Annotated in this window: 51 protein-coding genes and 2 riboswitches (1 of these 53 running past the window's edge); of the genes, 21 read left to right on the top strand and 30 right to left on the bottom strand. The window is 63.4% G+C overall.

Features of this window, described 5'->3' with window-relative positions:
* From fabG to DB032_RS04145, 6 genes are all read right to left on the bottom strand, one after another.
* Positions 1-612, bottom strand: the 5' portion of a protein-coding gene (gene fabG, locus DB032_RS04170) for a 3-oxoacyl-ACP reductase FabG (protein ID WP_107798369.1). The gene continues 126 nt to the left of window position 1, outside the view; only the first 612 of its 738 coding nucleotides appear in the window; it begins with the start codon at positions 610-612; its stop codon lies beyond the left edge, outside the window.
* 52 nt (positions 613-664) lie between these two features.
* Complete coding sequence (fabD, locus tag DB032_RS04165; protein ID WP_107798368.1) at positions 665-1,594, bottom strand: ACP S-malonyltransferase; 930 nt, start codon at positions 1,592-1,594, stop codon at positions 665-667.
* A gap of 130 nt (positions 1,595-1,724) precedes the next feature.
* Positions 1,725-2,684, bottom strand: a complete 960-nt coding sequence (locus DB032_RS04160; RefSeq protein ID WP_107798367.1) for a beta-ketoacyl-ACP synthase III — start codon at positions 2,682-2,684, stop codon at positions 1,725-1,727.
* 5 nt (positions 2,685-2,689) lie between these two features.
* The gene (gene plsX / locus DB032_RS04155; protein ID WP_107798366.1) at positions 2,690-3,727 is read right to left on the bottom strand and encodes a phosphate acyltransferase PlsX; all 1,038 of its coding nucleotides are present in this window, start codon (positions 3,725-3,727) and stop codon (positions 2,690-2,692) included.
* A gap of 57 nt (positions 3,728-3,784) precedes the next feature.
* Complete coding sequence (gene rpmF, locus DB032_RS04150) at positions 3,785-3,964, bottom strand: 50S ribosomal protein L32 (protein ID WP_011136965.1); 180 nt, start codon at positions 3,962-3,964, stop codon at positions 3,785-3,787.
* Between the two features lie 46 nt (positions 3,965-4,010).
* Positions 4,011-4,514: a DUF177 domain-containing protein gene (locus DB032_RS04145; RefSeq protein WP_107798365.1), complete on the bottom strand. Its 504-nt coding sequence runs from the start codon at positions 4,512-4,514 to the stop codon at positions 4,011-4,013.
* Positions 4,515-4,621: 107 nt separating this feature from the next.
* Here DB032_RS04145 and DB032_RS04140 point away from each other — a divergent pair, with 107 nt between their 5' ends.
* Genes DB032_RS04140 through pncB form a run of 3 tightly spaced genes read left to right on the top strand, consistent with a single transcriptional unit; the run spans position 4,622 to position 7,120 of the window.
* Complete coding sequence (locus DB032_RS04140) at positions 4,622-5,203, top strand: nucleoside triphosphate pyrophosphatase (RefSeq protein WP_107798364.1); 582 nt, start codon at positions 4,622-4,624, stop codon at positions 5,201-5,203.
* Positions 5,200-5,904 carry an SAM-dependent methyltransferase gene (locus DB032_RS04135; RefSeq protein WP_081546160.1) on the top strand — a complete coding sequence of 235 codons (705 nt, stop codon included), beginning with the start codon at positions 5,200-5,202 and terminating at the stop codon, positions 5,902-5,904. The genes DB032_RS04140 and DB032_RS04135 overlap by 4 nt, the downstream gene beginning before the upstream one ends.
* Before the next feature lie 16 nt (positions 5,905-5,920).
* Positions 5,921-7,120, top strand: coding sequence for a nicotinate phosphoribosyltransferase (gene pncB / locus DB032_RS04130; protein ID WP_107801669.1), 1,200 nt, complete (start codon positions 5,921-5,923; stop codon positions 7,118-7,120).
* On the opposite strand, the gene DB032_RS04125 is transcribed toward pncB, so the two are convergent.
* Complete coding sequence (locus tag DB032_RS04125) at positions 7,109-7,981, bottom strand: Rossmann-like and DUF2520 domain-containing protein (RefSeq protein ID WP_107798363.1); 873 nt, start codon at positions 7,979-7,981, stop codon at positions 7,109-7,111. The two genes, pncB and DB032_RS04125, sit on opposite strands and share 12 nt — an antisense overlap.
* Before the next feature lie 129 nt (positions 7,982-8,110).
* Between DB032_RS04125 and DB032_RS04120 the strand changes: the two genes are divergently transcribed.
* The 3 genes from DB032_RS04120 to DB032_RS04110 are packed head-to-tail and all read left to right on the top strand — an operon-like array spanning position 8,111 to position 10,113.
* Entirely contained in the window at positions 8,111-8,683 is a 573-nt protein-coding gene (locus DB032_RS04120; RefSeq protein WP_107798362.1) for a LemA family protein, read from the top strand.
* Position 8,684: 1 nt separating this feature from the next.
* The gene (locus DB032_RS04115) at positions 8,685-9,614 is read left to right on the top strand and encodes a hypothetical protein (RefSeq protein ID WP_107798361.1); all 930 of its coding nucleotides are present in this window, start codon (positions 8,685-8,687) and stop codon (positions 9,612-9,614) included.
* Positions 9,615-9,660: 46 nt separating this feature from the next.
* Positions 9,661-10,113, top strand: coding sequence for a BLUF domain-containing protein (locus DB032_RS04110; RefSeq protein WP_107798360.1), 453 nt, complete (start codon positions 9,661-9,663; stop codon positions 10,111-10,113).
* 47 nt (positions 10,114-10,160) lie between these two features.
* Here DB032_RS04110 and DB032_RS04105 read toward each other — a convergent pair whose 3' ends face one another.
* Complete coding sequence (locus DB032_RS04105) at positions 10,161-11,438, bottom strand: O-acetylhomoserine aminocarboxypropyltransferase/cysteine synthase family protein (RefSeq protein ID WP_107798359.1); 1,278 nt, start codon at positions 11,436-11,438, stop codon at positions 10,161-10,163.
* Between the two features lie 677 nt (positions 11,439-12,115).
* Here DB032_RS04105 and DB032_RS04100 point away from each other — a divergent pair.
* Complete coding sequence (locus DB032_RS04100; protein ID WP_107798358.1) at positions 12,116-13,216, top strand: porin; 1,101 nt, start codon at positions 12,116-12,118, stop codon at positions 13,214-13,216.
* A 308-nt stretch (positions 13,217-13,524) separates the two neighbouring features.
* Here the strand turns inward: DB032_RS04100 and DB032_RS04095 are convergent, their stop codons facing one another.
* The 3 genes from DB032_RS04095 to DB032_RS04085 form a co-directional block, all read right to left on the bottom strand.
* The gene (locus DB032_RS04095; RefSeq protein ID WP_107798357.1) at positions 13,525-14,595 is read right to left on the bottom strand and encodes an ABC transporter ATP-binding protein; all 1,071 of its coding nucleotides are present in this window, start codon (positions 14,593-14,595) and stop codon (positions 13,525-13,527) included.
* Positions 14,588-16,333: an iron ABC transporter permease gene (locus DB032_RS04090; protein ID WP_107798356.1), complete on the bottom strand. Its 1,746-nt coding sequence runs from the start codon at positions 16,331-16,333 to the stop codon at positions 14,588-14,590. The genes DB032_RS04095 and DB032_RS04090 overlap by 8 nt, the downstream gene beginning before the upstream one ends.
* Positions 16,334-16,434: 101 nt before the next feature.
* Positions 16,435-17,526: an ABC transporter substrate-binding protein gene (locus DB032_RS04085; RefSeq protein WP_107798355.1), complete on the bottom strand. Its 1,092-nt coding sequence runs from the start codon at positions 17,524-17,526 to the stop codon at positions 16,435-16,437.
* 123 nt (positions 17,527-17,649) lie between these two features.
* Between DB032_RS04085 and DB032_RS04080 the strand changes: the two genes are divergently transcribed.
* Both DB032_RS04080 and DB032_RS04075 read left to right on the top strand, forming a co-directional pair.
* Positions 17,650-18,315, top strand: coding sequence for a response regulator (locus DB032_RS04080; RefSeq protein ID WP_107798354.1), 666 nt, complete (start codon positions 17,650-17,652; stop codon positions 18,313-18,315).
* Positions 18,316-19,737, top strand: a complete 1,422-nt coding sequence (locus DB032_RS04075) for a sensor histidine kinase (RefSeq protein ID WP_107798353.1) — start codon at positions 18,316-18,318, stop codon at positions 19,735-19,737.
* Positions 19,738-19,874: 137 nt separating this feature from the next.
* Here DB032_RS04075 and DB032_RS04070 read toward each other — a convergent pair whose 3' ends face one another.
* Together DB032_RS04070 and DB032_RS04065 are read right to left on the bottom strand one after the other, a co-directional pair.
* The gene (locus tag DB032_RS04070) at positions 19,875-20,525 is read right to left on the bottom strand and encodes a TetR/AcrR family transcriptional regulator (RefSeq protein WP_107798352.1); all 651 of its coding nucleotides are present in this window, start codon (positions 20,523-20,525) and stop codon (positions 19,875-19,877) included.
* Positions 20,526-21,172: 647 nt separating this feature from the next.
* Positions 21,173-22,756, bottom strand: a complete 1,584-nt coding sequence (locus tag DB032_RS04065) for an ABC transporter substrate-binding protein (RefSeq protein WP_107798351.1) — start codon at positions 22,754-22,756, stop codon at positions 21,173-21,175.
* A 187-nt stretch (positions 22,757-22,943) separates the two neighbouring features.
* Between DB032_RS04065 and DB032_RS04060 the strand changes: the two genes are divergently transcribed.
* Positions 22,944-23,720, top strand: a complete 777-nt coding sequence (locus tag DB032_RS04060; protein WP_107798350.1) for an ABC transporter substrate-binding protein — start codon at positions 22,944-22,946, stop codon at positions 23,718-23,720.
* Here DB032_RS04060 and DB032_RS04055 read toward each other — a convergent pair.
* The 4 genes from DB032_RS04055 to gcvT all read right to left on the bottom strand — a co-directional run bounded on the left by DB032_RS04055 (position 23,701) and on the right by gcvT (position 31,842).
* A complete protein-coding gene (locus tag DB032_RS04055) occupies positions 23,701-27,147 on the bottom strand; it encodes an EAL domain-containing protein (RefSeq protein ID WP_107798349.1) in 3,447 nt (1,148 codons plus the stop codon). The genes DB032_RS04060 and DB032_RS04055 overlap by 20 nt on opposite strands.
* 170 nt (positions 27,148-27,317) lie before the next feature.
* A complete protein-coding gene (gene gcvP / locus DB032_RS04050) occupies positions 27,318-30,170 on the bottom strand; it encodes an aminomethyl-transferring glycine dehydrogenase (RefSeq protein ID WP_107798348.1) in 2,853 nt (950 codons plus the stop codon).
* Positions 30,171-30,293: 123 nt separating this feature from the next.
* A complete protein-coding gene (gcvH, locus tag DB032_RS04045) occupies positions 30,294-30,680 on the bottom strand; it encodes a glycine cleavage system protein GcvH (RefSeq protein WP_107798347.1) in 387 nt (128 codons plus the stop codon).
* 73 nt (positions 30,681-30,753) lie between these two features.
* Positions 30,754-31,842, bottom strand: coding sequence for a glycine cleavage system aminomethyltransferase GcvT (gene gcvT, locus DB032_RS04040; protein WP_107798346.1), 1,089 nt, complete (start codon positions 31,840-31,842; stop codon positions 30,754-30,756).
* A 41-nt stretch (positions 31,843-31,883) separates the two neighbouring features.
* Positions 31,884-31,980: riboswitch (glycine riboswitch) on the bottom strand.
* A gap of 14 nt (positions 31,981-31,994) precedes the next feature.
* Positions 31,995-32,086: riboswitch (glycine riboswitch) on the bottom strand.
* Between the two features lie 245 nt (positions 32,087-32,331).
* Here gcvT and DB032_RS04035 point away from each other — a divergent pair.
* A complete protein-coding gene (locus tag DB032_RS04035) occupies positions 32,332-34,014 on the top strand; it encodes a dihydroxyacetone kinase family protein (protein WP_107798345.1) in 1,683 nt (560 codons plus the stop codon).
* Between the two features lie 43 nt (positions 34,015-34,057).
* On the opposite strand, the gene DB032_RS04030 is transcribed toward DB032_RS04035, so the two are convergent.
* The 3 genes from DB032_RS04030 to gluQRS form a co-directional block, all read right to left on the bottom strand.
* Complete coding sequence (locus DB032_RS04030; protein WP_158274230.1) at positions 34,058-34,810, bottom strand: M15 family metallopeptidase; 753 nt, start codon at positions 34,808-34,810, stop codon at positions 34,058-34,060.
* A gap of 141 nt (positions 34,811-34,951) precedes the next feature.
* Complete coding sequence (locus tag DB032_RS04025) at positions 34,952-36,292, bottom strand: amino acid permease (protein WP_227107177.1); 1,341 nt, start codon at positions 36,290-36,292, stop codon at positions 34,952-34,954.
* A gap of 423 nt (positions 36,293-36,715) precedes the next feature.
* Positions 36,716-37,603: a tRNA glutamyl-Q(34) synthetase GluQRS gene (gene gluQRS / locus DB032_RS04020; RefSeq protein WP_107798343.1), complete on the bottom strand. Its 888-nt coding sequence runs from the start codon at positions 37,601-37,603 to the stop codon at positions 36,716-36,718.
* A 137-nt stretch (positions 37,604-37,740) separates the two neighbouring features.
* Here gluQRS and fdxA point away from each other — a divergent pair, with 137 nt between their 5' ends.
* Positions 37,741-38,064: a ferredoxin FdxA gene (gene fdxA / locus DB032_RS04015; RefSeq protein WP_107798342.1), complete on the top strand. Its 324-nt coding sequence runs from the start codon at positions 37,741-37,743 to the stop codon at positions 38,062-38,064.
* Between the two features lie 103 nt (positions 38,065-38,167).
* Here the strand turns inward: fdxA and cheD are convergent, their stop codons facing one another.
* From cheD to DB032_RS03965, 10 genes are all read right to left on the bottom strand, one after another.
* A complete protein-coding gene (cheD, locus tag DB032_RS04010) occupies positions 38,168-38,776 on the bottom strand; it encodes a chemoreceptor glutamine deamidase CheD (RefSeq protein ID WP_107798341.1) in 609 nt (202 codons plus the stop codon).
* Positions 38,773-39,846: a chemotaxis response regulator protein-glutamate methylesterase gene (locus DB032_RS04005; RefSeq protein ID WP_107798340.1), complete on the bottom strand. Its 1,074-nt coding sequence runs from the start codon at positions 39,844-39,846 to the stop codon at positions 38,773-38,775. The genes cheD and DB032_RS04005 overlap by 4 nt, the downstream gene beginning before the upstream one ends.
* Positions 39,847-39,921: 75 nt before the next feature.
* Positions 39,922-40,755, bottom strand: coding sequence for a protein-glutamate O-methyltransferase CheR (locus tag DB032_RS04000; protein WP_233246646.1), 834 nt, complete (start codon positions 40,753-40,755; stop codon positions 39,922-39,924).
* A 20-nt stretch (positions 40,756-40,775) separates the two neighbouring features.
* The gene (locus DB032_RS24860) at positions 40,776-43,124 is read right to left on the bottom strand and encodes a methyl-accepting chemotaxis protein (RefSeq protein WP_199225807.1); all 2,349 of its coding nucleotides are present in this window, start codon (positions 43,122-43,124) and stop codon (positions 40,776-40,778) included.
* Positions 43,125-43,134: 10 nt separating this feature from the next.
* Positions 43,135-43,641, bottom strand: a complete 507-nt coding sequence (locus DB032_RS03990) for a chemotaxis protein CheW (RefSeq protein WP_107798338.1) — start codon at positions 43,639-43,641, stop codon at positions 43,135-43,137.
* A gap of 18 nt (positions 43,642-43,659) precedes the next feature.
* Complete coding sequence (locus DB032_RS03985; RefSeq protein ID WP_233246645.1) at positions 43,660-45,669, bottom strand: chemotaxis protein CheW; 2,010 nt, start codon at positions 45,667-45,669, stop codon at positions 43,660-43,662.
* Between the two features lie 47 nt (positions 45,670-45,716).
* Complete coding sequence (locus DB032_RS03980) at positions 45,717-46,082, bottom strand: response regulator (protein WP_043635932.1); 366 nt, start codon at positions 46,080-46,082, stop codon at positions 45,717-45,719.
* A 228-nt stretch (positions 46,083-46,310) separates the two neighbouring features.
* The gene (locus tag DB032_RS03975) at positions 46,311-47,309 is read right to left on the bottom strand and encodes a SpoIIE family protein phosphatase (protein ID WP_107798336.1); all 999 of its coding nucleotides are present in this window, start codon (positions 47,307-47,309) and stop codon (positions 46,311-46,313) included.
* 80 nt (positions 47,310-47,389) lie between these two features.
* Positions 47,390-47,695, bottom strand: coding sequence for an STAS domain-containing protein (locus tag DB032_RS03970; protein WP_039754785.1), 306 nt, complete (start codon positions 47,693-47,695; stop codon positions 47,390-47,392).
* A 40-nt stretch (positions 47,696-47,735) separates the two neighbouring features.
* Positions 47,736-48,893 carry a PAS domain-containing sensor histidine kinase gene (locus DB032_RS03965; RefSeq protein ID WP_107798335.1) on the bottom strand — a complete coding sequence of 386 codons (1,158 nt, stop codon included), beginning with the start codon at positions 48,891-48,893 and terminating at the stop codon, positions 47,736-47,738.
* Positions 48,894-49,072: 179 nt separating this feature from the next.
* Here DB032_RS03965 and DB032_RS03960 point away from each other — a divergent pair, with 179 nt between their 5' ends.
* The 9 genes from DB032_RS03960 to DB032_RS03920 are packed head-to-tail and all read left to right on the top strand — an operon-like array spanning position 49,073 to position 57,454.
* Positions 49,073-50,026, top strand: coding sequence for a chemotaxis protein (locus DB032_RS03960; RefSeq protein WP_081546080.1), 954 nt, complete (start codon positions 49,073-49,075; stop codon positions 50,024-50,026).
* Between the two features lie 39 nt (positions 50,027-50,065).
* Positions 50,066-51,004 (top strand): chemotaxis protein, encoded by a 939-nt coding sequence (locus tag DB032_RS03955; protein WP_107798334.1) that lies wholly within the window; start codon positions 50,066-50,068, stop codon positions 51,002-51,004.
* Between the two features lie 51 nt (positions 51,005-51,055).
* Positions 51,056-51,451, top strand: a complete 396-nt coding sequence (cheY, locus tag DB032_RS03950; RefSeq protein WP_048410525.1) for a chemotaxis response regulator CheY — start codon at positions 51,056-51,058, stop codon at positions 51,449-51,451.
* Between the two features lie 45 nt (positions 51,452-51,496).
* Entirely contained in the window at positions 51,497-52,255 is a 759-nt protein-coding gene (gene cheZ, locus DB032_RS03945) for a protein phosphatase CheZ (RefSeq protein ID WP_107798333.1), read from the top strand.
* A gap of 51 nt (positions 52,256-52,306) precedes the next feature.
* Positions 52,307-54,211: a chemotaxis protein CheA gene (locus DB032_RS03940; RefSeq protein ID WP_107798332.1), complete on the top strand. Its 1,905-nt coding sequence runs from the start codon at positions 52,307-52,309 to the stop codon at positions 54,209-54,211.
* Between the two features lie 19 nt (positions 54,212-54,230).
* Positions 54,231-55,454 (top strand): EAL and HDOD domain-containing protein, encoded by a 1,224-nt coding sequence (locus DB032_RS03935; protein WP_048415010.1) that lies wholly within the window; start codon positions 54,231-54,233, stop codon positions 55,452-55,454.
* A gap of 46 nt (positions 55,455-55,500) precedes the next feature.
* Positions 55,501-56,175, top strand: a complete 675-nt coding sequence (tsaB, locus tag DB032_RS03930; protein ID WP_107798331.1) for a tRNA (adenosine(37)-N6)-threonylcarbamoyltransferase complex dimerization subunit type 1 TsaB — start codon at positions 55,501-55,503, stop codon at positions 56,173-56,175.
* Positions 56,172-56,615, top strand: a complete 444-nt coding sequence (gene rimI / locus DB032_RS03925; protein ID WP_107798330.1) for a ribosomal protein S18-alanine N-acetyltransferase — start codon at positions 56,172-56,174, stop codon at positions 56,613-56,615. Before tsaB ends, rimI begins: the two co-directional genes overlap by 4 nt.
* Positions 56,612-57,454 (top strand): uracil-DNA glycosylase family protein, encoded by an 843-nt coding sequence (locus DB032_RS03920; RefSeq protein ID WP_107798329.1) that lies wholly within the window; start codon positions 56,612-56,614, stop codon positions 57,452-57,454. The genes rimI and DB032_RS03920 overlap by 4 nt, the downstream gene beginning before the upstream one ends.
* Positions 57,455-57,479 lie beyond the last annotated feature (25 nt).

The raw sequence follows: 57,479 nt of genomic DNA, 5'->3' as shown, positions 1-57,479 counted from the left end.
CTGCTCGACCAGCGCCGCGCGTTGCGCTTCCGGCAGCGCGCGGGTCATATCGGTGTCGATGAAGCCGGGGGCCACGCAGTTGACGGTGATGTTGCGGCTGCCCACCTCGCGCGCCATCGACTTGGTGAAGCCGATGATGCCGGCCTTGGCCGCCGAATAATTGGTCTGGCCCGGGTTGCCGGACACGCCCACCACCGAAGCGATATTGACGATGCGGCCGAAGCGCGCTTTCATCATGCCGCGCAACACGGCCTTGGACGCCTTGAACACCGATTTCAGATTGGTGTCCATGATGTCGTCCCAGTCCTCGTCCTTCATCCGCATCAGCAAGCCGTCGCGGGTGATGCCGGCATTATTGACCAGGATGGCGATCGCGCCGAATTCTTTTTCGATGGATTCGACCAGCGCGTCGATCGCGCCGGCCTCGGTCACATTCAACACCCGGCCGGCGCCGCCCTGTGCGGACAGGCGCTCGTGAATGCTCGCTGCGCCGGCCTCGCTGGTCGCGGTGCCGATCACTACGGCGCCTTCGGCCGCCAGCGCCGCGGCGATCGCCGCGCCGATGCCGCGCGATGCGCCGGTGACCAATGCCACTTTGCCTTGCAGGCTCATTGCAGTCTCCTTATCGTTATTCCGGCCCCGCCTTGACGCGGCCGCATTACATTCAGTTCAGTTCGCCGCGAGCGGCTTCCAGCGCCGCCACATCGGTCAGCGCCAGGCATTTGATGTTGCCGTCGATGCGCTTGGCCAAGCCGGCCAGCACTCTGCCCGGCCCGCATTCCGCCATCTGCGTCACGCCGTCGGCGGCCAGCTTCTGGATGGTTTCGGTCCAGCGCACCGGCATGTACAGCTGACGGGTCAGCGCGTCGCGGATCTGCGCCGGCTCGTTGTAGCTGGCGACGTCGGCGTTGTGCAGCACCGGAATGGCCGGCGCGCCGATATCCGCTTGCGCCAGCGCCGCGGCCAGTTGCTCCGCCGCGGGCCGCATCAACGCGCAATGCGAGGGCACCGATACCGGCAAAGGCAGCGCGCGCTTGGCGCCGCGGGCCTTGCACTGTTCCATGGCCCGCTCCACCGCGCCCTTATGGCCGGCGATCACCACCTGGCCCGGCGAATTGAAATTGACCGCTTCCACCACTTCGCCCTGAGCCGCTTCCGCGCAGGCGGCGCGGATGTCCTCATCGGACAGGTTCAGGATGGCGGCCATCGCGCCGACGCCCACCGGCACCGCGGACTGCATCGCCTCGGCGCGCAGGCGCACCAGTTTCACTGCTTCGGCGAAGGGCAAGGCCGCCGCCGCCACCAGGGCGGTGTATTCGCCCAGGCTGTGGCCTGCCACCAGCGTCGGCTGACGGCCGTTCAACTCCTGCCAGGCCAGATAAGTGGCGTAGCCGGCGGCCAGCATGATGGGCTGGGTATTGACGGTGGCGTTGATCTCGTCGGCCGAGTCCGCCTGCAGCATCGCCCACAGGTCGACGCTCAAGGCGTCCGATGCTTCGTCAAAAGTGTGTTTCACCACGGGGAGGTCGGCAAAGCCGTCCATCATTTTCAAGCTTTGCGAGCCTTGGCCCGGGAACAGAAAAGCAAACGCCATAGTCGACTCCAGAGAATTCGACGCAAGAATGACGCAAACCGGCGACGTCTGCCAAGCCTAACGATCAAATATCGCAGAGGCTAGTGACCTCACGGTCAGCCGTCGGCGGCTTGCGCGCCAATGTTTCGGGTCAGATCTTCAACAATACAGCGCCCCAGGCGAAACCGCCGCCTATGCCTTCCAGCAATACGGTCTGGCCTGGACGAATGCGGCCGTCGCGCACCGCGCAGTCCAAGGCCAGTGGAATCGATGCGGCGGAGGTATTGCCCTGTTGCGGCAATGTGACGATCACGCGTTCCATCGGCAAGCCCAGATGCTTGGCGGTGGATTCTATGATGCGCAGATTGGCCTGATGCGGCACCAGCCAGTCCACTTCGCTCTTGTCGACGCCGGCTTCCGCCAGCGTCTTGGCCGCAATGTCGGACAGGGCTTTGACCGCGAATTTGAACACCGCCGGGCCGTCCATGTGCAGATAGGGCATGCCCTGAATCTTGCCGCCGGAAATCTGGGCCGGAGTGTTGAGAATGTCCTTGTAGCGGCCGTCCGCCGCCAGCTTGGCGTGCAGGATGCCCGGCTCCTCGGAGTCGCCGAGAATCACCGCGCCGGCGCCGTCGCCGAACAGCACGCAGGTGCGGCGGTCGTCCCAGTCCAGCACCCGCGACATGATTTCCGCGCCCACCACCAGGGCGCGGCGGGCCATGCCGCTCTTGATGTAGTTGTTGGCGGTCACCAGCGCGAACATGAAGCCGGCGCACACCGCCTGCACGTCGAACGCCGCGCAGCCGGGAATGCCCAGCTTTTCCTGCAACAGACAGGCGGTGCTGGGGAAGACCATATCGGGAGTGGTGGTGGCCACGATGATCAGATCGATCTCGTGCTTGTCGATGCCCGCGCTCTGAATCGCGGCTTCCGCCGCCTTGAGAGCGAGATCGCTGGTTTTGTGTTCCTCTGCGGCAATATGGCGCGCGTGGATGCCGGTGCGAGAGACTATCCACTCGTCGCTGGTATCCACGCGTTCAGCCAACTGCGCATTGGTGAGCACCTGCTCGGGCAGAAAGCTGCCGGTGCCTAGAATGCGGGAATAGCCCATGGTTGTCAGTTCGCTTCCGCCTCGGACTGCTTGAGATTGTTTAATTGGTGCGCAATCCGGTCGGCGATGTGACCAATCACGTCGGAACCGGCTTCCTCGCAAGCCTGCTCCAGCGCGTAACGGAATCCTGTGACATCGGTCCCGCCGTGGCTTTTCACCACGATGCCGCGCAGCCCCAGCAAGCTGGCGCCGTTGTAGCGGCGGGGATCGATGCGCCTCTTGAACAGTTTGAGCACCGGCAGCGCGGCCAGCGCGCACAAACGCGTCCACCAGCTGCGGCCAAACTCTTCGCGCAGGAACACGGCAAACATGTGAGCCAGCCCCTCAGCTGTCTTCAAAGCCACATTGCCGGTAAAACCGTCGCAGACTACCACATCCACCGTGCCTTTACAGATGTCGTCGCCCTCCACGTTGCCGTGGAAATTGAGCTCGGACTGGCGCAGCAGTTCGGCGGTCTTCTTGATATTGTCGTTGCCCTTGATGTCTTCCGAACCGATGTTCAGCAGGCCGACGCTAGGGCTGGCGTTGCCGCTGAGGCACACCACCAGTTCGGATCCCATGATGCCGAACTGCAACAGTTGTTCTGGGGTGCAATCGACGTTGGCGCCCAAATCCAACACGCAAGACGAGCCCTTGACGGTGGGCAGCATTTTGGCGATGGCGGGACGGTCGATGCCGGGAATGGTCTTGAGTACGAAACGCGCGGTCGCCATCAGCGCGCCGGTGTTGCCGGCGGACACGGCGGCCTGAGCCTCGCCTTCTTTGACCAGATTAATGGCCACCCGCATCGACGAATCTTTCTTGTTCTTCAAGGCGAGCTGAGGCGCCTCATCCATACCCACCACTTGGGTGGCGTGCTGGATGCGGATGCGTTCACGCGCGACGCCTTGATGCGCGGCCAGTTCAGCCTCTAGGGCTGCTTGGTCGCCAACAAGAATCAAACGGGTGTCGGGATGGTTCTGCAGGAATTGGATCGATGCAGGGACGGTAACCTTGAGGCCAACGTCACCGCCCATTGCATCAACCGCGACGGTGATAGTCATCAACGAGTGCGGTAATAGTGCTGCCTAATCAGTGGGGAAAGTAGGAAAACGGGGAGATTACTCGCCCTTGGTCTTCACAACTTTGCGGCCGCGGTAGAAACCGTTCGGGCTGATGTGGTGGCGCAGGTGCGCTTCGCCGGTGCTGGCTTCAACTGCCAGAGCCGGAGCGGTCAGAAAATCGTGTGCACGATGCATGCCGCGCTTGGACGGGGACTTTTTGTTCTGTTGAACAGCCATGGTCGACTCCTAAGAAATTCAAGTAGATTCGGTTCGAATCCGGGTTTTACTCGGACTTGGGTCTCTTAAGCGCCGCCAGCACCGCAAACGGATTGGGCTTGTCAGCCTTGGCGAGCGAGAGAGTTTCCCTGCCGCAGTCGTCGTGTTTCGGCGACAGCGGCAAGCCCATAATGATTTCGTCTTCGATCAACGCCGTCAGGTTCAGTTCCGGCTCGGCGATGATAGCGTCCAGCTCCTCGTCCTGCTCGCAAGCCTCTTCCAGCTTGTCCGGATCGGTAAACAAGGTGACCACCGAATCGGTGTCCAGGCTGTACGGCATGCTTTCCATGCAGCGCTGGCAGGTCACTTTGAGTTCCCCGGACAAATGAAGACGCAGCGACAAACGGTTCAAGCTGTCGCGAAAACCGTCCAGGGCGTATTCCACGTTCCCGGAGGTGTCGGACAGGTCGCTGTGCACGCGCTCATCCAGCTCGCCAACCGGCAGTTTGCCGGCCTGCGAACGCCCTTCCCGGGCGAACTTGAGCGGATCGATCAAAATCGGTTTAGACATAAACCTCGCATGGTACAATCCATTCCCCTGATTTGTCAAAAGAAACAAGGAGCCCTCCGCGCGCGCCGCCAGGCCGCCCCGGCTCCGCAACAAGCGACGTCCACATCATGCAGATCGTACTGGCCTCCACCTCCCGCTACCGCCAAGAAATCATCGCCCGCCTGGGCCTGCCCTTCCACGCCGAACCGCCGGTGTGCGACGAAACCCCGCTGCCGGGCGAAACCGCGCTGGAAACCGCGGTCCGGCTGGCCCGCACCAAGGCGCAATCGCTGGCGGACAAGCATCCGCAAGCGCTGATCATAGGCTCCGACCAAGTGGCTTTGCTTGACGGCCAGCAGATAGGCAAGCCAGGATCGTTCGAGAACGGCGTCAAGATGCTGCAATGGATGAGCGGCCGGACCGTGGTGTTCCACTCGGCGCTGGCCTTGTACAACAGCGCCGAGCATCGGCTGCAAGAAGCGGTGGGCATCACCCGCGTCACCCTGCGCGCGCTGAGCGAAGCGCAAATCCGCAACTATCTGGAACGCGAGCCGGACGCGCTGCACTGCGCCGGCAGCGCCAAGAGCGAGGGCCTCGGCGGCGCGCTGCTGGAGCGCGTGGAGTCCGACGATCCCAATGCGCTGATTGGCGTGCCTCTGTTCAAACTGATTACGATGCTGGCCGATGAAGGCGTGGAGATTTTGCGATGAGCGGCACCCTGTTCCTGATCCCCGCCCCCTTGGGCGACGAATCCATCGCCTGGCTGCCCGAAGCCGAGCGCGCCAAAGTGCTGCACCTGACCCGTTTCGTGGTGGAAGCCGAAAAAACCGCGCGCAAACACCTGAAGGCGCTGGGCGTCAGCGCGCCCATCCGCGAACTCGCCATGAGCACGCTGAACGAACACACCCCGGCTGCCGACGTCGCCGCCTTGCTGCAACCGCTGCTGGACGGCCACGATCTGGGCCTGATCTCCGAAGCCGGCTGCCCGGCGGTGGCGGACCCCGGCGCGCAACTGGTGGCGCTGGCGCATGAGCGCGGCTTGCGGGTGGAGCCCTTGATCGGCCCGTCCTCCATCCTGCTGGCTCTGATGGCCAGCGGCGCCAACGGCCAGTGCTTCGCCTTCCACGGCTACCTGCCGGTGGACGCCGCCGACAAGGCAAAAATCGTCAAGGAGCTGGAGCTGCGTTCGCGCCAGCGCAACGAGACCCAGGTCTTCATCGAAACGCCGTACCGCAACAACGCGCTGCTGCAGCAATTGCGCGACACGCTATCCCCGGCCACCCGGCTGGCGGTGGCCTGCGATCTGACCTTGCCGAGCCAGACCATCGTCAGCCGCCGGGTCAAGGACTGGCCCAAGGACGCGCCGGACCTGCACAAACGCCCGGCCATTTTCATCATTCACGCCGCCTGAGCCCGCCATGGCCAAGATTCCGCCGCTGATTCATTCCCTGCTGGACACCGACCTTTACAAGTTCACCATGCTGCAAGTGGTGCTGCACCAGTTCCCGGCCTCGCACGGCGAGTACGAGTTCAAGTGCCGCAACCGCCCGGACATGCCCTTGACCCAGCTGAAGAAAGAGCTGGAAGCGCAATTGGACTGGCTGTGCCAGCTGCACTTCACCCAGGAAGAGCTGGCCTATCTGCGCACCCTGCGCTTCATCAAGAGCGACTTTGTCGATTATCTGGAACTGTTCCACCTGCAGCGGCGCTTCATCACCGTATCCTGCGAGGACGGGGAGCTGGCGATCCGCATCAAGGGACCGCTGGTGCAGGCGATGTTTTTTGAAATCTTCGTGCTCGCCATCGTCAACGAATTGTATTTCCGCCGCCTGGACTCGGTTGAGGTCCGCGCCGAGGGCCTGCGCCGGCTGGAAGCGAAAATCGCCGTGCTGGAACGCTTCCGCGACAGCGAGGCCGCGCAGCAGCGCTTTCCCTTGCTGATCGCCGATTTCGGCACCCGCCGCCGTTTCAGCCGGGACTGGCAGCAGCATGTGGTGGAGCGCCTGAACACCGCCTTGCCGGACATTTTCCGCGGCACCAGCAATGTTTACCTGGCCTGGAAGCTGGGCATCACTCCGATAGGCACCATGGCCCACGAGTTCTTCCAGGCCTTCCAGGCGCTGGGCGTGCGGCTGCGCGACTTCCAGAAAGCGGCGCTGGAATCCTGGGTGCAGGAATACCGCGGCGACCTCGGCATCGCGCTGACCGATGTGGTGGGCATGGACGCCTTCCTGGCGGACTTCGACCTCTACTTCGCCAAGCTGTTCGACGGTCTGCGCCACGACAGCGGCGATCCCTATCAATGGGGCGAAAAGGCGATCGCGCATTACCGCAAGCTGCGCATCGATCCCGCCACCAAGATGCTGACCTTCAGCGACGGTCTGAGCGTGGACAGCGCGCTGGACCTGCACCGCCATTTCAGCCCGCAGATCCAGGTCAGCTTCGGCATCGGCACCCATTTCACCAACGACATGGGACTGGAGCCGCTGCAAATCGTGCTCAAACTGGTCAGCTGCAACGGCCAGCCGGTGGCCAAGCTGTCCGACAGCCCCGGCAAGACCATGTGCAGCGACGAGACCTTCCTCGCCTATCTGCGCCAGGTGTTCAAGGTGGCGCTAGCTGCCTGAGCCCTCCGCGGGCGCCAGCGCGCTCAGCACTTGCCGGCGCGCCTGCCCGGACAGGCGCTCGCCGGCCAGCGCCACCGTCTGCCGGCCCAAGGCCTGGTAGGCGGCGCGCAAATCGGCATCGTCCATCGCCTGCAAATGCAGGGCCACCGTCGAGGCGTCGCCGCGCGCGATGGGCCCGGTCAAAGCCGCCTGCGGCCCCAGCGCCAAGGCATTGTCCAGCGTTTGCCGCATCAGACCGCCCAGCAAAGGCGTCAGCAGCGCCTCGGGCACCCCGCCCTGGCCGGCCAGCCGCCGCGCGATGGCAGTCAGCGTCACCAGATAATTGGACGCCACCGACAAGGCCGCGTGATAGGCCGGCTTGCCGCCCTCGGCCAATTGAAACGGCCGCCCGCCTATGGCCTGCGCTAATTCCCTCAAGACAAGGCACGCTTCGGCGTCGCCCTCCAGCGCGCACAGCACGTCGGAAAACCCCTCAAGCGCGATGGCCGGATCGGCGAAGGAAAAGGCCGGATGCAGGCTGCCGACGTGCGCGCCGCGCGCCGCCGCCGGCCGCAACAGCTCGGATCCGCTGACGCCGCTGGCGTGAAACACCACCGCGCCGGCCGGCACCTCCGTCTCCGCCAGCCGCAAAGCGCAGTCGGCGATCGCCGCGTCCGGCACCGCCAGCAGGTACAGGTCGGCGGCGGCCAACTCCGCCCATGCGGTCACCGGACGCCCCGTGCCGATGAAGGCGCAGGCGGCGGCGGCGGAATCCGCGCCGCGCGTCATCACGTCCTGTACCCGGTAGCGGCCGGAACGCCGCGCCAGCGCCGCCAAGGTCTTGCCCAGACGCCCCGCGCCTATGATGTTGATCCGAATCACGCTTCCTCCCGAAAACCTCAAGCCGCCCGCGCGTGCGCGAATCCGGGCGCAGACAAAAAAACAGCCTTGCACGATAATGCCGACATGGACGCCGCGCATCGGCGACGCCTGTCCCGGAGAGACCCCATCATGAAGCTCGCCGTTTTCCTCGGCCTCATCGCCGTCGTCCTCTTCTACTTGATCACGCTATACAACGCGCTGATCAATTTGAAGCACCAGCTGACGCAAAGCTGGGCCAATATCGACGTCATCCTCAAACAACGCCACGACGAATTGCCCAAGCTGGTCGAAGTGTGCCGGCAATACGCCCAGTTCGAACAAGAAACCCTGACGCAAGTGATGGCCGCCCGCGGCGCGGTGGCCGACTCCGCCCGAGCGCGGGATCCGGAGGCCCTCGGCGCGGCCGAAGGACGCTTGCACAGCCTGATCGGCCAGCTATACGCGGTGGCCGAGGCGTATCCTGCGCTGCAGGCCGACCAGCAGTTCGCGCAATTGAGCGCGCGCATCACCCAGTTGGAGGAGGCGCTGGCCGATCGCCGCGAACTGTACAACGAGGCGGTCAAACTCCACAACGCCCGCATCGAGCAGTTCCCCGACGTGCTACTGGCCCGCCTGTTTCATTTCCCGCCGGCCCGGCCGCTGCGCTTCGCCGCCGCGGAAACCCGCGACGTGGACATGAAAGCGCTGTTCGCGCGCAACTGACATGCCGGCGCTCGCCTCCCTGCTGCCGGGCCTGGGCTTGGCCCTGTACCTGCTTACCGCCGCCTCATGGCTGCTTGGCGGCGAGGCCCGCCATGGCCTGCTGATCGCGGCGGTAGTCGGGCTGATAGGCTGGCGCCTGAATTACCGCCATTACCGCCAGGTGGCGGACACCCCGACGTCCAGACTGGCCAGCGCGGCCTTGGGCCAAGTCGAATTATGCGGCCAGGCCCGCTGCCATCCAAACGCGCCCAATTACAGCCCCTTGAGCGGCCGACGCTGCGCCTGGTACCGCTGCTGGCGCATAGACGAGCGCGGCAAACTGGACTGGGAGGACTGGCTGACCTGGGCCATGCAACGCTCCAACCGGCTGGCGACCCGCGCCAACCCGCCGGAAGTCAGCAGCGACGACAGCTTTCTCCTGGTGGACGGCGACGCGGAAGCCACCATTCTCCCCGGCGGCGCCCAAGTGGTCGCTCGCCGCCGGCGTCGCTGGCATGAGGACGGCATGTTGCTGATAGAGGAATGGATAGACGAAGGCGACGCCATTTATGTGCGCGGCCGGCTGCGACGGCTGGACGCGCGCGCCAATGCGCTGGACCTTCGCCTGGATATCGGCGCCAAACTGGCCGAATGGAAAAACGACAGACAAGCCCTGCTGCGCCGCTTCGATCTGGATGGAGACGGACAGCTCAGCGAGCAAGAATGGTCGCTGGCGCGCGCGGCGGCGCAGCGCGAAGTCGTCGCCCTGCAGCAGGAGCTCGCGCGACAGCCGGCGTCCTTATTGCTGCAGGGAGATGATCAAGATGCGCCTTTGATCCTCACCACCCTGTCTCCGCGGCAAAGCGCCCGGCTGTTCCGCCGCCGCGCCTGGCTTCACGCCGCCGTGGCGCTGGCCTGCCTATTGGGCTGGCTCAAGCTGGCTCGATTCTAAAGCGCTATACTGAAGCGAAAGCACTCGCCACGCGGCAGGAGCGCAGATGATCCGCCTGATCTACAGCAGCGCAGCCCATCACCCGGTTTCCGCCGAAGCCATGCAGAACCGCATTCGCCGTTTCCGCGACTACAACCGGAGCCAGGACATCGTCAGCGTGCTGCTGATGCTGAACGACGACTTCCTGCAAATCCTGGAAGGCCCGGAAGACGCCATCGACGCGCTCTATCAGCGCATCGCGCGCGACCCGCAGCACCATCAGCTGACCCTGTTGTCGCGCGAGGAGATCGACCACCCCATGCTGGCCAATCACCCGCTGGAATACCTTGCCCCGGCGCCGCAGGCCGACGGCAAGCCTCTGTCCGCCTCAGCCATCGCCCGAGACGCCGGCTGGACCCTGCACGGCAAGGTCCAGCATGTGATCCAAAGCTTTCTCGACGGCAAATGGCATCATCACCTGCCCAACGGCATGAATCCGCAAGTGCTGCGCCGCGGCTGAGCTTATCTATATATGGGTGCGCCTCCTCGTCGGCGGGCCTGACCCGCTCAAGGTTCCGTCGCGGCCAGCGCCTGGTCGATATCGGCCAGGATGTCGTCGATATGCTCGATGCCTATCGACAAACGCACCATTTCCGGGCGCACGCCGGCGCGCAGTTGCTCATCGGCCGACAGTTGGCGGTGGGTGGTGGTGGCCGGGTGGCAGGCCAGCGATTTGGCGTCGCCGATATTCACCAGCCGGGTCACCAGTTGCAAAGCGTCGATGAAGCGCCCGCCGGCCGCCGCGCCGCCGCGGATGCCGAAGGACAGCACGCCGGAAGCCCGGCCGCCGAAGTATCGTCGCGCCAGAGCATGGCCCGGGTGATCCTCCAGGCCGGCGTACTCGACCCACTCCACCGCCGGGTGCGCGCGCAGATGCTGGGCCACGCGCAGCGCGTTGGCGCAGATGCGGTCCATGCGCAGCGCCAACGTCTCGATGCCCTGCAAAATAAGAAAGGCGTTGAACGGCGCCAGCGCCGCGCCCATATTGCGCAAGGGCACCACTCGCGCCCGCGCGATATAGGCCGCCGCGCCCAGCGCTTCCACATAGTTGACGCCGTGGTAGCTAACGTCGGGCGTGTTCAAGCGCGCGAAGCGCTCGGCGTGCTCGGCCCAGGGAAAGCGCCCGCTGTCGACTATGGCGCCGCCTATGCTATTGCCGTGTCCGCCCAGATACTTGGTCAGACTATGCACCACGATATCGGCGCCGTGCTCGAAGGGCCGGCATAGATAAGGAGACGGCACCGTGTTGTCGACGATCAGCGGCAAACCGTGACGATGAGCGTGATCGGCGAAGGCGGCGAAGTCGACCACATTACCCAGCGGATTGCCGATGGATTCGCAAAACACCGCCTTGGTGCGCGCGTCCGCCATGTCGCCGATCCTCTCCGGGTGGCGATGGCTGACGAAACGCACCTCGATGCCCAGCTGCGGCAGCGTGTGGGCGAACAGATTGTACGTGCCGCCATACAAGGTGCTGGTGGCGATGATGTTGTCGCCGGCCTCGGCGATGGTTTGTATCGCGTACGTGATCGCCGCCATGCCGGAAGCCACCGCCAGCGCGCCTATCCCGCCTTCCAAAGCCGCCACCCGCTTCTCCAGCACATCGGTGGTCGGGTTCATGATGCGGGTGTAGATATTGCCCTGCACCTTGAGGTCGAACAGATCCGCTCCATGCTGGGTGCTGTCGAAAGCGTAGCTGGTGGTTTGGTACAAGGGCACCGCCACCGCCTTGGTCGTCGGATCCGGCGCATAGCCGGCATGCACCGCCAGGGTTTCCAGTTTCATCTCGTCAGTCCTTCCTTCTATATAAGGCGAGTCGCGCAGCGCTCCTCTATGCCACTCGCCTACCTTAACCGGGAAGCGAAACCAGCGAAAGAAGCTAAATCTAAAACCGAAAAACCAAACAATCTATGCGGACGCACGTCCAGACCGTAAACCTTGCATAGGTTCAAAACAGACAAAACAAAACAAAATATATTTTACAAACAACAAGTTAACACTCACACCCATTAGCGCAATTTCAAGCAAATAGCCTCGCCTCAGCCTATTTACATAGACATCGCTTTCTATTATGATTCGATTGTGAATTCATTCTGATGTGCGTCTTGCGGCATCGTGAATTCTCTTCAAGTCACGTTGATTTTTGAGCCCGCCCTCCGCGGGCTTATTTTTTTGCATCACCCTGAATCACCCCACCCTTCCCCTTCCCGCCCATATCCTTATGGCATCAGTCTTTCGGCCAACAAGTGCATTTTTACAACACCTGCACGCAATGAGTCTATTTCATGATTTACCCCTTTATTTCATTGGCTTAGCCAGACATTCCCATGTAAAACCACACACACAAAGCAACAATTGGTTGTTGATTTGCAACACCGCATTTACCGAAAAGTTGCATTTACACAACTTAGCCAATAGCATTTGCTCACATTCCTAAACCCATATAAAAGGATGACTTGACCATGAAAAAGAGTCTGATCGCCCTGCTGGTAGCTACTCTGCCGGCTGCAGCTTTCGCTGACGTGACCATCTACGGCAAAATCAAAGGCGGCGTTGAATACGTTGACAATGGCGCTACCAAGACCACCAACATCGACGACCTGGGTTCCCGTATCGGCTTCAAAGGCAAGGAAGACCTGGGCAACGGTCTGAAGGCTATCTGGCAAGTTGAAACCGGTTTCTCTGTTGATGGCACCGGCCAAGCAAATAAAGATGGCTCCGCCAACAGTGGCAGCGGCACCTTCGCCAACCGCAACTCCTTCATCGGCCTGCAAAGCGATCTGGGTACCCTGCGTCTGGGCAACGTGTCCAACTTCCTGGACAGCGACATGGGTATCGTCGACAGCTGGGAATACAAGAACAACGCGCTGGGCCTGGGCGTGTTCACCCGCGACGGCACCCGTCTGAAGAACTCCGTACGCTACGATCTGCCGAGCATCGCTGGCTTTAGCGCCGCTCTGCAATACGGCACCAAAGAAGCCAAAGGCGTCCTGACCAACGACCGCGAAACCAGCATCATTGGCCTGGGCTACGAAAACAGCGGCTTCTTCGGTAAGTATGCTTACATCCACGAAAGCAAAGCTGTTTCCAAAGTTGCCAGCCCGATCGCTAACGTAACCGTTAACGATACCGCTAACGACAAGCATCGTCTGGAAGTTGGCTACAACGCCAACAACCTGCTGGTTGCTTTCGGTTACCAGCAAGAAAAAGGCGGTGTTGACGTAGTTGGCGGCGACTGGATCGGCTACGTTAAGAACGCTCTGCCGACCGTTTCCGCTGCCAACGCAGTGACCCTCGACAAAGTGAAAACTCGCGAATACGCACTGACCGCGGCTTACACCATCGGCGCATTCACCCCGAAATTCACCTACGCTCATGGCGACAAGGTTGAAATCGGTGGCTCGAAGCTGAACGACACTGGTTACAACCAGTACGTGCTGGGCGTAGACTACGCGATCTCCAAGCGCACCACCTTCGGTGCTCAGTACGGCCAAATCGCTGTTAAAGGCGAAGGCAACAAAGATCAGAAGGCCTTCGGCCTGAACATGATCCACGCATTCTAATTTGTCGGTTCGACGCAAGAACCTACGAACATGAATGAGAAAAAGGCCCGCGCAAGCGGGCCTTTTTCATTGCTTAGACGCTCTATTCACCATCAGATTAAACAATGGCGGCCAAAGGCACACAGTCTAAAACGCCATACCAAACCAAATCGGGACCACATACTCCGCCCCCTAATCTCGGCTCTGCTCAACAAATAGATGAAGCTCCCTTAGCCCAGGTTTCAACCGTTTTCCCGCCTCCCAAACAGGCGGCCATGAAAAAGGGCAAGCCAAGCTTGCCCCCCGACCGAACAAGCACACAAAACCTCTCAGGCCGAAGCGGCCTCGAACGCCCAGGTGTCCTCCAGCCCGAACTCCGCCCAGCACTCGCCGTTAGGCTTGGCCTGCTGCCCAAAGGCGCGCAAGCGCAGGTCGCCGTGCTGCAACAGGTATTCCCAGCGATCCCCCAGATACATCGATGCGATCAGCCGCGCCGGCAAGCTGTTGCCGCCGGGCTCGTCTTGCACCCTCAGCCGCTCCAAGCGGATCACCGCCTCGGCCTGCTGCCCCACCTCCAGTGCCTGCCTCGCGGTGGCGCGCAGCTGCCAGCCCTCGCCCTGCAAGGTCACGCTGTCGCCGTTTCTGGCCGCCACCTTGGCCCGCAAGGTATTGTTGGCGCCCATGAATTGCGCGGTATAAAGGGAAGCCGGCGCGGAATACAAGTCGGTAGGACTGCCGGCCTGTTCGATACGGCCGTTCTTCAACAACAAAATCTGGTCCGACATCGCCATCGCCTCGCTCTGGTCATGGGTGACGCACAAGGCGGACAGGTTCATCGACACGATCAGTTCGCGCAACCACGCGCGCGCCTCTTCGCGCAGCTTGGCGTCCAGATTGGACAAGGGCTCGTCCAGCAGGATTACCGGCGGGTTGTAGACCAGCGCGCGGGCGATGGCCACGCGCTGCTGCTGACCGCCGGACAATTGATGCGGATAGCGCTCGGCCAAATGCCCCAGCCCCAGCTTGTCCAGGATCTGCCTCACCCTCGCGGCGATCTCCGCCGTCGGGGTCTGGCGCAGCTTCAAGCCATAGCCGACGTTCTGCGCCACGGTGCGGTGCGGCCACAAGGCGTAAGACTGGAACACCAGGCCCAGAGAGCGCTGCTCCACCGCCAGATTGCAGCCGGCGGACGCGTCGTACAAGGGGCGGCCGTCCAGCAGGATTTGACCGGCCGACGGCTGTTCCAGCCCGGCGATGGCGCGCAGCAAAGTGGTTTTGCCGCTGCCGGAAGCGCCAAGCAAGGACACCACCTGGCCGGCGGCCAGATCAAAGGAAACACCCTTCAAAATAGGATTCTGCTCATAATTCAGATGCAGATCGCGCACGCTCAGCTTAGTCATGCAGTTTCACTCCCAGACGCAAGGCCAGCGCCAAGCCGGCGCCCACCATCAGAATATTGATCACCGACAAGGCTGCCACCTGGTCCACCGCGCCGGTGGCCCACAAGGACACCAGCAAGGAACCGATCACTTCGGTGCCCGGCGACAGCAAATACACCGCGGTCGAATACTCCCGCTCGAAAATCATGAAGATCAGCAGCCAGCTGGACAGCAGGCCGAAACGGATCAAGGGCAAGGTCACGTCCAGACTGGTCCGCCGCTGGCTGGCCCCGGCGGTGCGGGCGGCCTCTTCCAGCTCCGGCCCCACTTGCAGCAGGGCGCTCTGCACCAGACGCATGCCATAGGCCAGCCAGACCACGGTGTAAGCCAGCCAGATCGACAGCATGCTGTTCTTGGCGCCCTGCAGGCCGGGCACGAACAGGAACACCCACAGGAAGGCCAGGCCTGCCAGAATGCCCGGCACCGCGCGCGGCAGCAGTACCAGATAGTCCAACAGACGAGCGCCCCAATCATTGCGGCGATGTCCGGCGAAACCGACCAGGGTATAAAAGCCCACCGCCAGCGCGCCGCCGATGATGCCGACGCCCAGGGTGTTGACGATGGCGCGGACGATGTTGTCCTCCTCGAACACCAAGGCGTAATGATCCAGCGTCAAAGTCTCCAGCAAGGACACGCCCTCGCCCCAATGGCTGACCACCGAGCGCAGCGCGATGCCGGAAATCGGCACCACCACGGTGAGGAACAGCCATAACAGCACGATGGCCAGCGCCAGATAGCGCCACGGCCCCAGCGACAGCGGATGCTGACGGCCGGCCTTGCCCTTGAGCGCGACGAAACGCTGAGCGCTGCGCAATAAGCGGCGCTGTAACAGGACCAGCGGGAAGGTGATGGCGATCAGGCACACCGCCACCGCCGCCATCAGGTGATAGGACGGCACGCCGAGTTTATTGGTCAGCTTGTACAGATAAGTGGCCAACACCAGATGGCCCTCCGGGTCGCCCAACACCAGCGGCAAGCCGAAGACTTCAAACCCCAGAAAGACCACCAGCACGCCGGCGAACAGCATGGAGGGCATCACCATCGGCAGGCTGACGTCGCGCGCCACGCGAAAAGGACCGGCCCCGGCCACCCGCGCGGCCTCTTCCACGTCCGAGCCCAGATTGCGCAGCGCCGCCGACGCGTACAGATAGACATGCGGCACATGGGTCAGCCCCGCCACCACCGCGATGCTGAGCAGGGAATAAATATTCCACGGCACCTCTTCCACGCCGAACCACTGCTTGAACCACAGGGAGTAAAACCCCACCGGTCCGGCCGCCACCACGTAGCCGAAGGCCAATACCATCGGCGATACGAACACCGGCGTCAGCAATAAGGGCTCCAGCCAGCGCCGGCCGGGCAAATCGGTGCGCGCCATCAAGAAGGCCAGCACCCCGCCCAGCGGAATGGCGATCAGCGCCATGCCGGCGGCGATCACCAGAGAGTTGCCCAGCGCGGACCAGAAATCGGGATCGGCGAACACAAAGCGGTAGGCGATCAGCCCCACATTCTTGTCCGCCATGAAGAAGGGCTGATCCAGCAGGCTTTGATAGACCACCAGCGATAGCGGGGCCAGCACCAGCAAGGCCAGCGCGCCCAAGACCAGCCAGCGGCTGGCGGCGCTCCAGCGCGGCCAGCCGCCGCGCGCGCGGGGCTGGGCGGCCGCGGCGGGGGCGGTCGGATTAATCGAGGAATTCATGCTTGCTCCCAGGCCTGCGCGCAGGCCTCTGCGCCGTCCGCGCGCGGCGGACGGCTGATTGAGTCATTGGAAACGTCGGCCGCAATGGCCGGAAGGGGACGCTATTTCTTCAGCGCCTGCTGCCACTGACGCATGAAATCCAGCCGCTTGGCCTGGTCCAGATAGACCAGCAGGCCGGTGCCCACCTGGATAGGCTTGGCGCTGCCGCCCAATTGCTGGTTCAAGGCGGCGATGGAAGCCGCGCCGCTCACGTCGCTGCGCAGCGAGAACAGCTCGGACTGGTTGGCCAGCACGCTCTGGCCGCGCTTGGACAGCAAATAGTCCAGCCACAGCCTCGCCGCGCCGGGATTGCGCGCCTTCTTGGAGATGATGGCCAGCCGGCTGACCACCTGGGTGTAATCCTTGGGATAGACATAGCCGATGGCCGGGTCCTTCTTCGCCTTGGCGTAAGCGTAGGAACCGAGGATGTTGTAGCCGATCAGGTTTTCGCCCGAGGAAATCCGCTCCATCATCGCGCCGGTGGAGGTTTGCAGTTTGACGCCGCTGGCGCCGAGCGCGCGCGCCAGTTCCCAGGCGCCGTTGGCGTTATGGCGGACGTCCTGGGTCAGGAAGTTGAAGCCGACGCCGGACTTCTCCACATCGTACGTGGTGACCTTGCCCTTGAAGCGAGCCGGATTCGCCTTGAGGATGCGCACCAGATCGGCGCGGGTCTGCGGGATGTCCTCCGGCTTCAGCAAGCGCTTGTTGTAGACGATGGCCACCGGCTCGTAAGTGGTGCCGTAGGCCTGCTGCTGATAATGCGCCCAGGACGGCAGATTGGCCGCCTCCGGCGAAGCGTAGCTGGCGGCGTAGCCGTCATTGACGAACTTCACTTGCAGGTCCATCGCCGAGCTCCACACCACGTCGGCGCTGGCGCTGCTGGCGGCGTTCTCGCTGATGAAGCGATTGTAGATCTCGGTGCTGTTCATATCGTGGTATTCCACCTTGACGCCGGGGTACAAGGCCTGGAAATCCTTGATCAGGGGCCGCGCCGCGGCGCTGTCGGTGGCCGAATACACCACCACCTTGCCCTCCTTGACGGCGGCGTCCACCAGATTCTGATAACTGGCGGGATAGCCGGCGGGCACGGCCGCCCAGGCGGCGGCGGAACCCAGCGCGCAGCACAGCGCGGACAAGCTTCTGACTCTATTCATGGTGTTGCTCCTAGGTAGATGAAGATGTTCGCGACATCTTTCGAATCGCGCAGCTCTATTGGCTTCGCTTCCCCAGCCATGATATTAGAGTAAAGCTTTCAATCCGCTTTCAGTGACCCAACCATGCGCCTGCTCTTGGTGGAAGACAATCCGGCCCTGTCCGAATCACTGGCCCAGGCCTTGCGCCAGGCTGGTTTCGCCGTGGACTGCATGCTCAACGGCAGCGACGCCGATCATGTGCTGCGCACCCAGGATTACGCGCTGGCCATCCTGGACTTGGACCTGCCCAAGCTCAACGGCTGGGAGGTGCTGCGCCGGCTGCGCGCCCGCAAGCAAACGCTGCCGGTGCTGATCCTGACCGCGCACGGCTCGGTGGAAGAACGAGTGCGCGGGCTGGACCTGGGCGCCGACGACTATCTGGCCAAGCCCTTCGACCTCAACGAACTGGAAGCGCGGGTGCGCGCGCTGATCCGCCGCAGCCACGGCCGCGAAAGTCCGCAGCTGGAATTAGGCCCCCTCAGCTACGACAGCGTCGGCCGCCAGTTTCAGCTGAGCGGCGACGCGCTGCACCTGACGCCACGCGAGCACGCGGTGCTGGAAGTGCTGATGCTGCAAGGCGGCAAGGCCATAGGCAAAAGCCAGCTGTCGGAAAAGATTTTCGGCCTGGACGAAAGCGGCAGCGCCGAAGCCATCGAAATCTATGTGCACCGCTTGCGCAAGAAGCTGGCCGGCCAGCCGGTTTCCATCGTCACCTTGCGCGGGCTGGGCTATCTATTGACCACACCGTAAATGCGACTCGCCCTCTCCCGCCTCAAACCCGCCAGCTTGCGCAAGCAATTGCTGCTCGGCCTGTCCGTTCCGCTGCTGCTGATGCTGGCGCTGGACGGCTGGATGACTTACGACCGCGCCTTGCAGGCGGCCAACACCGCCTTCGACCGCATGCTGCTCAGCTCCGGCCGCGCCATCGCCGACGGCGTCGCCGCCCACGACGGCGCCGTCAGCGTGGACATTCCCTATTTCGCCTTGCAAATGTTCGAGTCCAACGCCTCCGGCAAGGTGTTCTACCGCGTCAGCTGCTCGGACGGCGCGCTGCTCACCGGTTACGACGACCTGCCGCTGCCGCCTCCGCGCCGGCGCGAAACCATCCGCTACCAGCCCGATTACATGGACATTTCCTACCACGGCGAAACGCTGCGCTTGCTCACCTTGAGGCTGTCGGTGCGCGACATGAGCACGCTGCGCAGCCAGGACGTGTGGATACAGGTGGCGGAAACCCCGGAGTCCAGGGAGCAGCTGGCACGCACCCTGCTCATCGGCTCCCTGGCGCAGGAGGCGCTGCTCGGCGTCATCATGCTCGCCATCGTGCTGCTGGCGGTCGGCCATAGCCTGCGGCCCTTGCGCCGCTTGTCGCGCAATGTGGTGGCGCGCAAGGAAACCGATCTTAGCCCCCTGCCCAGCCGCGAGCTGCCCACCGAGTTGACGCCCTTGGTGGACGCGCTGAATCAGCAGGGCGTGCGTTGGCATAAATTGCAGGCGGCACGCCGCCGCTTCATCGACGACGCCGCCCATCAGTTGAAGACGCCGCTGGCGGTGATGCGGACGCAGGCGGAGCTGGCGCGACGCCAGACGCTGGAAGCCTCATTGCGCCAGCAGCTGGACAAATTGCTCGCCTCGCTGGACAGCGCCAGCCACGGCGTGCACCAGCTATTGCAACTGGCGCGGGTGGAGCCGGACAACGGCCAGGCCATCGAACTGGACGATATGGACCTGGCCGCCTGGATCAGGGAATGGGCGCTGGAACAAGCGCCCTGGGCTCATGGCCAGGGCGCGGATCTGGGTTACGAAGGGGAGGAAACGGTATGGGTGCGCGGCAACGCCGGTCTGCTGCGGGAATTACTGGGCAATCTGCTGGACAACGCCATCCGCTATCATTCCGGCAATGGCGACGCGCGGATCACGATCGCGGCCGGGGCGCTGCCGGCGCCGTGGCTGCGCGTCGACGATAACGGCCCCGGCATCGCCGAGGCGGAACAAGACAAGGTATGGCTGCGTTTTTACCGCATCGCCGGCGCCGCCAGCAGCGGCAGCGGCCTGGGCCTGGCCATCGTCCGGGAGATCGCCCACCGGCATGGGGCGACCGTGGAGTTGAGCCGCAACGCCGGCGGCGGCCTCAGCGTCAAGCTTCAGTTTCCGCCGGCCGGCAGGGGATAGGCTTGGAGCCCGTTCACGGGCTCGCGAACGGAGACGAAAACCGCCGAGCAAGCACTATGCGCATACGCGCATCTGCGTTTCGAAACGGCGCTCGCCTCGTCGCGCCTCGCAGCGTGCGGCGGACTTTGAACAGCTTCTTAGAACGGCAGTTGGTATAAAGGATTGCGGCTGTCCGCGCCTTCGGCGCGAATGCGTTCCAGCTCGCTGCGCAGAGCGGTCTGCAACCACTGTTCCCGCATTTTGTCGCCTTCGGGATGCTCGTTCAGCATCCGGTACAAGGCCATGCCGTGGAAGGTGGTCATCATGGTCAGCAAGGTGGCGAAGAAGCCGGTGGAAATGGCGTAACGCGGAAACAGCGAGGCCATCATGGCGACGAAGCGGTCGCGGAAGTAGTTGCTGGAACTGGCCAGGAAGATTTCCCGCAGATCGGCGGTGGTGCGAGCAGCCATCAGCAGTTCCATCAGCACGATGTGACGCGGCGACAGCACCAGCGCCTTCATCAACGCGACGATCCGTTCCTCCTCCGGCATCGTGCTGGACATTTCCGCCGCCAGCTTGAGGCCGGCCTCGAAAATATCGTCGACTACCTTGCGCCCTACCGGCAACATCAGTTCGTTCTTGGTGGCGAAATGGCGGAATAGGGCCCCCTGGGAGACGCCGGCCCGGCTGCAGATCAGCTGCACGCTGGTACCGTGATAGCCAAACTCCAGCAGACACTCGATGGCCGCTTCCACCAGTTTCCCAATGGTGGACTCCCTACGACTTTGTTGTGTTCGTCTAGTTTGCATTATATTCTTATGTCATGTTTATCCCAACCAAGGTCTGATGATACGCGAAACTTTTGCCATAAGCGAGGGCGAGCGCACGCTAAATAGGCCAGTGAGTAGTTTCAACTAGGGATAGCCGGAAAAATGCTGTTCTTTTTAAAGTTATTTCCCAATAACTCTTAAAAAGAGGTCGCAAATATTAAAATTACTATTATTAAATTGCGTAGTTTTGATGATTTGGAACATTTTGCGCGTCTTACTGTCTTGCCAGACGCCCCCAGCATGGACTCTCCGCCGGCGTGGCGTCCGCGCAACGCGCGAAAATAGCGGCAAGATCGCCGCGGATGTGAACAAAAATGCGCCATAGCAATGACGATGCTAGGCGACCGTCATCGACATCGTCACGCCCTCCCCGCCGGTCTTCTCCGCTTGACGACCCGCCTCAAGATAACAAGCAGACACTCAAGCAATGTCGCCCTTAGAAAGCAGCTAGTTTCTAATCGAAAAAATAAATACGTTAAAACAACATTTCAACAAAAATACGATGTTGAATTACTTAAAGCGGGGAAATATGCACAGGCAAGTTCGCATTCGAACATTAACCGGCATTTCCTCGCTTATGCTGACAAAGCCTGACGGGCCGGCCGTCGACAACCGGCCCGCCGGGCTCAATTCAACTGCGCTCGTCCAAAGTCCACCCGCCCGAACGGACTGACGGCGTAAGCGCTCAAATCCTTGCTCGCCAAGGCGTACGCCGTGGGGTGGGCCAAGGGCAGCCACAAGGCCTGCTCCTGGATCAACTTCTGCGCCGCCAGATACAGCTTGGCGCGCTGGGCGAAATCGCTGCTCTTCTTGCCGTCGCTGATCAGCTTGTCCAGCTTGGCGTCGCAGAAGCGCGCGAAATTGGTGCCGGACTGCACCGCCGAGCAGGAAAACTGCGGGGTCAAGAAGTTGTCGGGGTCGCCGTTGTCACCGGCCCAGCCCATGAACAATAGCTCATGTTCGCCGGCCTTGGCGCGCTTGATCAGCTCCCCCCACTCAATCACCTTGATCTGCACCTTGACGCCGATCTTGGCCAGGTCGGACTGCAGCAGCTCCGCGCCCGCCTTGGGATTGGGATTCAGCGTGCTGCCGCTGGGCCGCACCCACACCGTGGTTTCGAAACCGTCGGGATAGCCGGCTTGGGCCAGCAGTTTCTTGGCGCGCGCCGGATCGTAAGGATAGGGCTTGGCCCCCTTGTTGTAGCTCCAGGTATTCGGCGGATAAGGCAGGTCCGCCGCGGTGGCGGTATTGTCGAACACCGTTTTCAGATAAGAGTTCTTGTCGAAAGCCAGGTTGAGCGCTTGCCGCACCAAGGGGTTGTTCAACGGTTTTTTCTGGCTGTTGAAGGCGACGAAGGCGGTCATGAAGGCCGGCGTTTGCAGAACCCGCAGCTTGGGATCCGCCTTGGCCGCCAGCACGTCCTGCGGCTTGGGCGACAAGGCCAGCTGGCATTCGCCGGCCCTCAGCTTCTGCGCGCGCACCGCCGAATCCGGCGTGATCGCGTAAATCAGCGCGCCGACCTTGGGCTTGGCTCCCCAATAAGCCGGATTAGGCGCGTAGCGCACCACGGCGTCCTTCTGGAAGCTGCGGAAGACGAAGGGCCCGGTGCCGATTGGCTTGGCGTTCAAGTCCGCCTGGCGGCCGGCCGCCTGCAACTGCCCGGCGTACTCGGCCGAATAGATGGACGCGAAGCCCATGGTCAGGCTGGACAGGAAGGTGGCTTCCGGATAGTTGAGCTCGAAACGCACAGTATTGGCGTCCACCTTCTGCACCGCCTTGATCAGCTTGGGAAACTGCATGGATTGCGCGTGCGGATAGCCGTTCGGCGCGCTCTTGTACCAAGGATGGGCCGGATTGAGCATGCGTTCGAAAGTGAACACCACGTCGTCGGCCGTCAGCTTGCGGCCAGGCTTGAAGTAATCGGTGGAGTGAAAGGCCACATTGGGCCGCAGCTTGAAGGTGTAACCGAGGCCGTCGTCGCTGACCTGCCAAGACGCGGCCAGGCCCGGCACCACTTTGCGGGCGGCCGGATCGTATTCGACCAGGCGGTTCATCAGCACGTCCGCCGACGCGTTGGTGGTGACCAGGGAGTTGTACTGCACCACGTCGAAACCTTCCGGATTGGCGTCGGTGCACACCGTCAACGGGCGCGCGGCCAGCGCCAGGGTAGGCGCCAGGGCCAGGGCCAACAGCGTCAATTGCTTGTTCATCGGCATTTCCTCATCAAACTGCATGGCATCTTCGGTATCAGAAACGAAGGTTAAGCGAATAAGCGAAAAAAACAAACCATCGATTATGCATATTCATATTCACGATGCGGCCAAGGATGGAGTTTGAGCCCGGCGCAAATTGCCGCTACAGTCAAAGCGGACAGCCAGAATACAAAGCGCCATCGACATGAACCGCCGCCACTGCCTGCTTGCCCTGTTTTTGACCAGCCTTGCCGCCGCGCCGCTGCGCGCGGCGCCGGGCCCTGCGCTGGACATCCTGACCGAGGATGACCCACCGCTGACTTTCGAGCAAGACGGCAAGGCCGCCGGCCTGGTGGTGGAAGTGGTGCAAGGGATACAACGCCGCGTCGGCAACCACGACCCCATTGCCGTGGTGCCTTGGGCGCGCGGCTATCGCCAGGCGCAACAGCAGCCGAACACCGTGCTGTTCAACACCAACCGCACCCCGGAACGGGAGCGCATGTTCAAATGGGTGGGCCCGGTCACCGAAACCCTGGGCTGCCTGTTTGTGCGGCGCGACAGCCCGATCAAACTGCAAACGCTGGACGACGCCCGCAAACTACCGCAAATCATGGTGGTGAGAGACTGGTATCTGCAACAGCTGCTGAGCGCGCAGAACTTCTCCAACCTGGCCACCGTGGCCACGCCGGACCAGTTGCTGACCATGTTGATGCGCAAGCGCGCCGACGTCATCGTCAGCGAAAACACCACCTTGCCGCATCAATTGCGCCAGCAGGGCTTCGACCCGGCCCAAGTACGCAAGGCGCTGACCTTTTCCCACACCTACGGCTACATCGCCTTTTCCCGTCAGACCCCGGACGCGGTGATCAAGGCCTGGCAACAGGCGCTGGACGAGATGAAGCGCGACGGCAGTTTCGCCGCGCTGTACCGGCGCTGGCTGCCCGGCGAAACGGCGCCGGGCATCAATCCGCCCGCCCCGTGAAACACTCGAAACGGCCGCGCCACCAGGACACCAGCTCCTCGGGCGGCAAGGAGCGCGAATACAGATAGCCCTGGCCGCTATGGCAGCCGCGCGCCAGCAGCAAGGCGTGCTGGGATTCGGTTTCCACGCCCTCGGCCAGCACTTGCAGGCTCAGGCTTTCCGCCATGGACACGATGGCCGCCACCATGGCCAGATCGCGCTCGTCGCTGTCCAGCCGCATGATGAAGCTGCGATCTATCTTCAATTCATCGATGGGCAGCCGCTTGAGATAGGACAGCGAGGAAAAACCGGTGCCGAAGTCGTCCACGCTGATGTGAAAGCCCATGCGCTTGAGCGTCGGCAAGGCCTTCATCGCGCTGTCCGCGTCCATCAGCGTGCCCTCGGTGATTTCCAGGCACAGTTGCTCCGGCGGCGCGCCGCTTTCCTCGGCGATCGCGCGCAAACGCGCGACGGCGTCCGGCAAACCGAAGAAGCGCGCCGACAGATTGACGCTGACGCGCCAGGGCGGCAGGCCCTGCCCTCTCCAGGCCATCACCTGGCTGCAGACATTGCGAAACACATACTCGTCGATATCGATGATCAGGCCGGTTTTTTCGGCGATGGCGATAAACTCCGCCGGCGACTGCTTGCGCCCGTCCAGCTCCCAGCGCAACAGCGCCTCCACTCCCAGCATGTCCTGGCTGCGCAGCGTCATCTGCGGTTGGTACTCCAGCCGCAGTTCCCGTCGCTGCAAGGCCTGACGCAAGCCGGTCTCCACTTGCAGGCGCTGGCGCACGCCGTCCGCCATATCCTCGGAGAAGAAGCAATAACCGTTCTTGCCCGCGTACTTGGCGCGGTACATCGCCATATCCGCATCGCGCATCAGCCCTTCCGGCGTGTCCGCGTCGCAGGGATAGCAGCTGATGCCGATGCTGGCGGACAGGAAATAGCGGTGGTCTCCGTCCTGGTACGGCGCCGCCAGCGCCGCCAGCACCTGCTCGGCCAGGCTGTCGGCCGCGCCGTCGGCGGCGTTCTCGGCCAAGGCGACGAATTCGTCGCCGCCGATGCGGAACAAAAGATCGTGGCCGCTCACGCAGGCGCGCAAGCGTTCAGCCACGATGCGCAACAGGCGGTCCCCCACCTCATGCCCAAGGTTGTCGTTGATGAAGCGGAAATCGTCCAGGTCCACCAAAAGCAGATACAGGCTCCGCCCTGAGCGCCGATGATTCCTCAAGCTCCATTGCAGCCGCTCGTTCAACTGCACGCGGTTGGGCAGTTGAGTCAGGCTGTCGTGCTTGGCGAGAAACTCGATATTGAGCTGCGAACGCTTCAGCGTGGACACGTCGCGGGCAAAGCCCATCGCGCGCCGCGGCCGCCCCTGTTCGTCCCGCCACAGGCTGGCGCTCACCTGCATCCAGACCTGCCCCGCCTCCGGCAGGGCGACGCGAAACTGACACTCGTGCAGGCTTTCTCCGGCCTCGGCCGGCAAGGCCTGCCAGCGCCGGCGCAACTCGTCCAGATCCTCCGGATGGATTTGCGCCAGCAAGGCGTCCAGACTGTCGTGACGATAATCCTCTGCCCGCCCGAAAATCCGCCCCACCGGCCCCTCTTCGTGCAAGACCCAGTCGCCCAGGTCCAGCTCCCAGGCGATTTGTTCCGCCGCGTACAGCGCCTGCTTCAAGCGCATCGCCGAGCGGCGGCGCTCGCCGATCAAGCGCCCCACCCGCGCCAGCAGCTCCGCCACCGAAAACGGCTTGAACAAGAACTCCTGCACGCTGTTCTGCAGCATACGCAGCCGCAGCGAATCGTCGGCGCGCGCCGACAGCATCACCACCGGGATGTCCTCGGTCTGGCGGTTGCCGCGCAAAGCCGACACAAACTCTTCTCCGCCCATTCCCGGCATCATCAGATCGCTGATGATCAGGTCCGGCTGCTCGCTCTGCGCCAAACACAGGCCGCGGCCGCCCTCCGGCGCCGTCATCACCCGATAATGCTTGCTCAGCGCGCCGGCGATGAAGGCGCTCATATCGATGTTGTCCTCCACCAGCAGCACCAACGCCTGGGCGCCCTTGTCCGGCGCGGCGCCCGCCTCGGCCTGTGGCGACGCGGGCGCGGGCACCGCGCCGCCGGCCAGCAAATCGTCCAGACGCAAGTCTTCCGACTCTATCGGCGCACCCGCCGGCGCCAACAGAGGCAGGCTAAGGCGGAACAAGGCGCCGCCGCCCTCCGCGGGGAACAAGCTCACACTGCCATGGTGCAGCTCGATGAATTCTTTGACGATGGCGAGGCCAAGCCCGGTGCCGCCGTGCCGGCAGTAATCGCCGTCCTCCACTTGCACGAAGCGCTCGAACACCTTGTCTCGCATCTCGGCCGGCACGCCCGGCCCGTTGTCCTGCACACGGATGTCGGCCTGGCTTCCTCTCAGCTCCAGCGCAATCTGAATGCGGCCGCCGTCCGGCGTGAACTTGAAGGCGTTGGACAGCAGGTTCAGCAGTACACGCTGCAATTTGATCGCGTCCACCTGCGCCGACGCCGTTTTCGGCGCAGCCACTTGGTAGTCGATATGCCGGTCGCTGGCCAGCGAAGCAAAATAAGAAGCCACGTGACGCACCAGCTCCGCCAGGTCCAGCTGCGCGTAGCGCAGCTTCAACTCCCCCGCGTCCAGTTTGGCCACGTCCAGCAAATCGTTGACCTGCTGCAGCAACATGCGCGCCTGCCGCTGGATCATCAACAGGTTGGGGCTCTCCTCCGGCTCGGCCTGTCCTGTCAGAAAGCGTTCTACCTGGCCCAGGATCAGGGTCAGCGGCGTGCGCAACTCATGGCTGACATTGGCGAAGAAGCGGGTCTTCATCTGATCCAGCTCGCGCATCTGCTGATTCAAGCGGGCCAGCTCGCTATTGGATTCCTTCAGATCGGTGTTGGCCCGGGCGATTTGCGCATGCTGATTCACCATTTCGGCCTCTAGGACAGCCGCGTTATTCCGCGACCACTCCTCGGAAGAAGCCTGCTGCGCATTCGCGCCACGCAAACGCACAAACTCGCTGACGTCCTGCACGCTGTGGATGATGCAGCTCACGCTGCCGTCGGCGCGCTTCACCGGCCAGTTGGTCGGGCTCCAATAGCGCTCTTCAAAACTGCCGTCCGATCTGGGGATATCGTATTTCTGCATCGCCATGCTGTCCTCAACCCCGGTGGCCAGCACGCGCTGCAAAGAGATGCGCAGATTGCGCGAGCCCTCGCCTTCCGGCTCATCGGGATTGACCGGAAAGATGTCGAACAGATTGCGCCCCTGGATGGACTCGCGCTGGGTCAAGGTCGTCTGCAGGTAAATATCGCTGGCGGCGATGACGTTGAAATCGGGGTCCAACACCAAATACAGGCCGGGGGCCCGTTCGAACAGCAGTTGAAAATCCGGGGCGGCAATCGCAGCCTGCGCATTCAACGCCAACGCAGCCTCCTATTGATTGGGTTCGCGGATCAAGGGCAGCAAGACTGCCGTCATATTCCTCATTAAATATGATAGCCGTATATCCGCTCAACTCCAGTGCCGGATCTCCGCGTCGACGCGTAAAAAAACCCCGGCCTGGGCCGGGGTGGTTTGACGTCCGCCTGCGCGGATCAGGCGTAGCTGTCGGTGGACGGGCAGCTGCACACCAGATTGCGGTCGCCGTATACGTCGTCGATGCGGTTGACGCTGGGCCAGAACTTGTTTTCCAGCACATAGTCCAGCGGGAAAAGACCGGTTTCGCGGCTGTAGGGACGCTGCCAGTCGCCGGCGATGTCGGCCTTGCTGTGCGGCGCGTTGCACAGCGGATTGTTGTCCGCCGGCCACACGCCGTTCTGCACCTGGTCGATTTCCCGACGGATAGCCGCCATCGCCGCGATGAAGCGGTCCAGCTCGACCTTGGGCTCGGACTCGGTCGGCTCAATCATCAGCGTGCCCGGCACCGGGAAGCTCATGGTCGGCGCATGGAAGCCGTAATCCATCAGCCGCTTGGCCACGTCCACTTCGGTCACGCCGCTGGCTGCCTTGAGCGGACGCAGATCGATGATGCACTCATGAGCCACCCGGCCGTTGGCCCCCGTGTAGAGCACCGGGAAATGCTCGGCCAGCCGCGTCGCCACGTAGTTGGCGGACAGCAAGGCGTTCTCCGTGGCCTGCTTCATGCCTTCCGCGCCCATCATCGCGATATACATATAGGAGATGGGCAGGATGGAGGCGGAGCCGAACGGCGCCGCCGACACCGCGGTCTGGCCCGGCTGGGCGGTGGGCACCGAGGCCACCACGTGGTTGGCGATGAAGGGCGCCAGATGCGCTTTCAGGCCAATGGGGCCCATGCCCGGGCCGCCGCCGCCGTGCGGGATGCAGAAGGTCTTGTGCAGGTTCATGTGCGACACGTCGGCGCCGATGTCGGCCGGACGGCACAAGCCCACCTGGGCGTTGAGGTTGGCGCCGTCCATATACACTTGGCCGCCGTGCTGATGGATGATCGCGCAGATTTCGCGGATAGGCTGCTCGAACACGCCGTGGGTGGACGGATAGGTGATCATCAGCGCCGCCAGCTGAGCCGAATGCTGCTCGGCCTTGGCTTTCAGATCCGCAACGTCGACGTTGCCGGCCTCGTCGCAATCCACCACCACCACCTGCATATTCATCATCTGCGCAGTGGCCGGATTGGTACCGTGGGCGGAGCGCGGAATCAGGCAGATATTGCGTTGGCCGTCGCCGCGCGACTCATGGTAACGGCTGATCGCCAGCAGGCCGGCGTATTCGCCCTGGGCGCCGGAATTGGGCTGCATCGAAATGATGTCGAAACCGGTGATCGCGCGCAGCTGCGTTTCCAGCCCGGCGATCATTTCCAGATAGCCCACCGTCTGTTCGCGCGGGGCGAACGGATGCATATTGGCGAACTCCGGCCAGGTGATCGGGATCATTTCGCTGGTGGCGTTCAGCTTCATGGTGCAGCTGCCCAGCGAGATCATCGAATGATTCATCGCCAGATCGCGGCTTTCCAGCTTCTTCATATAGCGCAGCATCTCGTGCTCGCTATGGTGGGTGTTGAACACCGGGTGGCTCATGAAGGCGGATTCGCGCTTCAGTCCGGCCGGAATCGCGTCGGCGGCCGCGGCGTCCAGCGCGGCGATGTCGGCGCTCTTGCCGGTGAAGATTTCGATCAGACGAGCCAGATCGGCCTCGCTGGCCGCCTCGTGGAAGGCGACGCCCAGCACATTGCCGCCGGCGCGGCGCAGATTGTAGCCGGCGGCCAGCGCCGCCTGATACACCGCCTCGGCCTTGGGCGCCTCAACCTGCACCGTGTCGAAGAAGCGGTCGAACACCAGCTTGCCGCCGGCGGCCTTGACCGCGTGGGCGAAAATGGCCGCCAGGCGGTGAATGCGGGCGGCGATGCGCTTGACGCCTTCCGGACCGTGGTACACCGCGTACATGCCGGCGATATTGGCCAGCAGCACCTGGCTGGTGCAGATATTGGAGTTGGCCTTTTCGCGGCGGATATGCTGCTCGCGGGTCTGCAGCGCCATGCGCAGCGCGGTCTTGCCCTTGGCGTCCACCGACACGCCGATGATGCGGCCCGGCGCCGAGCGCTTCATCTCGTCTTTGAAGGCGAAGTAAGCGGCGTGCGGGCCGCCGAAGCCCATGGGCACGCCGAAGCGCTGGGTATTGCCGATGGCCACGTCCGCGCCCATCTCGCCCGGCGATTTCAGCGCCACCAAGGCCATGATGTCGGCGGCCACCACCGCCACCGCGCCCTTGGCCTTGACCGCGGCGATGTGCGGGGTCAGGTCGATCAGGTCGCCGGCTTCGCCCGGATATTGGAACAAGGCGCCGAAGTATTCGCCCTTGCCCGCCTCTTCCGGATGGCCCTGCACCAGCTCGAAGCCGAAGTACTTGGCGCGGGTCCGCATCACGTCCAGGGTTTGCGGCAGCACGCGGCTGTCTACGAAGAACTGGCCGGACTTGGCCTTGGACACGCGGCGCGCCATCGCCATCGCCTCGGCGGCGGCGGTGGCCTCGTCCAGCAAGGAGGCGTTGGCCAGTTCCAGACCGGTCAGGTCTATCACCATTTGCTGAAAGTTCAGCAAGGCTTCGAGACGACCCTGGGCGATCTCGGCCTGATACGGAGTGTAAGCGGTGTACCAGCCCGGGTTTTCCAGCAGATTGCGCAGGATCACCGTCGGGGTCAGCACCGGGTAATAGCCCTGGCCGATGAAGGATTTATTGACCACGTTCTTGGCGGCGACGGCCTTCAGCGCGGCCAGCGCCTCGGCTTCCGGCATCGGATCCGGCAGCTCCAGCTTGCGGTTCAGGTGAATGTCGGCCGGCAGCGTCTGCGCCACCAGTTCATCGATGGAGGCCACGCCGATGGCGGCCAGCATTTGCTCGCGCTCGGCGTCGGACGGGCCGATGTGGCGGGAGATGAATTCTTTGCGGTTGAAAAGTTCGGAGAGAGACATGAGTACGGGACCTTCTGTGCTTGCCGTCCGCGCCGCGGCTTGCGCGGCCAATCGGGTGTTGCTGGATATCCGGGCGAAAAAAACGCCTCGCGGCCGATTAGGACTGCGAGGCGGTTTTCACCATCAGGCGCCAATTTCCTTGGCGTAGGCGGCGGCGTCCATCAGGGCGTCCAGGTCCGCCGGATCCGCCGGCTTGATCTTGAAGAACCAGCCGGCGCCGTAGGGCTCGCCGTTGGCCAGTTCAGGTTCGGCTTCCAGTTCCTCGTTGATGGCCAGCACTTCGCCGGCAATCGGACAGTAGATATCGGAAGCGGCTTTCACCGACTCCACCACGCCGGCCTGCTCTTCCTTGGCGAGCTTGGCGCCCACTTTCGGCAATTCGACGAAAACGATGTCGCCCAGCAGTTCCTGCGCGTGCTCGGTAATGCCCACGGTCACGGAGCCGTCGGCTTCCAGGCGCAGCCATTCGTGGCTTTCAACGTATTTGAGTTCGGCGGGGATGTTGCTCATGAGTGTCTCCAGTCAAATCCAGGTCTTAAACGATATTCCCGGCCGCGTCGCGCGGCCTGCCCAAGCACGCCGCTCAGGCGAAAACTTTTTTGCCGTTGCGCACGAACGGCATTTTGACCACGCGCACCTCGGTCAAGGTTCCGCGCAGGTCCACCAGCGCCGTATCGCCGGTGCCGGCCGGCACGCGCGCGATCGCGATGGAGTGTTTGAGGGTGGGCGAGAAGGTGCCGCTGGTGATCACGCCCTCGCCAACGCCTTCCACCACCACTTTCAGGCCTTCGCGCAGCACGCCGCGGCCTTCCAGCACCAGGCCCACTTGTCTGGTTTTCAGGCCGGCGGCTTTCTGCGCCTCCAGAGCCTTGCGGCCGATGAAATCGCGCTCCGCCGGTTCCCAGGCGATGGTCCAGCCCATGCCGGCCTCCAGCGGGGAAACGGTTTCATCCATATCGTGGCCGTAGAGATTCATGCCGGCTTCCAGGCGCAGGGTGTCGCGCGCGCCCAGACCTATCGGCGCCACGCCGGCGGCCTGCAATTGCTGGAAGAAGGCGGCGGCCTCGGCGCCGGGCAGCATCACCTCCAGGCCATCTTCGCCGGTGTAGCCGGTCCGGGCATAGAACCAATCGCCAACGGGCTGGCCTTGGAAGGGCTTCAAGGCCTGGATGACGTCGGCGAGCTCGGGCTTGACCGCGCAGACCTTGGCGATGGCCTGCGGGCCTTGCACCGCCAGGATGGACAGATCGCGGCGCACCTTGATGTCCACGTCGAAATCCGCCTTGCGCCCTTCCATCCAGGCCAGGTCCTTGTCGGTGGTGCCGGCGTTGATCACCATGCGGTAGCCGTAGGAGGTCAGATAGACGATCAGATCGTCCACCACGGTGCCGTCGGGGGTGAGCATGCCGGAATACAGCGCCTTGCCTTCGAAGCCGAGCTTGGCCACGTCGTTGGCGATCAAGCGCTGCAGCCAGACTTTGGCGTCCGGGCCGCTGATGTCCAGCACCGTCATATGGGAAACGTCGAACATGCCGGCGTCGCTGCGCACGATCTCATGTTCCTTGAGTTGGGAGCCGTAATGGATGGGCATTTCCCAGCCGGCGAAATCGACCATCTTGGCGCCGGCGGCGATATGGGATTCAAACAGGGGGGTGCGTTTCGGGGCCGTCATCGGTGCGTCCTTAGCAAAAGCGTGTAGTGTTGCTCTATTCCCTACACCCCTCTGTCCCTGCACCTGAGATTTTCCGGCCTTGCGGCCGTTAGCCCCTTCGGTGGGCATCCGCGGATGCCGCTCTCCAGATTCGGCGAACTGGCTGCGGCCAGTCCGATGATGCAGTCCTTTTGCCTGAGCGATTGCGGGTGCGCTTGCGCCTTCGGCGGTGGCGCGGACGGCCACTCTCTCCTGCATGACGAGCCAGATTATGGTTGCTGGGCCGGGGCTTGGCAAGCCGTGTTTATCTTCAACTTAAACAATGACTTAAAATATTCGAAACCGCAAAACATTGAACCGGCATTGCTTCGTTTAAGATCGATTACGAACATATTTCATTTCCTTATCGATCAAAAAATAGATGACCGCCCCATTGCGCCGGTGCTGATCGTAAGATGACATCCATCTTGACCAAGCACGATCTCTATCCGATCTGGAAAGGAAACCGCGATGCGAAAACTGATCAACGATCCGCGCCATGTGGCGCGGGAGATGCTGGAAGGCCTGGCCGACACCCTGCCCGGCCTGGCGCTGCTCGAGGAAGAAAACGTCTTGCTGCGGGCGGACCTTCCCGCCGGCGGCCTGCGCGACAAGGTGGCGCTGATTTCCGGCGGCGGCAGCGGCCACGAACCGGCCCACGCCGGCTACATCGGCCACGGCATGCTGGACGCCGCAGCGGTGGGCGACGTGTTCACCTCGCCCAGCGTAGACACTGTGCTGGCGGCGATCCGCGCCGTCGCCGGCCCCAAGGGCGTGCTGCTCATCGTCAAGAACTACACAGGCGACCGGCTTAACTTCGGCCTGGCGGCGGAACTGGCCCGCGCCGAGGGCATCGCCGTCGACAGCGTGGTGGTGGCCGACGACGTGGCGCTGCGCGACACCGTGGAGCCGGTGCGCAGGCGCGGCATCGCCGGCACGGTGCTGGTGCACAAGATCGCCGGCGCGGCGGCCGCCTCCGGCGCCGGCCTGGCCGAGGTCGCCGCCGCGGCGCGGCAGGCTGCGGAACAGGTGGCCACCATGGGCGTGGGCCTGGGCGCCTGCACGGTGCCGGCCACCGGCCGCCCCGGTTTTCAACTGGACAGCGGGGAGGCGGAACTGGGCCTGGGCATACACGGCGAAGCCGGCGTGCGCCGCGTGGCGACGCCATCGGCCGCCGATTTGTGCGCAACGCTGCTGGACGCCATCTTGCAAGACCGCGACTGGCGCTCGGGACACAGGGTGGCGCTGCTGGTCAACGGCCTGGGCGGCACGCCGCCGATGGAGCTGGCCATCGTCGCCCGCGCCGCGCTGGCGCATCTGCGCCTGCGCGGCCTACAGGTGGAACGCGCCTGGAGCGGCAACTTCATGACCGCGCTAGAAATGCCCGGCTGCTCCTTGTCCCTGATGGCGCTGGACGAACAGCGCCTCAACTGGCTGGATCAAACCACCCTGGCGCCGGCCTGGCCCGGTTCAGGCCGCTTGCCGGCGCAACGCCAGCTGCGCGCCGCGCCGCCGCGCGACGCTTTCACGCCCTCGGCCGCCGCGGCCGATCCCCGTTTGCGCGCCGCGGCCTGGGCCGCGGCCGACGCGCTGGACGCCGCCGAGCCGCTGTTGACCGAACTGGACGGCGCGGCCGGGGACGGCGATCTGGGCGTCAGTATGCAGCGCGGCGCGGCCGCGATCCGGGCCTTGCCCGACAGCGCATGGAGCGACCCCGCCACGGCGCTGCGCGCGGTCGGCCAGGCCTTGCGCCAGGCCATCGCCGGCAGCTCCGGGCCTTTCTACTCCACCGCCCTGCTGCGCGCGGCGCGGCGGCTGGACACGACGACCCCGTCCACCCCGAAGGACTGGGCGGCCGCCTTTCTGGACGGCGTCGCCGCCGTCGCGGAACTGGGCGGCGCGCAAGTGGGCGACCGCACCATGCTGGACGCCTTGTCCCCCGCCGCCGACGCTTTCGCCTCCGCCCTGGACGCCGGACAGGCTCCGGAGACGGCCTGGCGTTCGGCGCTGACAGCGGCGGAGCGCGGCTGCGCGGCAACCGCCTCCATGCGGCCGCGCCTGGGCCGGGCCAGCTATCTGGGCGAACGGGCGCTGGGCGTGCCGGACGCGGGCGCCAGCGCCGCGCTGGTCTGGCTGAAGGCGCTGACCGGCTAGCGCCAGGCCATAGGCCGCCGCGCCCGCGCGGCGGCCCTGGCGATCAGGCCGGCCTCTCCGGCTCGGCCTCCATCGACGGATAGATCCAATCCACGCCCAGCGCCTGCCCCCACAGGCAGTCGCCCAGATCGTAATGCCACCATTCCTCGGCATAATTGCTGAAACCGGCCTGCTTCATCAGATTGAACAAGACGCGGCGATTGTGACGCACCGTCAGCCAGCGCCCGGAGGAAAAACCCAGGGCCGGATCATGCGGCGCTTCGAAGAAATCAGTGCGCGACGCCGGCTCCGCCGCGTCGAAGGCCGTGCCGAAATCGCAAATCTCGCCCGTGTCCATCCGGCAGATCGCCAGGTCCACGGCGCCGCCGGAATTGTGCGGCAACACCGCGAAACGGGCGGTGTCGTCCGGGTGGGCGGCGAACAGTCGCGCCTGCCGCTCCACCGCCGCCGCGTCCCAGTCCGGGTGCGCGGCGCGCACATCGTCCAGCACCATCTGAAACAGATCCGCCTGGGTTTCGCGGCTGCGGTAGGCGTCGAACAGCAGCAAGCCGTACTCCGGCGCCAGCCGCGCCGCCGTCTCGCGCAAGCGGCGCACGACAAAGGAGCGCGCCGACATGCCTTCGGCGCAGCCTTTGCGGCCGGCGCGGTAATAGCTGTTTTCCGGAAACAGGCCGTCCGCGCGCTCAAGCGCGCAGGGCGCGTTCTCCGCCCGCATCCGCGCCAGCGTCTGCGCGTCCGGCAGCGGATAGGTGAAATCGATGGCGACGAGCGCGTGATCGGCGGCGCTTATCCTCATGGCAACTCCCGGTCTGAAAGCAAAGCGCCCTAGTAGGCCACCAGCCGGCGGCATAGGCAAGCCCGTTTACTCATGACGATAGGCTTGCGCAAAAAGAAAACGCGGCCTAAGCCGCGTTTGGGATCCGACATCGCCTCTCCTTCATGAAGGATCGGCGTAACGCTCCTTCACCTGCCAGACATAGACCGGCAAGCCCAGCAGCAGCAGAATCATGCCCCACATCACGATGTCGGCGCCGGAGCCGTACAAGGCCCAGACCGAATAGGCGAAACCCACGCCGGCGAAGCACAGCGGCGCCAGGAAGTCCTTGCGCTGGAACTGCTGGGGGCGCATCAGCATGATGGCGAGCAAGGCCATCGAGCAAAAGGCGTAGGGCAGCAAAGTGGTGGCGGTGGCCAGCAGAATGATGAACTCGAAAATCTTGACGCCGCCGTCGCCGCCGGCGTACTTCATCGCCATCAGCACCGTCACCAGCCCGCTGGACAGCAGCAGGCCGAAAATGGGCACGCCCTCGCGGTTCATCTGGGCGAAACGGCGGGGAAACAGACCGTCGTGCGCGGCCGCGGCCGGCACGTGCGCCTGCATCAGGCTCCAGCCGTTGAGCGCGCCGAAGCAGGACACGATGGCGCCGAAACCCACCAGGTAATAGCCCCAATCGCCCCACATCAGCCGGGCGGCGTCGGCAAAGGGCGCCTGGGAGGCGGCCAGCATCGCCGGCGGCATCAAGCCCATCAAGGCCACCGTGGACAGGATGTAGAGCACGGTGGCGATCAGGGTGCCCAGCACCGTGGCGCGCGGAATGTTTTTTTCCGGCTCGATCACGTCGCCTGCCGGCACCGACGCCGATTCCAGCCCCAGGAAGGCCCACAAGGTCAGCGCCATGGTGGCGGACACCGAACTGAGCAGCGGCTTGTCGTGAGGGTTGAACACGATATTGTCCGGCTGCATGTGGAAAAAGCCGATGAAGGTGACAGCGGCCAGCGGCAACAGCTTGAGCAAGGTGGTCGTCACCGCCACCAGCCCGGAACTGCGCGCGCCGCGGCTGTTGATCCAGGTGACGATCCAGATCAGGCTGATGGCGAACACGCCGGCCAACACATTATTGTGGCCCAGCGCCGGAACGAATACCTGCATATAGCTGGTGGCGGCCACCGCCAGGGCCGCATTGCCGGCCCACAGCGCAATCCAGTAGCCCCAGGCGATCCAGAAGCCGGCGAAACCGCCGAAGGCTTCGTGAATATAGGCGTACGGCCCGCCTTCCTTGGGCAGGATGGCCGCCAGCCGGGCGAACACCAAGGCCAGGCAGATCGCGCCGGCGGCGGTGAGCAGCCAGCCTATCATCGACACGCCGCCGAACGGCGCCAGCGACGCGGGCAGCAGGAACACGCCGGAGCCGATCATATTGCCCACCACCAAGGCGGTGCACATCCATACGCCCAGCGCCCGGGTCTTGGTCTTGCTGTCTAAATTGGTATTGCTCAAGGCTTGGTCTCCATCGGGCCTGCCGATTGACGGGCGCGCCGCGCGCGCATGTTTACGTTCATGCGATGGCGCCGGCGGAATTGGCCTGGCCAGTTCCGTTCGCATTCAGACTGATACGGCTGAAAAAGCGCCCATGATAGAGGGCCTCGCCCGCAAGCTGGGCATGCTTTCTTCAAACCGCTTGACCGGAGTCAACTGAAGCGGGACTTTGCGCCAGTGCGCGCGCATGAAAAAAAGGCGGCATTAGAACACAAATTCGACATAAAAACATGTCGCATTTTCCGCATATCAAGGAGAAGACGATGGCGACCCGCTTGCCGCGGCCGATGATGCGCAACAAGCGCGTGCGCAGATGCCAATATAGGCCAGCCGGGATGGAAAAAAAGACGTCAAACGCATAATTTTGGCATAAAACGGCGCAATTCAGCCGGCAAGCACCGGTCCGACCGGCACGCGCGCCAGCGACCAATGCGCTCGCGCCCACTGCCACAACTCGGCCAGGCCGCCGCACTCCTCCGGCGGAACATGCCCCAGGCGGCTTAAGGCCAGGCGCAAGGCCGCGGCGGCGTCCTCGGCCGCCACCGCCGGCGCCAGCGTCTGCTTGGACAGCTTCTCCCCCGCGGCGTTGACCAGCACCGGCAGATGACAATAACCCGGCGTCGCCACGCCCAGCGCCTGCTGCACCGCCACTTGACGCGGCGTGGACACCAGCAGGTCGGCGCCGCGCACCACATCGTTCACCCCTTGTTCCGCGTCGTCCACCACCACGGCCAATTGATAGGCCCAAAAGCCGTCCGCGCGCAGCAAGACGAAATCGCCGATGTCGGCCGTCAGATTCTGACGGTAGGGCCCTTGCAGGCGGTCCGCCACCACGGTGTCGCCGGGCGCCGCCCGCAAGCGCCAGGCGCGGCCGCCTTCTTCCGGACGCCGCCACCGGCAATGGCCGGGATAGACGTAGCCGTCCAGGCCGCGCCGCGCGGTCTTGGCGATCTCCTTGCGCGTGCAATTGCACGGATAGGCGTGGCCGGAGACGATCAACTGCTCCAGCGCCTGACGGTACAGCTCGTGGCGACGGCTTTGATACACCACTTCGCCGTCCCATTCGAAGCCATAGGCGTCCAGCGTGCGCAGGATGGCGTCGGCGGCCCCGGCCACCTCGCGCGGCGGGTCCAGATCCTCCATCCGCAGCAGCCACTCACCGCCGCGCGCGCGCGCCTCCAGATAACTGCCGACGGCGGTGCACAAGGAGCCGGCGTGCAGCAAGCCGGTGGGACTGGGGGCAAAACGCCCGCGATAGCGAGAAGAGTTCATGACGGATAGGAAATTTACGGCGGCAATGCGTTGTGAAGGGAATTTCTGGCTAATAATGTTGACTGATACGCTCGAATCATCGCCCCGCCGCCGCGCCAAACGGAGCCGGCCGGCTTTCGACGACCAAGGAGCTGAACATGGCCTACGTTGTAACCGATGCCTGCATCAAATGCAAATACACCGATTGCGTCGATGTCTGCCCGGTGGACTGCTTTCACGAAGGCCCCAATTTTCTGGCGATCGACCCCGAGGAATGCATCGATTGCACGCTGTGCGTGGCGGAATGCCCGGTGAACGCGATCTACGCGGAAGACGACGTTCCGCCGGGACAAGAAGGTTTCGTCGCGCTCAACGCCGAATTGTCCAGGCTCTGGCCCACCATCACGGAGAAGAAGGACCCGCTGCCGGACCATGAGGACTGGGCGGAGGTCGAAGGCAAGCTGCAACACCTGGAGCGCTGAGAAGCTCGCCCGGTCTCGCGAAGCGAGAGACCGGGCGAAACGCTTGGAAACGAGGAAGGCAAGCGCATTGCGTCTCACGACGCGCGGCGGACGTTGAGCCGCATCAGATAAACAGCTCGATATCGCCGGACTTGCCGGCCACCTCCGGCTGCATCACCTGCTGACGATAGCGGGTCTCCTCGCTGATCAGGCTGCGGCTGCGCTTGAGCTTCTTGACCAGCACCTTGCCGCTGTCGGTGAAGAAATACACTTTGCGCGCGCAGTCCCCCAAGAGGTCCTCGGCCAGAATGGGAATCCTTTCCGCATCCAGGTAGCCGTGGATGAAGCGGCGATTGCGCTCGCCCACATTCATCACCGACATGCCCTCCAGCACATTGCCGCCGCCGAAGACCTTGGCTTCCATCCGATGGCGCATCGCGCCCAGTTTCTGCATTTCGGTAATCATCAACTCCATCGCGTGCACGCCGAAACGGGCGGCGGACGCGCCCTCGCCCACCTCGATGCTGCCCTCGGGCAACAGGAAATGGTTCATGCCGGCCACATTGGCTGTCCGGTCCAGCATGCATACGGCCACGCAGGAGCCCAGCAAGGTCACCAGCAGCTGCGGCTGGCCGGTGACGTAGAAGCCGCCGGGAAACACCTTCACCGCCTGGCTTTGAAAATGCTTGTCGAAATACGAATGGCTGCTGAAATGCACCGCGCCGTTCTTCATAACATCGCCTTTTCCGCCTTGCCGTACAGGCAGGCCATGATTTTGGAGGGCAGCGCGTCCAGCGGCCACTCCTGTTGCACGCCGCCGGCCTTCATCGCTTCCCGCGGCATGCCGTACACCACGCAACTGGCCTCGTTCTGACCGAAGGTGACCGCGCCGGCGTCGCGCATCCTGCGCAGGCCGTCCGCGCCGTCCCGCCCCATGCCGGTCAGGATCACGCCGATGGCGCGCTTGCCCAGGCAGCGCGCGGCGGAGTCGAACAGCACGTCCACCGACGGCCGGTGCCGGTTCACTTTGTCGCTCTGATCCAATTCGATGCGAAAACCGTCCGCGGCGGCCTGCACCCGCATATGCCAATCGCCCGGCGCGATATAGGCCACGCCCTGCCGCACCGGCTCGCCCGCCTCCGCCTCCTTCACTCGCATCGGACAGCTGGCGTTCAAGCGCGCGGCGAAGCTGGCGGTGAAATGCTCGGGCATATGCTGCACCACCAAGATGGGCGGGCATGTCGCGGGCAGGCCGCTCAGCAGCGCGCGGATCGCCTCGGTGCCGCCGGTGGAGGCACCGACGAACAACATCGCCTGCTGCGCGCCGGCGCCCAAGGGCGGCGCCGGCGGCGGAACATCGGCCGGGCGGTGAAAACGATGCGGCGCCCGCACCCTGGCCGCGGCCGCGGCCCGTATCTTGTCCCGGATCTCATCGGCGTAATCGCCCATGCGCCTGGCGATATCGTGCGCCGGCTTGGACAGAAAGTCGATGGCGCCCAGCTCCAGCGCCGTCAGCGTCGCCTCCGAACCCTGCTGCGTCAGCGAGGAGATCATCAGCACCGGCGTCGGTCGCAGCCGCATCAGCCGGCGCAGGAACTCCAGGCCGTCCATCCGCGGCATTTCAACGTCCAGCGTGATCACGTCCGGATCCAGCGCGCGGATGCGCTCGCGCGCGATCAGCGGATCGGAGGCGGTAGCCACCACTTCCATGTCCGGCGCTTCGTCGATGATGGAGGTCAGCAGATTGCGGATCAGGGCCGAGTCGTCCACCACGATTACCCGAATTTTCTTTTCCAGCGCCATCCACGCTCCCGGATCGATAAACAAGGCTCATAAACTCGCGCCGCAGCGCGACGGCCGGACGCACGGAACGCCTGATCAGGCCAGCCGGTAGCTGGTCTTGCCGCAGGGGACGAAGGCGTCGCTCAGGTGCAGGATGTTTTCCGAATGCCCCAGCAGCAGCAGTCCGTCCGGAGCCAGATGCCGCGCCATATGATTGAGTATGGCCGCCTGCGTCGGCTTATCAAAATAGATCAGCACATTGCGACAGAAAATGACGTCGAACTCCCCCAGCGGCGGCCATTCCTCCGCCACCAGATTCATCTGGAAAAACGTCATCGCCTCGCGCACGCGTTTCTTCAGGCGCACCTTGCCCTCATTGGCGCCTACGCCCTTGTCGAAAAAACGGCGCAGCTGCGGCTCCGGCAACTGGCTGACGCGCTCGCGCAGATACACGCCGCGCATCGCCTGTTGCAGCACATGGGTGTCGATGTCGGACGCCAGCAACTCGCAGGGGAAGGGCCGCAAGCTCTCCGCCAGCTCCGCCATGGTGATGGCGATGGAGTAAGGCTCCTCGCCGGTCGAGGACGCCGCGCTCCAGACCCGGTACGGCCGGCCGCGCTTGCGCCAGCGCTCGGCGTGGGCGCGCAGCATGTCGAAATGATGCGGCTCCCGAAAAAACGAGGTCAGATTGGTGGTCAGCGCGTTGATGAAATTCTGCCATTCCTCCGACAAGGCGTCCTGATCCAAGCGGTCCAGATACTCGGCGAAGCTTTTCAGGCTCAAAGCCCGCACCCGCTTGGCCAAGCGCGCGTAGGCCATATGCGTCTTGCTGTCGTTGAGGGCGATGCCGACCCGCTGGTACACCATGTCGCGGATGCGGCGAAAATCCTCGGGCGTGAACGTGATGTCCAATTCCAAGCCCGCCAACACGGCCCCTCCGGACCTGTGCCTCAAAACTCCTCCCACTCGCCGTCGCTCAGGTCCACCTGCGGATGCAGCCGCGCCGGCACCACGATCTTGCCCGCCGGCTTAGCCGGCGCCGGATTGACGCCGCCGGCATGGGCGGCCGGCTCCGCAGCCGACGCCACGCGCGTCGGCGCTTGCCGCAGACGCGGGCCATGCTCTCCCAACTTGAACACCTGCACCGCGTCGTCCAGATAGCGCGCCTGCTCTTCCAGCGACTCCGCCGCCGCCGCGGCCTGCTCCACCAGCGCGGCGTTCTTCTGCGTGTTCTCGTCCATCTGCGTCACCGCCAGATTGACCTGTTCAATGCCCGAGCTCTGCTCGATCGACGCGGCGGAGATATCGCTCATGATGTCGGCGACGCGGCGGATGGAGATCACGATCTCGTCCATGGTGCTGCCTGCCTCGTCCACCAGTTTGGAGCCGGACTCGACCTTGGCCACCGAGTTGCCGATCAAGCCCTTGATCTCCTTGGCGGCGGCGGCGGAGCGCTGCGCCAGATTGCGCACCTCGCTGGCCACCACGGCGAAGCCGCGCCCTTGCTCGCCGGCCCGCGCCGCCTCCACCGCGGCGTTGAGCGCCAGGATATTGGTCTGGAAGGCGATGCCGTCTATCACGCTGATGATGTCGACGATCTTGCGCGCGCTGTCGTTGATCTCGTTCATGGTGGCCACCACGTCGCCCACCACCTTGCCGCCGCGCGCGGCGATGTCGGAGGCGCCGGTGGCCAGCGTATTGGCCTTCTTGGCGTTCTCCGCGTTCTGCCGCACCGTGCTGGTGATTTCCTCCATGCTGGAAGCGGTTTCCTCCAGGCTGGCGGCTTGCTGCTCGGTGCGGCTGGACAGATTGGCGTTGCCGGAGGCGATCTCGCGCGCGGCGGTGTTGATCGCGTCGGTGGACTCCTTGATGTTGGACACGATTTCCTTCAGCCGCATCACCGTGGTATTGGTATCGTTCTGCAACTGGCTGAACAAGCCCTGGTAATCGCCCTTGATCGCATGGGTGAGATCGCCCTTGGCCAGAGCCGCCAGCACGGTGGCGATATCACCCAGGCCCTGGCTGGTCACCGCCAGCAATTGGTTGACGCTTTCGCCCAGCTGGCGGAAAAAGCCGTCCTTGCCTTCCAGATTGATGCGCCGGTCGAAATCGCCGGCCGCGGCGGCGGAGATGATGCTGGCCACCTCTTTCTCTATCTCCACCTCCCCGGTACGGTCCTTCCATTCCACCACCGTGCCCAAACGGGAACCGTCGGTGCCGAACACCGGATTGGCCACCAGGCCGAAAATGCGCGTGCCTATATTGATCTGCGCGCGATAAGTGGCGCTCAGATTGGCCAACAGATCGCGCTGATGCGCCGGATTGCTGTGGAAAACATCCATATTGGCGCCCAGCATCGCGCGCGCGTCGAAATTGGGCAAGGCCTTGCGCAGATCGGCCTCGGCGCGACGCATCATCTCCAGCACGCTGTGATTGGTGTAGATGATGTTGCGCTCGTTGTCGGCGATCATCACATTGGTGGAGGCGTTGTCCAGCGCGTTGCGCACCCGGATGTTCTCGATCGCCTTCTCGGCCAGCAAGCTCATCGACGCGAACAGGCTGTGCTGGTCGCCCGGTTTGACCTTGATTTCGGAGCGCACCTGGCCTTCGGTCAACTCCCGCATCACTTTGACCAGTTCCGCCGGCTCCCCGCCCAATTGGCGCATCAGCGAGCGGATGATGAAGACGCCGAAGCCGACGCCGATGAACAGGGCCAGCAGGGTAAAGGCGAACAGCAGTTTGTAGGCCTGCCGGGAGTTGTCGCTGGCGTCCTGTCCCGCCTTGCGCATCAGGTTCTCTTCAAACGCGATGTAGCGGTCGATCGAAGCCATGTATTTGAGCTGGGTGTCGCGCAGGGTGACGAACAGATAATCGCGGGCCTGCACATCGCGCCCCTGCGCCTGCATGCGCCGGAACACGTTCAGCTCGGAGCGGAAACTGGCCTCGTCGGAGCGCATCGCCTCGAAAAGCGGCCGCCCGGCGTTGCCGACATTCGGCTCCAAAGCCGTCATCCGCTGCGTCAGATTGGCCAGACTCTCGTCGATCTGCTGGTTGAACTCCTTGACCAGTTGGGCATCCTTGCTCAGCAGCAGATTACGCACGTCCCGAGACGCCAGGTCGACATTGGCGGCGATCTTGTGCGCGGCGCTGACCTGCGGGATGTGCACGCTGGAGATGCCGACCAGATCATCGGCCAGGCCCTGCAGCTGTCTGACCGCCAGCGTCATCGCCACCGCCAGCAACAGGATCAGCAGACCGAAGCCCAGGATCAGTCTATGGATCACTTTCATATTGTTCATGCTTCGCCCCCTAATTCGCTTGCACTCGAGCCGCGGCGTCAGTCAACGCCATTTCCTCGCTGCCCATCAGCTTCTCGATATCGACCACGATGATCATGCGCTCGTCCAGCGTGCCCAGTCCTTCGATATAGGCGGTGTCCACCGCCGCGCCAAACTCCGGCGCGGCGCGCAGCGCATCGCTCTCCAGCTGAATCACGTCCGACACGCCGTCCACCACCGCGCCGATGACCCGCCCGCACACATTCAGCACGATCACCACGGTGAACGCGTTGTACACCGGTTCGCCTATGCCGAACTTCAGGCGCAAATCCACGATGGGCACGATATGGCCGCGCAGATTGACCACGCCCTTGATGAAGTCCGGCGCGTTGGCGATGCGGGTCACCGCGTCGTAACCGCGGATCTCCTGCACCTTCAAAATATCGATGCCGTATTCTTCCGTCCCCAGCGTGAACACCAGCAGCTCATTGCCCGAGCGTCTCTGCGCCAGGCCCGGACCATCCCGTTCCGCCACCATTTCTTTATCCTTGTTGTTTCATGCGTCCAGCGCCATACGCTGGTTGTGCCGCGCAATCGCGGCGATGTCCAAGATCATGGCCACCTGACCGTCGCCCAGGATCGTGGCGCCGGAAATGCCGTCCACCTTGCGGTAATTCGTTTCCAGATTCTTCACCACGAACTGCTGCTGGCCGATCAGGTCGTCCACCAGCAGCGCCAGCCGGCTATTGCCGGCCTCCACGATCACCAGGATGGCCTCGCTCGGCGTCCGCCTCGCGTCCGGAATGGAGAAAAACCGGCCCAGCGGCACAATCGGCAGGTACTCGCCGCGAATGGCCACCACCTGGCCGCGAGCGGCCACTGTCTTGATTTCGCTCGGCGCCGGCTGCAAGGACTCCAATACCGCGCCCAAGGGCATCACATAGGTTTCCGCGCCGATGCGCACCGACATGCCGTCCATGATCGCCAGCGTCAGCGGCAGATGAATGCTGATGGTGGTGCCAATGCCGGCCATGGAGTCGATCTCCACCCGGCCGCCCATGCTCTGAATGTTGCGCTTGACCACGTCCATGCCCACGCCGCGGCCGGACACTTCGGTCACCTCGGCGGCGGTGGAGAAGCCGGCTTCGAAAATCAGATTCCACACCTCGGCGTCGCCAAGCGAGGCCGGCGCCGCCAAACCACCTTGCCGCGCCTTGGCCAGAATCCGCTCCCGGTTCAGCCCGGCGCCATCATCGCTGACTTCGATGACGATATTGCTGCCCTGATGGAAGGCGCGCAGCGTCAGCCGTCCCACCGGGTCCTTGCCGGCCGCCTGCCGCGCTTCCGGGGCCTCGATGCCGTGGTCCAGGCTGTTGCGCACCAGGTGAGTCAGCGGATCGGACAGCTTCTCGATGAAGCCCTTGTCCAGCTCGGTGCCCTCGCCCATCATCGTGAGCTCCACCTTCTTGCCCAGACGGCCGGCCAGATCGCGCACCACGCGCGGGAAGCGGTTGAACACGAAGGCGATCGGCGTCATCCGGATGGACATCACCGCCTCCTGCAATTCCCGCGCGTTGCGCTGCAAGGCGCCGATGCCGCCTAGCAGGCGCTCGTGCGCCACCGGGTCCAGACCCGCGCCGGACTGCGTCAGCATGGACTGGGTGATCACCAGCTCCCCCACCAAGTTGAGCAGCAAATCCACCTTGTCGATATTGACCCGGATCGAATTCTCGCCCACCGCGCCGCCGCGCGCAGCCGGCTTGGCCACGTCGGGGTCCAAGGCCGGCGCCTCGTCCTGCGGCGCCGTCTCGGCTGGCGGCGGCTCGAACAGGCCGAAGCCGTCGCCCTCCAGCCAGACCGAAGCGTCCGGCTCCGGCGCCGCCTCGAGAAACAGCCCGAAGCTGCCCTCCTCCTCCACCCCATGATCGACATTGATGCGGAAGCTGTCCTGCGGCAAGGCGAAGGCCAGCGACTCCGCCACCTCGGCGGCGTCCAGCGGCGAGGTGAACACCGCCACCCAGGGCAGCTTGTCGGCGTCCTCGCCGTGCTGCACCACGCTCAAGTCCCCGTGCTCGGCCAGCGACTCCAGCAAGGCGTCGATATCGACGCCGTCCACCACGTCGATTTCCAGGTACAGCGTCCAGTGCCGCGTCTCCTCCGGCGTCGCCCGCCGCGTCGCGGCCTCCGCCGGCGCGGCGGCCAGCGCCTCCAGCTGCGCCTTGAGTTCGCCGGCCAGCGCCGCGTCGGCCTCGCCCTTGCCCTTGTGCGCCGCCAGCATCCCGTACAGCACGTCCTTGGCCCGCAGCACCAAATCCACCAGATCCGAACTCAAGGCGCGCGCGCCGCGCCTCACCTCGTCCAGCAAACCTTCGAGCACATGGGTCAGATCCGCCATATCGGCGAAACCGAAGGTGGCGGCGCCGCCCTTGATCGAATGCGCGGCGCGGAACACCGCATGCAAATCCTCCTGCTGCGGACAGGACTGGTCCATGCCCAGCAGCAGGCTCTCCATGCTGGACAAGTGTTCATCCGCCTCATCAAAAAACACTTGATGAAACTGCGACATATCGATTGCCAAAAGCTCGCTCCTCGCCGTGCCCAAGATCAGCCGATTCAGCCGATCACGCGCTTGACCACATCCAGCAGCTTCTGCGGATCAAAAGGCTTGACCAGCCAGCCGGTGGCGCCGGCCGCGCGGCCAAGCGCCTTCATCTGATCGCTGGACTCCGTGGTCAACATCAGGATAGGCGTCGTCGTATACGCCGGCAGCTTGCGCAAGGAGCGGATCAAGGTCAGCCCGTCCATGCCCGGCATGTTCTGGTCGGTCAGCACCAGATTGAACTGTCCTCCCTGCGCCTTGGCCAGGCCGGCGTTGCCGTCCCCGGCCTCCACCACCTCGTAGCCGGCGCTTTTCAAGGTGAACGACACCATCTGTCGAATCGAAGCGGAATCGTCAACCGTCAGTATTTTTTTGTGCATAACATCCCCGTTTCAGGAAACCGCCCGCCGCTCGTCCGACGCAGTCCGCGCCGGGTCCGTTTCCCATTCTTTACCTTGCTCGCTCGTCGTCTCGCGCCGCGGCGGCGAGACGACCGATTCGCCCAAGCGCTGAAATTCGCGCAGATATTAATGATTGATCAACTAAAAAGCCCGCGGATTCAAGCCAGAATCCGCGCGGAACCGGCGCACGCGGCCAATGAACATTCTTCAAGCCGGCCGCGGCGGCGCCGACGACGGCACGGCGAAAGCCAGCGAAGACATGTCGTCATTGTATGGGCTGCTGAAGCCTAGCGGAATTGACGGCAAGGGGCCATAGCCGAAACCGTCGGTCGAGGAAATGCTGGACAAGCGCAGCAAACGCGACAGCAGATACGGCAGATCCGACTCCTCCATGCCGTCGCTGTGCGCCAGGAAGTGCTGGCCTTCCGCCCAGGGCAGCGCCAGCGGCTCCAGCGGTTCGATGTCGGCTCGCAGGCCCAGCGGACTGCACATGGAAGAAAAGCGCTGTTCCAGCCTGGTGGACAGGAACAACAGAATGTCCGGCATGCCGGCGTTGACCAGCCTCACCATGCGGGCGGCCCAATCGATCTCCAGCAAAGCGCTGCCGACGTAGCGTCCATCGGCCACATGGCTATGCATGAAGGCGTTGAGCTCCCGCAGGGCGGACAAGGACAGAGGCTGCTCCAGCAGCACCCGCGACGCGCCCAGCGCCAACAGCGCGGCGTCCAGCGCCGAACCCTGGCCGTGGCCGGACGCGTCGCCCAGGATCAGCAAGGTCCGCTCCGGCAAATCCGCGCGCAGCACCACGTCGCCGCCCACCGCGTCCACCGGCTTGACCGACACTTCCAGGGGAAACACGCGGCCCGACGCCTGTCCCGACGGACGGTACAGGGACATGGCGCCGTTGATGATGTCGAACGCCGCCGCGCCGAACAAGCGCGGGCAGAGCGCATGTTGCTGCCAATGCCAGGCCAGCAGGCGGCTGCGCAGCAAGTCCGCGTCGAAGTCGCCGCGCAGAAAATGAATATTGGGCGTGGCCAGCCAGGGCGCCGCGCGCCCCGAGGAAAACACCCACAAGGGCTTGTCGCCCTCCCACTGCTCGAACAGCTCGGCCGGAGCGTCCGCCAGATTCGTCAGCCAAAGATCCTGCTTGCCGCCCACCGCGAAGTCGGCGCCACCGCAAAACCACCAATCCAGCGCCGACAACCAAGGATCGCCACGAACCCGTGCCTCGGCATCAGCGGACAACCAGGCCCGGATGCGCACAGACGCTCCAATGCTTGAACTTACTTAATGGTGAACATCTTGTTGAAGCAGGCGATTTCGAACACCTGCATCACCGCCTCGCGGCAATTGATCAAGGTCATGCTCTTCTTCTGCCCCGCCGCGCGCTCCTTCAGCAACAACAGCATGCCCAGCGCGGAACTGTCCAGGAAGGGCACCTGATCGAAATCGATCTCGATCTCCTGCACCTCCGGATTGTCCAGCAGCTCCTGGCTGGCCTGCCGGAATTCCCGATGCAAGTTGAAGTCGAATTGCCCGATCAGGATCATCTTTCCAACTCTGCCCTCGACTTTGACAATGGGTCTCATGCGGCGTCCTCTGCTTTCTTCTGAATAAACGGCACATCCATCACGATTGCATCATCGGAAGGCTGAGCTCGAAACAGGCCCCGCCCTCCCCCTTGTTGAAACAACGCACTTGCCCGCCCAGTTCGTCCACCACTTTCTTGACGATGGCCAAGCCCAGGCCGGTGCCGCCGGGGCGGGTGGTGAAAAAGGGCTCGAACATCTTCTCCAGCTCCTCCGGGTTGAATCCGGGACCCGAGTCCTCCACCCGAAACAGCAAGGCCGTCTCGCCTTCCTCCACCGATAGCCGCACCACATCGCCGCTTCCTGAAAAGTGCCAGGCATTCTCCAAGAGATTCACCAAGGCCCCCTGCAACGCTTTGCGGTCCACCAAAACCTTTATGGCAGATGACACCACCACATTGCAATCAAAAAGCACGCCTTTTTCATGACATTGTGGTTGCATGACGGCGCGCAAATCCTCCAGCAGCCCCTCCAGATCCAAAGGCTCCAGCGTCGTCACCTGGCCGCGGACAAAACTCAGCATGTTCTGGATCAAGCTCTCCAGCGCCCGCATCCGGGCCAGGCTCTTGTCGACGAAGCGCGCGCGATCCTCCGCCCGCGGGATATCCTGCTTCAGATTGGCCGTATACAGCATCGCCGTGGCCAGCGGCGTGCGCAGCTGGTGCGCCAATGCCGCCGCCATGCCGCCCATGGACGCCAACTTCTGCTGACGCGCCAATTCTCCGGTCAATTGATGCAAACGCGATACATCGTGAATAAGCACAATCTGCCCTCCGACAGACGGCAGATCCTGGCATTGCATGGTCAACACCAGACCCGGCTCGCCATGCCGATGGCAATAGGTGTCGTCCAGTTCCGAACGCTGCAACCCCGCCAGCATGTCCCGCCATAAAGCGCCGACAGAACAGCCATTTAGCATCCGGCTGGCGGCCGGATTCACCGCCGTGACCGCGCCTTCGGCCGAGACTTGCACCACGCCCGCAGGCAGCGCCTCCAGCAGCAAACCCAGGCGCTCGGCCAGCATTGCGTTCTCATCGCGTTGTTTGCGCAGCTGATTATTGGCTTCGTCCAGCTGCGCGTTGAGAACTGTCACCTGGCTCTCAAGTTGTCTATACGCATCAATGAGTTGGCCGGACACCGCATTGAATTGCTCGAAAGCGGCTTCCAGTTGCTGCTGATCTTTGAGGCTTGAAACCATATGCCGAATCGCTTGCGAGTTATTTGTAAAAACCACTTAAACAGTATGATAATGAATGGGTATCGCTGAGCCAAGCTGTTATCTGGCATGCAGCTCAGCAAAAAAAACCGGGCAAAACCGATATCTGGCGTATAAAGGGTAGTAGTACGCCACTTCAAAAGAATGCAGCGGAGGTTTCTGTGTCAGAGCTTCTCAAAAAAATCGACGCCAGGACGAAACTGGCCGGCACCAACAAGCTGGAAATCCTGCTGTTCTCGTTGGGCCAGGATCAGCGCACGGGGCGCAAGGAAATCTTCGGGATCAACGTGTTCAAGGTGCGCGAGGTCATGCGCACGCCGGAAATCACTTCCGCGCCTGAAATGCCCTCCTCGGTGGAAGGCATGGTCAGCCTGCGCGGCGCGCTGGTGCCGGTCATCGACCTGGCCAAATACACCGGCGTCGTGACCAGCAACAAGCCGGAAATCATGATCGTCACCGAGTACAACGCCCACACCCAGGGCTTCCTGGTGGAGGCGGTGGACACCATCCTGCGTCTGGACTGGTCCGCGATGCGCGTGCCGCCGGAAATGATCACCAACCGCATGGCCGGGCTGGTGACGGCCGTGACCGAGCTGGACAACGGCACGCTGGTGATGATGATGGACGTGGAAAAAGTGCTGGCGGAAACCACCATCGTCGACGACGGCCACACCTTCCTCGGCATCGAGCCGGTCAAGGAACCGCGCCGGATTTTCTTCGCCGACGACTCCGCCGTGGCGCGCAAGCAGATCGAACGCACGCTGGAAGTGATGAACATCCAGTACACCTCCGCCATCAACGGCATGCGCGGATGGGAAGAATTGCAGAAAATGGCCAATCAGGCCGATCTGGCCGGCAAGAAGCTGTCGGATTCGCTGCACTTGGTGCTGACCGACGTGGAAATGCCGGAAATGGACGGCTATATGCTGACCAAGATGATCAAGAGCGATCCGCGTTTCAACGGCATTCCGGTGTTGATGCACTCCTCCCTTTCCGGTTCCTCGAATCAGAAGCTGGGCGAATCGGTCGGCGTGGATTCCTACGTCGCCAAATTCGAACCGCAGAAGCTGTCGATGAAACTGCGCCAGATGCTGAATCTGGAACCCAAAGACTAAAGATCAAGTAAGCAAAAGCATTAAGGGAGAGGGACAGATATGGCAGCCACAGACGCCTCCTTGCTTGCAACCGTTGACGCCAGGACCAAACTGGCGGGTTCCAACAAAATGGAGATTCTGCTGTTTTCGCTTGGAACGCGGGAAACCTTCGGCATTAACGTTTTCAAAGTGCGCGAGGTGTCGCAGACCCCCGCCATCACCAAAACCCCGAACATGCCGTTTGGCGTGGAAGGCGTGCTGTCGCTGCGCGGCAATATCATCCCGGTCATCTCGCTTGGCAAGTTCATCGGCGCCGATCAAACCCGCAGCTACGAAACCATGATCGTCACCGAGTTCAACAAGAGCACCCAGGCCTTCCTGGTCGACTCCGTGGACCGCATCATCCGCGTGGACTGGGACAAGGTGCGCGCGCCGGAAAACATGATGGCAGCGAGCGGCACCAACCAGAACCTGATCACCGCGATCACCGAACTGGAAAACGGCAAGCTGGTATCCATCCTGGACGTGGAGCAGATCCTGGCCAGCGTGGTCGGCGAGCCGCGCCTGCCGGACGTGCCCACCGCCCAACTGGAAAACGACCAATACCTCTTCTTCGTCGACGACTCGGTCGTCGCCCGCAAGGAAATCACCGGCGTGCTGGAGAAGATGGGCATCAAATTTCAGCAAGCCACCAACGGCCGCGAAGCCTGGGACCGGCTGCAGACCCTGGCCGGCCGCAATTTCGGCGAGGACGAGTGCCTGCACGACCACCTGAAAATCATCCTCGTGGACGCCGAAATGCCGGAAATGGACGGCTATGTGCTGACCAAGCTGATCAAGTCCGATCAGCGTTTCCGCGGCATTCCGGTCGTGATGCACTCCTCGCTGTCCTCCAACGCCAACCGCGCGATGGGCTCCAGCGTGGGCGTGGACGCCTATGTCGCCAAGTTCGACCCCGGCGTGCTGGCCGAAACTTTGATTCCATTCCTGCAGAGGTAGTCGCTACAATATGCGGCTCGATGAATTTCAGATAAATCAGGACACACCTCAATGGCAGACAAGAATATTCGCTTCCTAGTCGTAGACGATTTCTCCACCATGCGGAGAATCGTGCGCAACCTTTTGAAAGAGCTAGGATTCACCAACGTCGACGAAGCCGAAGACGGCATGGTTGCGCTGCATAAGCTGAAAACCCAGCACTTCGACTTCATCGTTTCCGACTGGAACATGCCCAATATGACCGGCATCGAGCTGCTCAAGGCAGTCCGCGCCGACGCCCAGCTCAAGCACTTGCCCTTCATGATGATCACCGCGGAAGCCAAACGGGAAAACATCATCGAAGCGGCCATGGCCGGAGCCAGCGGTTACATCGTGAAACCCTTCACTGCCGCCACCATGGAAGAAAAAATGAACAAGATCTTCCAAAACCTGAATAAACCAGCCTGAGTGCCGAAAAAAAACGGTCTGCGTCAGTATTGAGGAGGATTTATCGTGTCCAATCACATCCTGGAGAGCGGGGACAACCCGGATCTTGAAGCTCTGTTCGACAGCATTGCGACGCAGCAAAGCGAGGCCGCGCCGCCTGAAGCCGCCGCGCCCGAAGCCGTCGCAGCGTCCCAGCCCGCCGGAGCCGCCGGCAGCCCTACCTCGATGTATGAACAAATTGGTCAGTTAACCCGCAAAATGCATGATGCGCTACGCGATCTAGGCTACGACAAATCCCTGGGAAAAATGGCGGACGCGATTCCGGACGCCAAGGACAGGCTGACTTACATCGCCACCCTGACGGAAAATTCGGCCGAACGCGTGCTCAACGCCACGGATCTGGCCAAGCCGTATCAGGACCAGCTGGAAAGCAAGGCGCTGGAGCTGTCCTCGCGCTGGGAACGGCTGTACGCCAATCTGTTGAGCGTGGAAGAGTTCCAACAACTTGCGGCCGACACGCGCGGCTACTTAAATGAAGTGCCGGCCCAGACCCAGGCGACCAGCACCCAGTTGCTGGAAATCGTCATGGCCCAGGACTTTCAGGATCTGACCGGCCAAGTCATCAAGAAGATGATGGGCATGGTCCAACTGCTGGAAAGCGAGCTGGTCAACTTCCTGATCGAATTTTCGCCGGAGGCGAAAAAAGAAGAATTGGGCATGGGCACCAATCTGCTGAATGGCCCGGTCATCAATCCGGAAGGCCGCACCGACGTGGTCAGCAGCCAGCAACAGGTCGACGACCTGCTGGAAAGCCTGGGCTTCTAACGAACAACACGCAGAACAGAGCACGCGAGCAAGGCGTGGCGGGAGTGGAAAATGAGCGAATTCGCCGGCATGGAAGAGCTGCTGCAAGACTTCTTGATGGAGTCTACGGACCTCCTTTCCGATGTAGACAATAAACTGGTCGAACTGGAAAAGCGCCCGGAAGACAAAGCGCTGCTGAACGACATTTTCAGAGGCTTCCACACCATCAAGGGCGGCGCGGGCTTTCTTAATGTCGGCCCGATGATCAATCTATGCCATCGCACCGAAAACCTGTTCGACAAACTCCGCAACGGCCAGCTGCACATCACCGCCGGCATCATGGACGTGATTCTTGACGCCACCGGCATCGTGCGCGATATGTTCGGCACCATGGGCCAGGGCCTGATGCCCAGCGAAGCCGACCCGCGCATCCTGGCGGCTTTGGACGCCGCGCTGGCGGGCGAGGCGCTGTCCGAAGAGCCCGCGGCGGCCGAACCGGCCACAGCGGCAGCTCCCGCTCCGGTTGCAACGCCGGCGCCCGCAGCTGCGGCCGCGCCGCAGCCCGCAAGCAATGGTCAAGGCCCGGACTGGAATCAGCTCTATCAAGCCGTCACCCCCGGCGGCGCGCCCGCCGCCCCTGCGGCGGCGCCCGCGCCCCAAGCGGCGGCGGCGCCTCCGGCCCCGGTTGCCGCTGCGCCTGCGCCCAAACCGGCGGCCAAGCCGGCTCCGAGCAAACCGGCCGCCAGCGCGCCCAGCAGCAGCGGCCCTCAGGAAAACACCATCCGCATCGACACCGTGCGTCTCGACATGGTGCTCAACCTGTCCGGCGAAATCGGCCTGACCAAGAACCGTCTGACCACGCTACGCACGGAAATCCTGCAAGGCAACCGCGACACCAATACTCTGCGCTCGCTGGACGAGGCGATCAGCCAGCTGGACCTGCTGGTCGGCGACCTGCAGAACGCGGTGATGAAAACCCGCATGCAGCCGATTGGCCGCCTGTTCCAGAAATACCCGCGCTTGGCTCGAGACCTCGCCCGCCAGCTGGGCAAGGAAGTCGAACTGGTGCTGTCCGGCGAAGAGACCGAGCTGGACAAGACCATGATCGAGGACTTGAACGATCCGCTGGTCCACTTGGTGCGCAACGCCGTCGACCACGGCATCGAACAGCCTGAAGAGCGCATCGCCGCCGGCAAGAAGCCGCAGGCGCTGGTGCAGCTGACCGCCGAACAGGTGGGCGACCACATCCTGATCGAGATCACCGACGACGGCAAAGGCATGAACGCCGACGCGCTGCGTCGCAAGGCCATCGAAAAAGGCCTGATCGACCAGGAAAGCGCCAACACGCTGGATGAGAAGCAATGCTTGCAGCTGATCTTCCTGCCCGGCTTCTCCACCAAGGATCAAATTTCCAGCGTGTCCGGCCGCGGCGTGGGCATGGACGTGGTGCGCACCAATATCCAGAAACTGAACGGCCGCATCGACATCAACTCGGTGCAGGGCGAAGGCACCCGCATCAGCATCTCGCTGCCTCTGACCCTCGCCATCCTGCCGGTGCTGGTGGTGCGCGCCTGCAACCAGCCGTTCGCCGTGCCGCTGGCGATGGTGCGCGAAATCATCACCATCGACCCGAGCGCGATCCAGGAAGTCTCCGGCAAGCCCACCATCGTGGTGCGCGACGAAATCCTGCCGCTGAAAACCCTGGCCGGCCTGCTGGGCTGGGAGCCGACGCAAAAGCCTTACTTCGGCGTGCTGATGCAGTCCGCGGAAAAATCCTTCATCCTGGCGATCGACTCCTTCGTCGGCCGCGACGACGTGGTGATCAAGCCGCTGCAGAACATCCGCCCGAAAGGCGTGGCCGGCGCCACCCTGTCCGGCGACGGTTCCGTCGTGCTGGTGCTGGACATGGAAGACCTGCTCACCTCCAGCGAGGCAAGCAACACCGTCACCCGATCCGCGGACCTGATCGCCACCTGAGCAAAGGCATACCGGGACAATGACCTCGACGAGCGCCTTCATAGGCAGGCAGGCCGTTCTCAACCGCAACCAGCAGCTCATTGGCTATGAGCTGCTTTTTCGTCCCAGCGGCGAGGCCTCCGGCGTCGGCAAGCATACCGAACTGCAAGCCGATACCCAGGTACTGGTCAACACGCTCAACAATATGGGCACCAGCTGGCTGATAGGCAGCAAGCTGGCCTTCATCAATATCGGCGAAGCCATGCTCAGCAGCGAGTTCCTTGAACTGCTGCCGCCGCGCCGCGTCATTCTCGACATCTCGCCCCGCATCGTACCCTCCAATGAACTGCTGTCGCGCGCGCGGCACCTGCGTTCGCTGGGCTTCGGCATTTCTCTGGACGACTTCAGCTTCGAATCGCCGGCGGCGGCCTTTCTGGAGCTGGCCAACTACGTCAAGCTGGACATCCAGCATCAGGACACCAACCGCTTCCAGATGCTGGCGTCGCGGCTACGCAGCTATCCGGTGATCCGCATCGCCGAACGCGTGGAAACCCACGCTCAGTTCCATCTGTGCAAAGAGCTGGGCATGGACGGCTTCCAGGGCTTTTACTTCGCCCAGCCGGAAACCCTGTCCGCCAAGGTCATCCACCCCTCCTTCCGCAACACCCTGGAGCTCTTGAACCTGCTGCGCCTGGACGCCGACATCCGCGACGTCGAGCAGGTGCTCAAACGCGACCTGGCCTTGTCCTACAAGCTACTGCGCTACGTCAACTCCGCAGCGGCCGGCCTGAACACCAGCATCAGTTCCTTCTCCCACGCGGTCACCGTGCTGGGCTATCAAAAGCTCTACCGCTGGCTGACCCTGCTGCTGGTCACTGCCTCCGACGAAGGGCACGCGCCGCCGGCGCTGCAAAAAACCGCGGTCACCCGCGGCCGCTTCATGGAGTTGCTGGGCAAGGCCCACGGCGAGCGCCACGACACCTGCGACAATCTGTTCATCATCGGCATGTTCAGCCTGCTGGACGTGCTGTTCGACATGCCGATGGCCAACATCATCGAGCATCTGCAGCTGCCCGAAGCCATCACCGAGGCCCTGTTGCACGAGAAAGGCACGATGAGCCGCTTCCTCAAGCTGGTCAAAGCCTGCGAAGACGGACAACTGACCGGCGTGCCGGAACTCTGCGCCCAACTGAACCTCAGCAGCGAGCAGTTCAACCAGGCCCATGTCTCCGCGCTCGCCTGGGTGGAAGAACTCGGCTTATAATTCGCAGTCTTGCAGCACGCTCTTAAGCTTGAGACCGAATTCCCCGATGAAATTGCTTGCCATTGATTGCTCCACCTCGTTTCTATCCCTAGCCGTTGACAACGGTTCGCGCATTTTCTCCTTCCACGAGAAAGTCGAGCAGAAGCACGCCGAACGCGCGCTGCCGGAACTGGCTCGCCTGCTGGAACAGGCGGAACTGCGTCTGGAGCAACTCGACGCCATCGCCTTCGGCCAGGGCCCCGGCTCCTTCACCGGCTTGCGCATCGCTTGCGGTCTGGCCCAGGGCCTGGCCTTCTCCGCCGGCATTCCGGTCATCGCCATTCCCACGCTGGACAATATCGCGCAGCAAGCCGGCGCCGGCACCGTGCTGGTCTGTCTCGACGCCAGAATGCAGCAGGTCTACAGCGCTGGCTACCGCGTCGCCGACAACGGCGAACCGGAACGCCTCGGCCCGATCAGCGTCGGCGCGCCGGAAGCCGTCCAATGGCCGGAGCGCGCCGTCATCGGCGCCGGCGACGGCTTCGAACGCTACCCCGTCCTGCAGGAAAGCGCCGGCGACGCCGTTGTGCGCGCGGATCTGCAGCCCAACGCCCTCGCCTACTTCCCGCTGGCGCGCAGCGGCCGCTATCCGCAAACCCATCCGCGTGAAGCGGAGCTGCTGTATGTGCGCAATAAAGTCGCCCTGACCGCGCAGGAACAGCAGCAGGCGCGCCAAAAATGAGTTCCGTCTATCGCGCCTTCCTGCCCGACGACGCCGCTCAACTCGCCGAGCTGGAGAGCCGTGCCTGCGCTCACGGCTGGTCCGCAGCTCAATACCAAGACTCCGTGCGCTGCGGCCACCAATTCCACGGCCTGTTCGCCGCCGGGCGCCTGCAAGGCTTCGCCGTCACCCAGAGCGTGCTGGACGAGGCGGAACTGCTCAATATCGTGATGGATCCGCAATGGCAGGGCCAGGGCTTGGGCAAGCGGCTGCTGCGGGAACTGAGCGCCGCTCTGGCCGCCGCCGGCGCGCGACGCCTGTTTCTGGAAGTGCGGGCCGGCAACGCCGTCGCCCGCGCCCTGTACTCAAGCCAGGGCTTTATTGAAAACGGCCGACGCAAGAACTACTACCCCTGTGCCGACGGCCGCGAAGACGCCATCCTGATGGAGACCGACCTATGAGCCGCGCCGCGCTGATTCAAAGCGTCATCGGACTGGGCCCCGCCTGGGAAGCGCGCCCCGGCTGGTTCGAACAACACCCGGCGGCGCTGAGCCGCCAAGCGGAAGCGCCGGCCGACGTCGACTTGGCGCCCGTAGAGCCCCCGGCTCCGCCGCGGACGGACATTGTCGTACAGCCCGAACCGACGACGCTCGTCGCCGCGCAGCCCTCCGCCAAGCTCCCTCCGCTCTCCGCCGAGCCCCCTCCGATCGCCTCCCCCGCGCCCGAAGTCCTGCCTCTGCTGGAATGGGACGCGCTGGAACGCGCGGTGCGCGACTGCCGCGACTGCCGGCTGTGCCAAACCCGCACCCAAACCGTTTTCGGCCGCGGCAACCGACAGGCTCGCTGGCTATTGATCGGCGAAGCGCCGGGCGAGCAGGAGGACAGGCAAGGCCAGCCTTTCGTCGGCCGAGCCGGCCAGTTGCTGGACAATATGCTGACCGCCACCGGACTGGATCGCGACCGCGACGTGTATATCGCCAACGTGCTCAAATGCCGTCCGCCCGGCAACCGCAATCCCGGCGGCGACGAAATCGCCGCCTGCCAGAGCTATCTGATCCAGCAGATCCGCCATATCCAGCCCACGCTGATCCTGGCGCTCGGCCGCTTCGCCGCCCAGACCCTGCTGCAAACGGAAAAGGGCATCGGCCAATTACGCGGCAAACTGCACAGCTATCAGGACATTCCCCTGATCGTCAGCTACCACCCGGCCTACCTGCTGCGCAACCAGCCGGACAAACTCAAGGCCTGGCAAGATCTGGTTTTCGCCAAAAAAACCTTTGGCCGCCTCAGCGCCGATTAAACGCAAAAACCCCGCCAAGCATGCT

This window comes from Chromobacterium sp. Panama (assembly GCF_003052555.1).
In the GTDB taxonomy this organism is placed as follows: Bacteria; Pseudomonadota; Gammaproteobacteria; order Burkholderiales; family Chromobacteriaceae; genus Chromobacterium.
This window is presented reverse-complemented; position numbering and strand designations above follow the sequence as displayed.

Excerpts from the sequence above, each read along its gene's own strand:
- fabD (WP_107798368.1), bottom strand. The coding sequence starts at position 1,594 with ATGGCGTTTGCTTTTCTGTTCCCGGGCCAAGGCTCGCAAAGCTTGAAA.
- DB032_RS04160 (WP_107798367.1), bottom strand. The coding sequence starts at position 2,684 with ATGGGCTATTCCCGCATTCTAGGCACCGGCAGCTTTCTGCCCGAGCAG.
- plsX (WP_107798366.1), bottom strand. The coding sequence starts at position 3,727 with ATGACTATCACCGTCGCGGTTGATGCAATGGGCGGTGACGTTGGCCTC.
- rpmF (WP_011136965.1), bottom strand. The coding sequence starts at position 3,964 with ATGGCTGTTCAACAGAACAAAAAGTCCCCGTCCAAGCGCGGCATGCAT.
- DB032_RS04145 (WP_107798365.1), bottom strand. The coding sequence starts at position 4,514 with ATGTCTAAACCGATTTTGATCGATCCGCTCAAGTTCGCCCGGGAAGGG.
- DB032_RS04140 (WP_107798364.1), top strand. The coding sequence starts at position 4,622 with ATGCAGATCGTACTGGCCTCCACCTCCCGCTACCGCCAAGAAATCATC.
- DB032_RS04135 (WP_081546160.1), top strand. The coding sequence starts at position 5,200 with ATGAGCGGCACCCTGTTCCTGATCCCCGCCCCCTTGGGCGACGAATCC.
- DB032_RS04120 (WP_107798362.1), top strand. The coding sequence starts at position 8,111 with ATGAAGCTCGCCGTTTTCCTCGGCCTCATCGCCGTCGTCCTCTTCTAC.
- DB032_RS04115 (WP_107798361.1), top strand. The coding sequence starts at position 8,685 with ATGCCGGCGCTCGCCTCCCTGCTGCCGGGCCTGGGCTTGGCCCTGTAC.
- DB032_RS04110 (WP_107798360.1), top strand. The coding sequence starts at position 9,661 with ATGATCCGCCTGATCTACAGCAGCGCAGCCCATCACCCGGTTTCCGCC.
- DB032_RS04105 (WP_107798359.1), bottom strand. The coding sequence starts at position 11,438 with ATGAAACTGGAAACCCTGGCGGTGCATGCCGGCTATGCGCCGGATCCG.
- DB032_RS04100 (WP_107798358.1), top strand. The coding sequence starts at position 12,116 with ATGAAAAAGAGTCTGATCGCCCTGCTGGTAGCTACTCTGCCGGCTGCA.
- DB032_RS04095 (WP_107798357.1), bottom strand. The coding sequence starts at position 14,595 with ATGACTAAGCTGAGCGTGCGCGATCTGCATCTGAATTATGAGCAGAAT.
- DB032_RS04090 (WP_107798356.1), bottom strand. The coding sequence starts at position 16,333 with ATGAATTCCTCGATTAATCCGACCGCCCCCGCCGCGGCCGCCCAGCCC.
- DB032_RS04085 (WP_107798355.1), bottom strand. The coding sequence starts at position 17,526 with ATGAATAGAGTCAGAAGCTTGTCCGCGCTGTGCTGCGCGCTGGGTTCC.
- DB032_RS04080 (WP_107798354.1), top strand. The coding sequence starts at position 17,650 with ATGCGCCTGCTCTTGGTGGAAGACAATCCGGCCCTGTCCGAATCACTG.
- DB032_RS04075 (WP_107798353.1), top strand. The coding sequence starts at position 18,316 with ATGCGACTCGCCCTCTCCCGCCTCAAACCCGCCAGCTTGCGCAAGCAA.
- DB032_RS04070 (WP_107798352.1), bottom strand. The coding sequence starts at position 20,525 with ATGCAAACTAGACGAACACAACAAAGTCGTAGGGAGTCCACCATTGGG.
- DB032_RS04065 (WP_107798351.1), bottom strand. The coding sequence starts at position 22,756 with ATGAACAAGCAATTGACGCTGTTGGCCCTGGCCCTGGCGCCTACCCTG.
- DB032_RS04060 (WP_107798350.1), top strand. The coding sequence starts at position 22,944 with ATGAACCGCCGCCACTGCCTGCTTGCCCTGTTTTTGACCAGCCTTGCC.
- gcvP (WP_107798348.1), bottom strand. The coding sequence starts at position 30,170 with ATGTCTCTCTCCGAACTTTTCAACCGCAAAGAATTCATCTCCCGCCAC.
- gcvH (WP_107798347.1), bottom strand. The coding sequence starts at position 30,680 with ATGAGCAACATCCCCGCCGAACTCAAATACGTTGAAAGCCACGAATGG.
- gcvT (WP_107798346.1), bottom strand. The coding sequence starts at position 31,842 with ATGACGGCCCCGAAACGCACCCCCCTGTTTGAATCCCATATCGCCGCC.
- DB032_RS04035 (WP_107798345.1), top strand. The coding sequence starts at position 32,332 with ATGCGAAAACTGATCAACGATCCGCGCCATGTGGCGCGGGAGATGCTG.
- DB032_RS04030 (WP_158274230.1), bottom strand. The coding sequence starts at position 34,810 with ATGAGGATAAGCGCCGCCGATCACGCGCTCGTCGCCATCGATTTCACC.
- gluQRS (WP_107798343.1), bottom strand. The coding sequence starts at position 37,603 with ATGAACTCTTCTCGCTATCGCGGGCGTTTTGCCCCCAGTCCCACCGGC.
- fdxA (WP_107798342.1), top strand. The coding sequence starts at position 37,741 with ATGGCCTACGTTGTAACCGATGCCTGCATCAAATGCAAATACACCGAT.
- cheD (WP_107798341.1), bottom strand. The coding sequence starts at position 38,776 with ATGAAGAACGGCGCGGTGCATTTCAGCAGCCATTCGTATTTCGACAAG.
- DB032_RS04005 (WP_107798340.1), bottom strand. The coding sequence starts at position 39,846 with ATGGCGCTGGAAAAGAAAATTCGGGTAATCGTGGTGGACGACTCGGCC.
- DB032_RS24860 (WP_199225807.1), bottom strand. The coding sequence starts at position 43,124 with ATGAACAATATGAAAGTGATCCATAGACTGATCCTGGGCTTCGGTCTG.
- DB032_RS03990 (WP_107798338.1), bottom strand. The coding sequence starts at position 43,641 with ATGGTGGCGGAACGGGATGGTCCGGGCCTGGCGCAGAGACGCTCGGGC.
- DB032_RS03985 (WP_233246645.1), bottom strand. The coding sequence starts at position 45,669 with ATGTCGCAGTTTCATCAAGTGTTTTTTGATGAGGCGGATGAACACTTG.
- DB032_RS03980 (WP_043635932.1), bottom strand. The coding sequence starts at position 46,082 with ATGCACAAAAAAATACTGACGGTTGACGATTCCGCTTCGATTCGACAG.
- DB032_RS03970 (WP_039754785.1), bottom strand. The coding sequence starts at position 47,695 with ATGAGACCCATTGTCAAAGTCGAGGGCAGAGTTGGAAAGATGATCCTG.
- DB032_RS03965 (WP_107798335.1), bottom strand. The coding sequence starts at position 48,893 with ATGGTTTCAAGCCTCAAAGATCAGCAGCAACTGGAAGCCGCTTTCGAG.
- DB032_RS03955 (WP_107798334.1), top strand. The coding sequence starts at position 50,066 with ATGGCAGCCACAGACGCCTCCTTGCTTGCAACCGTTGACGCCAGGACC.
- cheY (WP_048410525.1), top strand. The coding sequence starts at position 51,056 with ATGGCAGACAAGAATATTCGCTTCCTAGTCGTAGACGATTTCTCCACC.
- DB032_RS03940 (WP_107798332.1), top strand. The coding sequence starts at position 52,307 with ATGAGCGAATTCGCCGGCATGGAAGAGCTGCTGCAAGACTTCTTGATG.
- DB032_RS03935 (WP_048415010.1), top strand. The coding sequence starts at position 54,231 with ATGACCTCGACGAGCGCCTTCATAGGCAGGCAGGCCGTTCTCAACCGC.
- tsaB (WP_107798331.1), top strand. The coding sequence starts at position 55,501 with ATGAAATTGCTTGCCATTGATTGCTCCACCTCGTTTCTATCCCTAGCC.
- rimI (WP_107798330.1), top strand. The coding sequence starts at position 56,172 with ATGAGTTCCGTCTATCGCGCCTTCCTGCCCGACGACGCCGCTCAACTC.
- DB032_RS03920 (WP_107798329.1), top strand. The coding sequence starts at position 56,612 with ATGAGCCGCGCCGCGCTGATTCAAAGCGTCATCGGACTGGGCCCCGCC.